At 74.3% G+C, this 57,671-nt stretch carries 48 protein-coding genes and 1 pseudogene (2 of these 49 running past the window's edge); 26 read left to right on the top strand and 23 right to left on the bottom strand.

The window, feature by feature from the left end:
- Window positions 1-628: the 5' portion of a hypothetical protein gene (locus PT931_RS10155; RefSeq protein ID WP_456245453.1), read on the bottom strand. It extends 260 nt beyond the left edge of the window; 628 of the gene's 888 nt are visible here — the first part of the coding sequence; it begins with the start codon at window positions 626-628; its stop codon lies beyond the left edge, outside the window.
- 238 nt (window positions 629-866) lie between these two features.
- On the opposite strand from PT931_RS10155, the gene PT931_RS10150 reads away from it, so the two are divergent.
- Window positions 867-2,492: a protein kinase domain-containing protein gene (locus PT931_RS10150; protein ID WP_456245452.1), complete on the top strand. Its 1,626-nt coding sequence runs from the start codon at window positions 867-869 to the stop codon at window positions 2,490-2,492.
- Window positions 2,493-2,523: 31 nt separating this feature from the next.
- On the opposite strand, the gene PT931_RS10145 is transcribed toward PT931_RS10150, so the two are convergent.
- The 3 genes from PT931_RS10145 to PT931_RS10135 form a co-directional block, all read right to left on the bottom strand.
- A complete protein-coding gene (locus tag PT931_RS10145; protein ID WP_456245451.1) occupies window positions 2,524-3,378 on the bottom strand; it encodes a hypothetical protein in 855 nt (284 codons plus the stop codon).
- 118 nt (window positions 3,379-3,496) lie between these two features.
- Window positions 3,497-5,308: an ABC transporter ATP-binding protein gene (locus PT931_RS10140; protein WP_456245450.1), complete on the bottom strand. Its 1,812-nt coding sequence runs from the start codon at window positions 5,306-5,308 to the stop codon at window positions 3,497-3,499.
- 209 nt (window positions 5,309-5,517) lie between these two features.
- Window positions 5,518-6,804 carry an MFS transporter gene (locus PT931_RS10135; RefSeq protein WP_456245449.1) on the bottom strand — a complete coding sequence of 429 codons (1,287 nt, stop codon included), beginning with the start codon at window positions 6,802-6,804 and terminating at the stop codon, window positions 5,518-5,520.
- Between the two features lie 263 nt (window positions 6,805-7,067).
- On the opposite strand from PT931_RS10135, the gene PT931_RS10130 reads away from it, so the two are divergent.
- Window positions 7,068-8,111 carry an urease accessory protein UreH domain-containing protein gene (locus PT931_RS10130; protein WP_456245448.1) on the top strand — a complete coding sequence of 348 codons (1,044 nt, stop codon included), beginning with the start codon at window positions 7,068-7,070 and terminating at the stop codon, window positions 8,109-8,111.
- A 12-nt stretch (window positions 8,112-8,123) separates the two neighbouring features.
- Here the strand turns inward: PT931_RS10130 and PT931_RS10125 are convergent, their stop codons facing one another.
- Both PT931_RS10125 and PT931_RS10120 read right to left on the bottom strand, forming a co-directional pair.
- Window positions 8,124-9,590 carry a multicopper oxidase family protein gene (locus PT931_RS10125; RefSeq protein ID WP_456245447.1) on the bottom strand — a complete coding sequence of 489 codons (1,467 nt, stop codon included), beginning with the start codon at window positions 9,588-9,590 and terminating at the stop codon, window positions 8,124-8,126.
- Between the two features lie 14 nt (window positions 9,591-9,604).
- Window positions 9,605-10,075: a hypothetical protein gene (locus PT931_RS10120; protein WP_456245446.1), complete on the bottom strand. Its 471-nt coding sequence runs from the start codon at window positions 10,073-10,075 to the stop codon at window positions 9,605-9,607.
- Window positions 10,076-10,314: 239 nt separating this feature from the next.
- Between PT931_RS10120 and PT931_RS10115 the strand changes: the two genes are divergently transcribed.
- The 4 genes from PT931_RS10115 (at window position 10,315) to PT931_RS10100 (ending at window position 12,632) form a co-directional block, all read left to right on the top strand.
- The gene (locus tag PT931_RS10115; protein WP_456245445.1) at window positions 10,315-11,136 is read left to right on the top strand and encodes a hypothetical protein; all 822 of its coding nucleotides are present in this window, start codon (window positions 10,315-10,317) and stop codon (window positions 11,134-11,136) included.
- A 149-nt stretch (window positions 11,137-11,285) separates the two neighbouring features.
- Window positions 11,286-11,684, top strand: a complete 399-nt coding sequence (locus tag PT931_RS10110; RefSeq protein ID WP_456245444.1) for a MerR family transcriptional regulator — start codon at window positions 11,286-11,288, stop codon at window positions 11,682-11,684.
- On the top strand, window positions 11,669-11,989 hold the full coding sequence (locus tag PT931_RS10105) for a thioredoxin family protein (RefSeq protein WP_456245443.1): 321 nt from the start codon (window positions 11,669-11,671) through the stop codon (window positions 11,987-11,989). Before PT931_RS10110 ends, PT931_RS10105 begins: the two co-directional genes overlap by 16 nt.
- 43 nt (window positions 11,990-12,032) lie before the next feature.
- Window positions 12,033-12,632 carry a hypothetical protein gene (locus PT931_RS10100; protein ID WP_456245442.1) on the top strand — a complete coding sequence of 200 codons (600 nt, stop codon included), beginning with the start codon at window positions 12,033-12,035 and terminating at the stop codon, window positions 12,630-12,632.
- A 60-nt stretch (window positions 12,633-12,692) separates the two neighbouring features.
- Here PT931_RS10100 and PT931_RS10095 read toward each other — a convergent pair whose 3' ends face one another.
- The 3 genes from PT931_RS10095 to PT931_RS10085 all read right to left on the bottom strand — a co-directional run bounded on the left by PT931_RS10095 (window position 12,693) and on the right by PT931_RS10085 (window position 14,582).
- The gene (locus PT931_RS10095) at window positions 12,693-13,307 is read right to left on the bottom strand and encodes a vitamin K epoxide reductase family protein (protein ID WP_456245441.1); all 615 of its coding nucleotides are present in this window, start codon (window positions 13,305-13,307) and stop codon (window positions 12,693-12,695) included.
- Window positions 13,307-13,966, bottom strand: a complete 660-nt coding sequence (locus PT931_RS10090) for a DsbA family protein (protein WP_456245470.1) — start codon at window positions 13,964-13,966, stop codon at window positions 13,307-13,309. Before PT931_RS10090 ends, PT931_RS10095 begins: the two co-directional genes overlap by 1 nt.
- A gap of 250 nt (window positions 13,967-14,216) precedes the next feature.
- Entirely contained in the window at window positions 14,217-14,582 is a 366-nt protein-coding gene (locus PT931_RS10085; RefSeq protein ID WP_456245440.1) for a hypothetical protein, read from the bottom strand.
- 124 nt (window positions 14,583-14,706) lie between these two features.
- Here PT931_RS10085 and PT931_RS10080 point away from each other — a divergent pair, with 124 nt between their 5' ends.
- Both PT931_RS10080 and PT931_RS10075 read left to right on the top strand, forming a co-directional pair.
- Entirely contained in the window at window positions 14,707-15,042 is a 336-nt protein-coding gene (locus tag PT931_RS10080; RefSeq protein ID WP_456245469.1) for an ArsR/SmtB family transcription factor, read from the top strand.
- 11 nt (window positions 15,043-15,053) lie between these two features.
- The gene (locus PT931_RS10075) at window positions 15,054-15,812 is read left to right on the top strand and encodes a cation diffusion facilitator family transporter (RefSeq protein WP_456245439.1); all 759 of its coding nucleotides are present in this window, start codon (window positions 15,054-15,056) and stop codon (window positions 15,810-15,812) included.
- Window positions 15,813-15,844: 32 nt separating this feature from the next.
- Here the strand turns inward: PT931_RS10075 and PT931_RS10070 are convergent, their stop codons facing one another.
- The 4 genes from PT931_RS10070 to PT931_RS10055 form a co-directional block, all read right to left on the bottom strand.
- On the bottom strand, window positions 15,845-24,967 hold the full coding sequence (locus tag PT931_RS10070; protein ID WP_456245438.1) for a MupA/Atu3671 family FMN-dependent luciferase-like monooxygenase: 9,123 nt from the start codon (window positions 24,965-24,967) through the stop codon (window positions 15,845-15,847).
- Window positions 24,968-25,030: 63 nt separating this feature from the next.
- Window positions 25,031-25,540, bottom strand: a complete 510-nt coding sequence (locus PT931_RS10065; RefSeq protein WP_456245437.1) for a flavin reductase family protein — start codon at window positions 25,538-25,540, stop codon at window positions 25,031-25,033.
- Window positions 25,516-27,570: a tetratricopeptide repeat protein gene (locus PT931_RS10060; protein WP_456245436.1), complete on the bottom strand. Its 2,055-nt coding sequence runs from the start codon at window positions 27,568-27,570 to the stop codon at window positions 25,516-25,518. The genes PT931_RS10065 and PT931_RS10060 overlap by 25 nt, the downstream gene beginning before the upstream one ends.
- Before the next feature lie 10 nt (window positions 27,571-27,580).
- On the bottom strand, window positions 27,581-28,801 hold the full coding sequence (locus PT931_RS10055) for a hypothetical protein (RefSeq protein ID WP_456245435.1): 1,221 nt from the start codon (window positions 28,799-28,801) through the stop codon (window positions 27,581-27,583).
- A 403-nt stretch (window positions 28,802-29,204) separates the two neighbouring features.
- Here PT931_RS10055 and PT931_RS10050 point away from each other — a divergent pair, with 403 nt between their 5' ends.
- Window positions 29,205-29,942 (top strand): AfsR/SARP family transcriptional regulator, encoded by a 738-nt coding sequence (locus PT931_RS10050; protein WP_456245434.1) that lies wholly within the window; start codon window positions 29,205-29,207, stop codon window positions 29,940-29,942.
- A 106-nt stretch (window positions 29,943-30,048) separates the two neighbouring features.
- On the opposite strand, the gene PT931_RS10045 is transcribed toward PT931_RS10050, so the two are convergent.
- On the bottom strand, window positions 30,049-31,635 hold the full coding sequence (locus PT931_RS10045) for an ABC-F family ATP-binding cassette domain-containing protein (protein ID WP_456245468.1): 1,587 nt from the start codon (window positions 31,633-31,635) through the stop codon (window positions 30,049-30,051).
- Between the two features lie 439 nt (window positions 31,636-32,074).
- Between PT931_RS10045 and PT931_RS10040 the strand changes: the two genes are divergently transcribed.
- Both PT931_RS10040 and helR read left to right on the top strand, forming a co-directional pair.
- Entirely contained in the window at window positions 32,075-33,595 is a 1,521-nt protein-coding gene (locus PT931_RS10040) for an MFS transporter (protein ID WP_456245467.1), read from the top strand.
- A gap of 62 nt (window positions 33,596-33,657) precedes the next feature.
- On the top strand, window positions 33,658-35,793 hold the full coding sequence (gene helR / locus PT931_RS10035) for an RNA polymerase recycling motor ATPase HelR (RefSeq protein ID WP_456245433.1): 2,136 nt from the start codon (window positions 33,658-33,660) through the stop codon (window positions 35,791-35,793).
- Window positions 35,794-35,865: 72 nt separating this feature from the next.
- Here the strand turns inward: helR and PT931_RS10030 are convergent, their stop codons facing one another.
- Both PT931_RS10030 and PT931_RS10025 read right to left on the bottom strand, forming a co-directional pair.
- Window positions 35,866-36,444 carry a GyrI-like domain-containing protein gene (locus tag PT931_RS10030; RefSeq protein ID WP_456245432.1) on the bottom strand — a complete coding sequence of 193 codons (579 nt, stop codon included), beginning with the start codon at window positions 36,442-36,444 and terminating at the stop codon, window positions 35,866-35,868.
- Window positions 36,441-37,202 (bottom strand): MerR family transcriptional regulator, encoded by a 762-nt coding sequence (locus PT931_RS10025; protein WP_456245431.1) that lies wholly within the window; start codon window positions 37,200-37,202, stop codon window positions 36,441-36,443. The genes PT931_RS10030 and PT931_RS10025 overlap by 4 nt, the downstream gene beginning before the upstream one ends.
- A 125-nt stretch (window positions 37,203-37,327) precedes the next feature.
- Between PT931_RS10025 and shbA the strand changes: the two genes are divergently transcribed.
- Window positions 37,328-37,909: an RNA polymerase sigma factor ShbA gene (gene shbA / locus PT931_RS10020; protein ID WP_456245430.1), complete on the top strand. Its 582-nt coding sequence runs from the start codon at window positions 37,328-37,330 to the stop codon at window positions 37,907-37,909.
- Complete coding sequence (locus PT931_RS10015) at window positions 37,896-38,597, top strand: hypothetical protein (RefSeq protein ID WP_456245429.1); 702 nt, start codon at window positions 37,896-37,898, stop codon at window positions 38,595-38,597. The genes shbA and PT931_RS10015 overlap by 14 nt, the downstream gene beginning before the upstream one ends.
- A gap of 126 nt (window positions 38,598-38,723) precedes the next feature.
- Here PT931_RS10015 and PT931_RS10010 read toward each other — a convergent pair whose 3' ends face one another.
- Window positions 38,724-39,437, bottom strand: a complete 714-nt coding sequence (locus tag PT931_RS10010) for a hypothetical protein (RefSeq protein ID WP_456245428.1) — start codon at window positions 39,435-39,437, stop codon at window positions 38,724-38,726.
- Between the two features lie 173 nt (window positions 39,438-39,610).
- On the opposite strand from PT931_RS10010, the gene PT931_RS10005 reads away from it, so the two are divergent.
- From PT931_RS10005 to PT931_RS09995, 3 genes are all read left to right on the top strand, one after another.
- A complete protein-coding gene (locus PT931_RS10005; protein WP_456245427.1) occupies window positions 39,611-40,045 on the top strand; it encodes a hypothetical protein in 435 nt (144 codons plus the stop codon).
- A complete protein-coding gene (locus tag PT931_RS10000) occupies window positions 40,042-42,189 on the top strand; it encodes a bifunctional polysaccharide deacetylase/glycosyltransferase family 2 protein (protein ID WP_456245426.1) in 2,148 nt (715 codons plus the stop codon). The genes PT931_RS10005 and PT931_RS10000 overlap by 4 nt, the downstream gene beginning before the upstream one ends.
- A 173-nt stretch (window positions 42,190-42,362) precedes the next feature.
- Window positions 42,363-43,904, top strand: coding sequence for a M4 family metallopeptidase (locus PT931_RS09995; RefSeq protein ID WP_456245425.1), 1,542 nt, complete (start codon window positions 42,363-42,365; stop codon window positions 43,902-43,904).
- Between the two features lie 79 nt (window positions 43,905-43,983).
- On the opposite strand, the gene PT931_RS09990 is transcribed toward PT931_RS09995, so the two are convergent.
- Window positions 43,984-44,730: a hypothetical protein gene (locus tag PT931_RS09990; protein ID WP_456245424.1), complete on the bottom strand. Its 747-nt coding sequence runs from the start codon at window positions 44,728-44,730 to the stop codon at window positions 43,984-43,986.
- A gap of 214 nt (window positions 44,731-44,944) precedes the next feature.
- Between PT931_RS09990 and PT931_RS09985 the strand changes: the two genes are divergently transcribed.
- From PT931_RS09985 to PT931_RS09975, 3 genes are all read left to right on the top strand, one after another.
- Entirely contained in the window at window positions 44,945-45,559 is a 615-nt protein-coding gene (locus PT931_RS09985; RefSeq protein ID WP_456245423.1) for a hypothetical protein, read from the top strand.
- The gene (locus tag PT931_RS09980) at window positions 45,552-46,202 is read left to right on the top strand and encodes a class F sortase (RefSeq protein WP_456245422.1); all 651 of its coding nucleotides are present in this window, start codon (window positions 45,552-45,554) and stop codon (window positions 46,200-46,202) included. Before PT931_RS09985 ends, PT931_RS09980 begins: the two co-directional genes overlap by 8 nt.
- A 105-nt stretch (window positions 46,203-46,307) precedes the next feature.
- Entirely contained in the window at window positions 46,308-46,751 is a 444-nt protein-coding gene (locus tag PT931_RS09975) for an SRPBCC family protein (protein WP_456245421.1), read from the top strand.
- 35 nt (window positions 46,752-46,786) lie between these two features.
- On the opposite strand, the pseudogene PT931_RS09970 reads toward PT931_RS09975, so the two are convergent.
- A pseudogene (locus PT931_RS09970) lies at window positions 46,787-46,876 on the bottom strand (alpha/beta hydrolase fold domain-containing protein); the annotation flags it as partial.
- A 151-nt stretch (window positions 46,877-47,027) separates the two neighbouring features.
- On the opposite strand from PT931_RS09970, the gene PT931_RS09965 reads away from it, so the two are divergent.
- The 3 genes from PT931_RS09965 to PT931_RS09955 all read left to right on the top strand — a co-directional run bounded on the left by PT931_RS09965 (window position 47,028) and on the right by PT931_RS09955 (window position 49,612).
- Window positions 47,028-47,369, top strand: a complete 342-nt coding sequence (locus tag PT931_RS09965; RefSeq protein WP_456245420.1) for a hypothetical protein — start codon at window positions 47,028-47,030, stop codon at window positions 47,367-47,369.
- Complete coding sequence (locus tag PT931_RS09960) at window positions 47,366-47,638, top strand: DUF4235 domain-containing protein (protein ID WP_456245419.1); 273 nt, start codon at window positions 47,366-47,368, stop codon at window positions 47,636-47,638. Before PT931_RS09965 ends, PT931_RS09960 begins: the two co-directional genes overlap by 4 nt.
- Before the next feature lie 231 nt (window positions 47,639-47,869).
- Window positions 47,870-49,612, top strand: coding sequence for a lamin tail domain-containing protein (locus PT931_RS09955; protein WP_456245418.1), 1,743 nt, complete (start codon window positions 47,870-47,872; stop codon window positions 49,610-49,612).
- A 45-nt stretch (window positions 49,613-49,657) separates the two neighbouring features.
- Here the strand turns inward: PT931_RS09955 and PT931_RS09950 are convergent, their stop codons facing one another.
- The 3 genes from PT931_RS09950 to PT931_RS09940 form a co-directional block, all read right to left on the bottom strand.
- Entirely contained in the window at window positions 49,658-50,218 is a 561-nt protein-coding gene (locus tag PT931_RS09950) for a hypothetical protein (RefSeq protein WP_456245417.1), read from the bottom strand.
- A gap of 317 nt (window positions 50,219-50,535) precedes the next feature.
- Entirely contained in the window at window positions 50,536-50,961 is a 426-nt protein-coding gene (locus PT931_RS09945; RefSeq protein ID WP_456245416.1) for a nucleoside deaminase, read from the bottom strand.
- A gap of 59 nt (window positions 50,962-51,020) precedes the next feature.
- A complete protein-coding gene (locus tag PT931_RS09940; protein ID WP_456245415.1) occupies window positions 51,021-51,908 on the bottom strand; it encodes an LLM class flavin-dependent oxidoreductase in 888 nt (295 codons plus the stop codon).
- Between the two features lie 92 nt (window positions 51,909-52,000).
- Between PT931_RS09940 and PT931_RS09935 the strand changes: the two genes are divergently transcribed.
- Both PT931_RS09935 and PT931_RS09930 read left to right on the top strand, forming a co-directional pair.
- Window positions 52,001-52,456: an Lrp/AsnC family transcriptional regulator gene (locus PT931_RS09935; RefSeq protein WP_456245414.1), complete on the top strand. Its 456-nt coding sequence runs from the start codon at window positions 52,001-52,003 to the stop codon at window positions 52,454-52,456.
- Window positions 52,457-52,598: 142 nt separating this feature from the next.
- Window positions 52,599-53,342: a 3-oxoacyl-ACP reductase family protein gene (locus tag PT931_RS09930; protein WP_456245413.1), complete on the top strand. Its 744-nt coding sequence runs from the start codon at window positions 52,599-52,601 to the stop codon at window positions 53,340-53,342.
- A 17-nt stretch (window positions 53,343-53,359) separates the two neighbouring features.
- Here the strand turns inward: PT931_RS09930 and PT931_RS09925 are convergent, their stop codons facing one another.
- A complete protein-coding gene (locus PT931_RS09925) occupies window positions 53,360-54,022 on the bottom strand; it encodes an HAD-IA family hydrolase (protein WP_456245412.1) in 663 nt (220 codons plus the stop codon).
- A 50-nt stretch (window positions 54,023-54,072) separates the two neighbouring features.
- On the opposite strand from PT931_RS09925, the gene PT931_RS09920 reads away from it, so the two are divergent.
- On the top strand, window positions 54,073-54,654 hold the full coding sequence (locus tag PT931_RS09920; protein ID WP_456245411.1) for a helix-turn-helix domain-containing protein: 582 nt from the start codon (window positions 54,073-54,075) through the stop codon (window positions 54,652-54,654).
- A gap of 56 nt (window positions 54,655-54,710) precedes the next feature.
- On the top strand, window positions 54,711-57,671 hold the 5' portion of the coding sequence (locus PT931_RS09915) for a BTAD domain-containing putative transcriptional regulator (protein ID WP_456245410.1). It continues 162 nt past the right edge of the window; the window shows 2,961 of its 3,123 coding nt (coding positions 1-2,961); its start codon is at window positions 54,711-54,713; its stop codon lies off the right edge, out of view.

Raw genomic sequence — 57,671 nt, 5'->3', positions numbered from 1 at the left:
GGTGCTCGGTGATGACCGACTCGCCCCGGCGCAGCGGCCGTTCGAAGAGCAGCTCCGCGACGGTGTGGCCGGTGCCGGGGTCGCTCACCACCCGGCCCGGCCGGCAGCCCCGGACGGCGCTGACCGTGGGCGGCGGGCTCCCCGGGGTCTCCGCCTGGTGGATCAGCAGCAGCCGGGTGGCCCGGTCGCCGCCCGCGCGGAGCACCTGCCGGCTCCACATGGCCCGTTCCCGGCCGTCCGGGCCGACGGTCATCCGGTCGTGCTGCCGGAGCTGGGTCAGCACGGGGTCGGCGGTCCCGCCGAGGCGGGCGATCAGGGCGGACACCACGTCGGGCCGGTGCCAGAGCACCTCGTGCGGGACCCGGCCGTCCGGAGGCGGGGGCGGCGGCAGCAGGTCACCGCCGAGCACCTCCGCGAGGTGCCGGAGCAGTTCCCGGGACCGGGCCCGGGTCGGGCGGCTGCGACCGCTCTGCCAGTAGCTCAGGGTGGCGGCGCTGACGTCGACGCCGCGCAGGTGCAGCCGTTGCCGGATCCGGGACAGGCTCAGCCCGCTGGCGCTGATCGCGGCCCGCAGCGCTCGTGCGAACCCGTCCGGGCCAGGTGGGGCGCCTTCCGGGTCAAATCCCACCAGATCGGTGTTTTCCCGGCCTGGTCCCGGGTCTGTGGGCCGTGGTGTGTCCAGCGTCATCCCCGTGCTCCCCCCGCGGCAGTCACACAGGACGGTACCCCCCAAATCCGCCCTCTCCCAACGGTGACCCGGAGCGGTGCGGAAGAGCGAAAGCACAAGATCCTCCGACGGGTACGCCGGACCCGCGCCCGGAGCCGTCGCGTACCGTTCGCCGTGAACGACAGTCGGGAGGATCGGGGTGGCTGTGCCATCGAACAGGGTGCTGGGCGGCCGCTACGAGGTGGGCGCGGTCATCGGCCAGGGCGGCATGGCCACGGTGAACGTGGGCCGTGACCTGCTGCTGCACCGCACCGTGGCCATCAAGACGATGCGGCCGGACCTCGCCGGGGACCCCGGGTTCCGCGCCCGGTTCCTGCGGGAGGCGCGCGCCGTCGCGGCCCTCAACCACCCGGGCATCGTCGCGCTGCACGACGCGGGCGACACCGGACCCGACGGCCCGTACCTGGTGATGGAGTACATCGACGGGACGACGCTGGCCGGCTATCTCGCCGGGCGCCGCCCGACCGTGCCGGAGGTCGTCGCGGTCGTCGCCGACGTGCTCGCGGCCCTGGAGCACAGCCACGACCAGGGCATCGTGCACCGCGACATCAAACCGGGCAACGTGATGCTGACCCGGACCGGCGCGGTCAAGGTGACCGACTTCGGGATCGCGCGCCCGCTGGCCGGTCCGGACGGGCTGACGGCCGCCTCGGTGGTGGTCGGCACGGCGGCGTACCTGTCGCCGGAGCAGGTCACGGGCGGTCCGATCGACGGCCGCACCGACGTGTACGCCACGGGCTGCCTGCTGTACGTGCTGCTCACCGGGGCGACCCCGTTCGCGGACGGCTCGGAGCTGACCGTCGCCTACCGGCACGTGCACGAGCGTCCGGTGCCGCCGTCCGGGCACCGGGCCGACGTACCCGTGGAGGTGGACCGGGTCGTGCTGCGCGCGCTGGCGAAGGACCCGGCGGAGCGGTACCCGACGGCGGGGGCGATGCGGGCGGCGTTGCTGGCGGCCGGGGCGGCGGCACGGCCGGGACCGGCTCCGGTCACCGCGCCGTTCTCCGCCGCCGCGGCCCAACCGGACTCGGACCCGGCCGCGGCCCCCCGGCCCCGGCACGCCCCTGGCGACGACCCGGTCCGGCCCGACGGTTCCGGCGGCGGGCCCGCCCTCCGCCCGACGGCCGTCTCCACCCCACCGACGACCGCCCCGGCCCACCGGACGGCCGTGCTCCACGCGCACGGCGCCGACGACGCCGGTGACGGGGGCGGCGGCACGGACGTGCACGGCACCCCGGCCCCGGCTCCCCGCCGCCGCCCCGGGCGGAAGGTCCTGGTCGGCGCGCTGTGCCTGCTGCTCGTCGCCGCCGGCCTGGGCGCCTGGGCGTGGTGGCCGGCCTCCAGCGTCGCCGTGCCCAACGTGATCGGCGCCAACGCGTCCAACGCCGCCGACCAGTTGCGCCGGGCGGGGCTGAGGGTCGGCACCGTCCACTACGGACCGTCGGCGGACGTGGAGAAGGGGGAGGTCTTCGCGACCGACCCGCAACCGGGCTGGCTCCAGGATCCCGGTTCGACCGTGGACCTCTACATCTCCGACGGCCCCCCGCCGGAGCCGAACGTCCCGGCCGGTCTGGCCGGTCGCACCCGGGAGCAGGCCACCGGGGCCCTGGCCCGGCTGAACGTCAAGGTCACCGTCGAGTACGAGCCGTCCGAGCTGCCCCGGGACGTGGTCATCGCGACCCATCCGGGGGCCGGGGTCCGGGTCGAGCCCGGCGACGAGGTCACCCTGGTCCTGTCCTGCGGCAACCCCGACGAGTGCGACTGACCCGTCCGGTCCCCGGGGCCGCGGCGGACCCTCAGGCCTCCGACCACCGCACCCCGTGGAACCCGGGATGCATGTCGAACAGCGCCAGGTGGGCCAGCGTGCCGCCGATCAGCCGCAGCTCGGCGAGATCCTTGTGCGGGGAGCGCCCGTCCAGCCGCCAGATCCGGTACGCGCGCGCGACGGCCGCCTCCGGGCCGCTCCGCAGGGTCAGCTCGTAGGACGGGCCGCCGGCGGGGAACCACCGGCCGTAGTAGTGCTCGGACATGCTGCCGGACAGGTGGTACTCGAACGCGTAGGTCTCGCCCTTGCCCAGCGGCTCGAACACCAGCTCGGCCGCCGCCAGCCCCTCCGCCGGGTCGGTGAGGGCCAGCCCGACGGCGCAGTCCCGGACGGCCCGGATCGTGGGCGGGGCCGTGCTCTGGGTGTGGTGCAGGACGACGTACCGACGTACCCCCGTGTGCCGGGCCCGCACGACGACCCGCGCGGTGGCCGCGTACCGGTCGCCGCCGAGCAGTGTCACGTCGTCGTGCGCGGCGAGGACGTCGAGATCCGGCTCGGCGGGAGCCCCCACGGCGGCGCGCAGCCGGTGCGCGGGCAGCCGGGGCGTGCCCGGTACCGGGGGCCGGCGCGCGCCCGCCGGCGCCCCCGGTTCGGCGAGGAGCCGGCGCAGGGACTGGGGCGGGACCTGGAGGATCGCCTCCAGTTCGGCCACGGCGCGCAGGGCGTCGGCGTTGCGGGGCCGGCTGGAGCCGCGCTGCCAGTTGCTGAGGGTCGACACGCTCACGGCGGCCCCGCGTTCGGCGAGCCGGTCGTGCAGGCGGTCGAGGCTGAGTCCCCGGGCCGTGATGGCCCACCGCAGCGCGGTGTGGAAGGGGCCGTCGTTCACACGTGGACCGTACCAGCGATCTCCGTGCCGTTCGGCGGGATCCGGCCACTCTCCGGCGCCCTCGACACCTGGTCCGGTGGTCACCGGGGCGGCCCCGAGGGACCGCCCCGGCTTCCCGCTATCCGCCGAGGAAACCGTCCGACTGCCGGGCCCACAGCGCGGCGTAGAGGCCACCCCGGTCCAACAGCTCCTGATGGGTACCCTCCTCGGCGACCCGGCCCGCGTCCAGCACCACGATCCGGTCCATCCGCGCGATCGTGGACAGCCGGTGGGCGACCGCGATCACGGTACGGCCCGCCATCACCTCGTCGAGGGTGTCGTGGATGGCCGCCTCGACCTCCGAGTCCAGCGCCGAGGTCGCCTCGTCGAGGATCAGGATCGGCGCCTCCTTGTGGATGGCGCGGGCGAGCGCCACCCGCTGCCGCTGCCCACCGGACAGGGTCACGCCGCGCTCGCCCACGTGCGCGTCGTACCCGGTGCGACCGTCCTGGTCGGACAGTCCCAGCACGAACTCGTGCGCGGCGGCCTTGCGCGCCGCCGACACGATGGCCGCGTCGTCCCCGGACCCGGGCCCGATGTTGTCCCGGACGGAACGGTGCAGCAGGGCCGCGTCCTGGGTCACCATCGCGATCTGCCGGCGCAGGCTGCGCTGGGTGACCGCCGCGATGTCCTGGCCGTCGACCTCGACCCGCCCGGACTCCGGGTCGAAGAACCGGAGCACCAGGTTGACCAGGGTCGACTTGCCCGCGCCGGACCGCCCGACCAGGCCCACCCGCTCCCCGGCCGCGATGTGGAGACTGAGCCGGTCGATGCCGCCGCCGCCCTTGCCGTAGTGGTGGCTGACGTCCACGAGCCGGATGGCGCCCCCGCGCACGACGAGGGAGCCCGCGTCGGGCCGGTCCGGGACGGCGGGCGGCTGCGCGACGGTACGCAGGGCGCGCCGCAGCGTGCCGACCGAGCCGAACAGCGCCGAGACCCCGTCGAGCAGCCACTCGGCCATCGAGGTGATCCGGAACGTCAGCGCCAGCGCGGCCGCGATCAGGCCGATCGGCGCGGCCCCGACCTGCCACAGCGTGATGCCGTAGCCGATCAGTCCGACCATCAGCAGCCCGCTGAGCGCGCTCATCCCGACGTTCATGGTCACCTCCAGCCGCTCGACCCGGAGCCGGGCCAGGCGGGCGGCGGCGAACACCCCGCGGTCCGCGTCCGCCGGGGTGTCCAGCAGCGCGAGGGTGTCGACGTTCGCGTAGGAGTCGACCAGCAGGCCGGTGAGCGCGGAGTCGGCGTCCTGCTGGAGTGCCGACGCGCGGCGGTAGCGGGGCACGACGTGGCTCATCAGGCCCGCGTACAGCAGGATCCACAGGCCCAGCGGCAGCATCAGGCGCGGGTCGACGGAGCCCATCAGCCACACCGAGCCCACGATGTACGTCCCCACGTAGGCCAACGTGTGCACGACGACGTACGTCGTGGTCATCGCGGCGGACGCGCCCTCCCGGACCCAGGTGGCGATCCGGCCCGCGAGGTCGTTGCGGAACCAGCCGACCGACTGCCGGGACACGTGCCGGTGGGTCCGCCACAGCACCATGGTCAGCGCGTTGGGCCGGAACGCGACGTCGTCCAGGCCCTCGTTCACGAAGTGCAACAGGGGCCGCAGGACCAGGACCAGCGCCGCGACGGCGAGCAGCTCGACCCCGTGGTCGTGCCACACCCGCGCGGGGTCGGTCGCGGTGAGGGTGTCGACCAGGCGGCCGGCGTAGCCGATCAGCCACACCTCGACGCAGGCGCTGACGACGGTGAACAGCAGGCTCAGCGCCAGGATCCCGCGCAGCGGCCGGAACTGGGCGACCAGGAACGGCAGCACCCGGCCCGGCGGGGTGCTCGGGTCATCGTGGCGGAAGGGGTCTACGGCATTCTCGAACAGACGAAACACGGACAGGCTCCAGGCAGGTGTGGGAACGGAGGCTTGCACTCGGGTACCTGCCGAAGGCGGACATGGCTCGCTCCTGCCGTGAGGTGTCGACGGTCTCGTCGAACGAGCTGGAGCCTAGCGGCGGTCCGGTCCGGTCGCACCACCATTTACCGGGCGTCCGTCCGGCGCGCGCGGCCGCCGGTGCTGCCGGAACCTGGGGAGACGGGGCGCTAGCCGGCCGCCACGGCCGCCGCCCGCCGCGCGTCGTACCGGGCGAACGCCGGCTGGAGCGCCCCCAGCGCCAGCACCACCAGCACGCACGCCAGCCCGCCCCCGATGGCCGCCACGGGCTCGCCGCCCCAGCTCGCCACCGCGCCCAGCAGCAACCCGCCGAGCTGCGGCCCGCCGGCCACCACCACGAGGAACACGCCCTGGAGCCGGCCGCGCAGGGCGTCGGGCGTCGCCACCTGGAGGATGGTGGTGCGGAAGACCGCGCTGACCGCGTCCGCCGCCCCGGCGAGGGCGAGGAACCCGGCCGCCGACCACAGCGCCCAGGTCGCCCGGCCGTCCGGTCCCGGTCCGGGCGACAGGGCCAGCACCAGGCCGAAGCCGACCACGGCCAGCCCCCAGCCGACGACCGACACCAGGACCGCGAGCCCCTGCCGGCGGACCCGGTGCAGCGGCCCCGACAGCACCCCGGCCGTGATCGAGCCGACGGCGATCGCGGCCGCCAGGACGCCCACGGTCGCGGCGCCGCCGCCGATCAGGGTCGCGCCGACCGCCGGGAACAGCACCTTGGGCATCGCCAGCACCATGGCCGCCAGGTCCACCTGGAAGGTCATCCGCACGTCCGGCTGGGTCCGCAGGAAGCGCAGGCCCTCCAGCACGGACCGCAGTCCGGCGCGGGGCGCCCTGCCCAGCGGCGGCAGCGGCGGCAGGGAGAACACCGCCGCGAACGCGACCAGCAGCAGAGCGGCCTCGACGCTGTACGCGCCGCCGTAGCCCCACGCGCCGACCAGCAGGCCGGCGAGCACCGGGCCGACGGTCAGGCTCACGTTCCACGCCAGGCTGTTGAGCGCGTTGGCGGCGGGCAGCAGGTCGAGGGGGAGCAGCCGGGGCATGATCGAACTGCGGGCGGGCGAGTTGACGGCGAAGAGGCCGTTCTGCACCGCGACCAGCGCGTACATCAGCCAGACGTTGCCGACCTCCAGCCACGCCTGGGTGGCGAAGGCACACGCGACCAGGAACAGCCCGCTGGAGGTGGTCATCAGCACCCGGCGGCGGTCGTGGGCGTCGACGAGCGAGCCGCCGTACAGCCCGAGGGCGATCAGCGGGACCAGGGCGAACAGCCCGACCAGGCCCACGCTGAACGTCGACCCGGTCAGGTCGTAGACCTGGAGGCCGACCGCGACCGTGGTCAGCGCCGTGCCGATGCCGGAGAGCGCCGAGCCGAGCCACATCCGGCGGTACGGCGCGCTGACTCGTAACGGGGTGAGGTCCGCGAACACCTTGCGCATCCGCCCCATACTGCCCGACCGGCCGGCGCGCGGGGCCGCTCACCAGCAGTGTCGGGGGTCACGTGGTCGCCGGGCACGCCTGTTCCGGGACGACACCGTCACCCGGTCGGCCATGATCCGGGTGGGCGACGGCCACGTGTGGTGCCGGCCGGGAGAGTGCGCAGTCCAGCGGGCGCCAGGCGGCTGGTCGGTGCCGGACACTGTGGGGACCGGGGCTGGTGGGCCGGGTCCGGTCACCGCCGTGCGACGTTCGGGAGGGCGCAGTGCCACACCTTCTGCCGGTACTGCTGACCGGGCTGTTCGTCGGGGGAGTGTCGTGCACGGCCGGGCAGGGTGGCCTGTTGGCGGGCCTGGTCCTGCGCCAACGCCAGGCGACCGCCCCGCTCCCCGCGGACCGCCCCTTCCGGACCCGGCTCGGCGACGATCTGGTGCCGGTCGGCGGGTTCCTGCTCGGGAAGCTGGCCTCGCACACCCTGCTCGGCGCGCTCCTCGGGGCGCTCGGCGGGGCGGTGCAGCTGTCGGTGGGCACCCGCGCGGGTACCCAGCTCGTCGCCGGGCTCCTGATCGTGCTCTTCGGGCTCGCCCAGCTCGGGGTGCCCGGCTTCCGGCGGATCCGGGTCGAGCCGCCCGCCGCCTGGTCGCGGCTGGTGCGCGGTCGGGCCCGGTCCACCACGGTGTTCGCGCCGGGGCTGCTCGGCGTGGCCAGCGTGCTGATCCCGTGCGGGGTGACCCTGTCGGTGGAGGCCCTGGCCCTGGCGTCGGGTACCTGGTGGGCGGGGGCCGCGACCATGGCGGTGTTCGTGACCGGCACCGGCCCGCTGTTCGCGGTCCTCGGCTACGCCGCGCGCCGGGCCGCGACGGCCTGGCGCGGTCGGTTCGCGCTCGCGACCGGGGTGCTCGTCGTCGCGGTCGGGGCGGTCACGTTCAACGGTGGCCTGGAACTGGCCGGCTCGCCCGTCGCCGCGAGCGCCCTGGCCCGGAGCGCGGGCCTGGCGGACCGGCCGGCCAGCGCGGCGACCGTGACCACGGACGCGGCTGGCGGACAGGAGGCGGTGCTGACCGTGCTGACCGGCGGGTACTCCCCGGCCAACCTGGCCGTGCGGCCCGGCGTGCCCACCACGCTGGTCGTCCGCGCGGAGCACGCGACCGGGTGCGTGCGGGCGTTCGTCCTCGGCGACCGGGCGTACGTACTCCCCGAGAACGGCGACACCCGGATCGGCCTGGGCGTCCTGCGGCCCGGCACGCTCCGGTTCCGGTGCGGGATGGGCATGTACACCGGGCAGCTCACCGTCGCGGAGACGCCGTGACGCCGTGGCGGATCACTCCGGATGGTTCGCCGTCCCGCCGCCACCGATCCGGTACGGCGTGCTCACCCCGTCGTAGAGCAGGTGGCCGACGAGCCCCTGGGTCGCGTGCGGCAGATTGTGGCAGTGGTCCGCCCAGACGCCCGGATTGTCGGCCAGGAACACGATGTCGTAGCTCTCGCCGTCGGCCACGTTGAGCGAGTCGATCCACCAGGGGCTGCCCGTGGCCGGGTCCCCGTCGCGGCTCAGCACCAGGGCGTGGTGCCCGTGCAGGTGCATCGGGTGCACCTCGCCGCTGTGGTTGGAGATCCGGAACCGGACCACGTCGCCCTCGGTCACGTGGAACATCGGCATGTCCGGGAACATCCGGCCGTTGATCGTCCACCACAGCCCCGGGCGGCCGTCGAGGAAGCCGGGCCGGCGGCCGATGTCGTACGTGAACTCCCGGGTGACGCGGTTCGGGTCCAGGTCGGTGGGCGCCGGGGTGCCGTACGACAGCAGGTCCAGCAGGCGGCGCGGCGCGGCCGTACCCGGCGGCGGGGTGCTGCCCGGCGGGGTGAGCAGCAGGGCCGTGTCCCCGCCGAGCTCGACTCGCACCCCGCCGGCCGGCACGACGAGTTCGAGGTCCGCCCGGCCGCCGGCGGTCACCAGCACGGCCTCGCCGGTGACCGGGGACGGTTCGTGCACCTCCGTGCCGTCCACGGCGACCACCCGGTACGGGCCGCCCACCGTCCACACGTTCATCGGCCCGTTGTCCGTGTTGACCACCCGGACCCGGACGGTGCCGCCCGGGTCGGCGGGGACGGGCACGTCGCCGGTGCGGCCGTCGACGGTGCGGACGCCGTCGTAGCGGTGCACGAGCGCGAGGTGGTCGGCGGGGAGCGGGCCGGTGACCGGTCCGGCGGGGGGCCGGGGCGCGATCACCACGGCCCCGAACAGCCCGCGTTTCACCTGCTCGTGGGAGAACTGGTGCGCGTGGTACCAGTAGGTCCCGGCCCGGTCGGCGAAGAACCGGTACGTGTGGGAACCGCCGGGGGCCACCGCGTCCTGGGTGACCCCGGCGACCCCGTCGGACGCGTTGGGCACGTCCACCCCGTGCCAGTGCAGGGTGGTGCCGTCCTCGACCGACTCGTTGACGAGCGCGACCTCGACGAGCTGGCCCTGCACCGCGCGGATCACCGGCCCCGGCGAGGTGCCGTTGAGCGTGTACCCCCGCACCCACCGCCCCGAGGCCAGCGCGAACCGTTCCGCGCGCGCGGTCAGCGTGACCTTCACGTCGGCGGGCAGCCCCGGGTCGACGGTCAGGGTCTGCACGGACCTCGTCCCGTGGTGGTGGCCGTCGCTCCGGTCGGCGTGCCCCATGTCCATGATCGAGTAGCTGTCCGGCACCAGGCTGGCGTACCAGAACCAGGCCAGGGGGGCCAGCACGATCACGGTGGCGAGACAGCCGAACAGCGGCCGGGCCCGGGGGTGGGGTGCCATGCGGTGACCGCCGGTCAGCGTCCAGGGTCCGTGACCACGGCGGCCGGCTCGCCCGTCGAGGTGTGGTGCGCGCCCACCCGGCGTGCCGTGAAGACCGCCGCCGAGAAGATGAGCAGCGCGTTGATGCCGTGCAGCAGGCCGAGGAACGGCATGCCGTGCCCGAACATGCCCAGCAGCACCTGCGCGGCGATCAGGAGCACGAGCGTCACCGCCCACTTGACGCCGCCCGGGATCCGGGCGAAGAAGGACACCACCAGCAGCACGATCGCCACGAGCGGGATCACCATCTGGCCGTTGATGCCGTGCACGATGAACCCGGCGACCTCGGGGAACGGCGTGTCGTCGGACTCCATCGCCGCCTTGTCGAGCACGCCGCCGTCCTCGACCCACTTGCCGAGACCGAAGATGGCGAACGCGATGGCCGCTGCCTGCACGAAGACCAGGGCCGCGATGGCGTACGCGGCGCCGCGATAGAAGGACCTCATGGCTTCTCCCTCGAGCGAGCCTGCCCCCGAACCCCGCGCCCGGAGTACTTTCTCAGATTATCGGTATTGACCGAAATATTGTCCGGATAACTGCTAGTTTGCTCGACGCGTACATCGGAAACTGTGGCTTATTTCGGGTGTTTCCTCCCTGGCGGCACGTCCCGCGCGGTGCACCGGGCCCCGGGAAGGTGGCCCTCCACAGGGGACTGTCGGTAGGGTGGCCGAGGGAGGTCGCCACGATGAACCTGGTCCTCGTCCTCAGCTCCTCGGCCCTGGTGTCCGCCCTGGTCAGCGCGGCCGCCACGTTCTTCACCCAGGACCGGCTCGCCCGGCGCAAGGCGCGGATCGACTACGAGAACCACGCCCACCTCCGGCTGTACGAGGCGATCGGCCCGCTCCGCTTCCAACTGCTGCTCGCCGCCCGCGACGCCGCCAGCCGGATCGCCGACCACCCCGGCCACGACTGGGAGATGGACCCGGCCGCGTACTACGGGCACAGCTTCCTCTACCGCCTGCTGCGACCCCTGACGATCACGCACCTGATCGAACGCCAGCTCGCCGTCGCCGACTTCTCCGTCGATCGGGCCGCGATCGACCTGATCCGGTTCGGCATCGAGCTGCCCCGCGCCCTGTCCGGCGGGGCGGTCACCCTCGGCCACCCGGATGTGGACTGGTCCACCCAGCGCCTGCACCTGTTCCGGGGCACGATCGACGCCGCCGCCGACCGGCTGATCGTCGAGGAGGCCGGCGCGCGGGCCCGGCCGATGACGTACCCCGAGTTCACGGCGGCGGTCGGCGACCCCGGCGCGGATCCGGCCCTCCAGCCGATCGCGGCCCTGTTCTCCGGCTGCCGGCTGAACCTGACCGAGAGCCCACTGTGGTGGCTGCGGGTGGTGGCCTTCGGCTACGCCTGCCACGTCTTCGTCGCGCGGCACGGGCCGGCGCTCGGCGTGGAACCCCGGGAGTTCCCGGTCCGCCGGTTGCTGGAGGCGACGCCGGACCCGGTCGTCCTGGGCCGGATCGACCGGTATCTGGAGGTTCTCCGCGGTCGGTTCGGCTGAGGGCGGCCCCCCCGGCTGTGACGCGCCCCGCCGGTCGCCGAGCGGCCCGTCCGCGCCCGACTCCGCTCCGTGACCGGCGCCGCGACCCTTGCCTTGACGCCGGTGGCAGGGTCTAGCGTTGCGGTCACGGACGGGCGAGGGAGGCCACGATGCTGATCGGGGAACTGGCGGAGCACGCCGGGACCAGCGCGCGGACGCTGCGCTACTACGAGTCCCGGGGGCTCCTGCACGCCGACCGCTCGTCCAACGGCTACCGCACGTACGACGCGGCCGAGGTCCGCGTGGTGCGCGAGATCCGGGCACTGCTCGCCGTCGGCTTCGCCCTCGACGACATCCGCCCCTTCGTCGCCTGCCTGCGGGCCGGCAACAGCTCCGGGGACGTCTGCCCGGACTCGGTCGCCGTGCTCCGCCGCAAACTCGCCGAGGTCGACGCCGCCGTGGCCCGGCTCGGCGAGGTGCGCGAGCAGTTGCGGACCCAGCTCACCCACGCGATCGCCCACCGGGAGGAAACATGCGCACCACAGCGACCGATATGCTGGTCACAGTGACCGACGAGACGTTCGCGGCCAGGGTGCTGGCCAGCGAACCACCGGTGGTCGTGGACTTCTGGGCCGAATGGTGCCCGCCGTGCCGGAAGATCTCGCACACCCTGGCCGAACTGGCCGTCGAGTTCGAGGGCCGGATGGTGTTCGCGGCGCTCAACTCCGACGACAACCCGCGGACCACCCGCGACCACCGGGTGATGTCGCTGCCGACCCTGCTGGTGTTCCGGGGCGGCTTGGTCGTCGGGTCCATTGTGGGCGCCCGCCCGAAGGGGTACCTCCGCGACACGCTCGGCGCCCACGCCGCCTGACCCGCGCCCCACCCGGGTGGCGGCGGGTTGGCATGCTGTCGCGATGGTGATGAAGGTGCTGCCGGTGGACGCCGGCTGGGTGCGGGCCGTACTGGCCCTGACGGCGGAGCCCTGGGGACGCGGACCGGTCGAGGCCGCGTTCCGCGCGCACGGCTGGGCCCCGGCGGACACGGCCCTGGACTGGGACGGCGGGAGCGGCGTGCCGCACTTCTTCGCGCCGGGCTCCGACGGGCCGGATCCCGACGACGACGGGACCGGCTGGCGGTTCGAACTCTCCGCCGACGGCGACCGGCCGGTGGTCCGGCTGCCGTGCGCGCTGTTCTGGCCCGCGTTCGGCGACGAACCCGACCCCGACGACGAGGACGACCTCGACGAGGAGTACTCGGCCGTGTGGGCGCGCCGTCCCCGGGCGACCGCGGCGGACTTCCGGGCCGAGTACGACCGGCTCGCCGCGCTGGTCGGCGCCGAACTCGGCGCGCCGGAGACGACGGACGCGGACGACATGGGCGGCAGGCGGACGGTGTGGGCGCGTGGCCCGTTGGCCGTGGTCCTGGAACTGACCGACGACATCAACTCCTCTTCGCACTACGACGTCGTCGCGGTGACCGTGGGGCCGGCGGAGTTGCTGGCTCCCGGCGCCTGACGCCGGGGGTGTGGGTGCGGCCGGATCACTACGATCCGGCCGCACCGGCCGCGCCGCCGGTCAGGGCAGCAGGGTCCGCCAGTAGTCCCAGAACCGCACGCCGATCGCCGCGACGACGGCCAGCAGCCAGACCGTCACCACGACGGAGTGGTTGCGCACCACCGCGTCGACCGCCGGCCGCCAGGAGGCGGGGGCGGGCAGGTGGCGGTGGTGCAGGTTGTGCAGGGTCAGGTACCAGAACGCGGTGATCGTGACGACCCACACGACCATGCAGTACGGGCACAGGGCGTGGATGCGGTACAGGCTCTGGAAGATGAGCCAGTGCGCGAACAGCACGCCCGCCGCCGCGCCCAGGTGCGCCCCGACCCACAGCCAGCGCGGCAGCCGGGCGCCGGTGAGGACGACGACGCCGAGGGTCGCCAGGACCGGGAATGTCAGTACCCCGATCACGGGGTTCGGGAACCCGAGGACCTCGGCCTGCGGGGTGGACATCACCGAGCCGCAGGACAGGATCGGGTTGATGCTGCAACTGGGGACGTAGCCCGGGTCCCGCAGCAGGTGGATCTTCTCGACGGTCAGGACGAACGCCGCCGCCGCGCCGACGGCACCGGTGACGAGGAGGATCCAGCCGATGATCCGGGCGGCGAACGGCACGGCCGGGGCCGGGGGCGCCACTACCCGGCCAGGTTCGTGTCGACGGCCGCCTTGAGCGCCTCGAACGTCGGCCGCTCGGTGAACTTCTTGCCGTTGACGAAGAACCCGGGCGTCCCCGTCACGCCCAGCGACAACCCGTCGCTCTTGTCCTTCTCGATCCGGGCGGCGGTGGCCGGGTCCGCGAGGTCGGCGCGGTAGCGGTCCAGGTCCAGGCCCAGGTCACGCGCGAAGCCCTCGAACGTGCCGGTCTGGTCCTTCTGCTGCTCCCCCCACGTCGACTGGGTGCTGAACATCTTCGTGTACATCGCCTCGAACCTGCCCTGGTTGGCGGCGGCCTGCACCGCGAGCGCGGCCGGCTGGGCGTTGCGGTGCCCGGGCAGCGGGAAGTAACGCACCACGTAGGTGATCCGGTCGGCGTACTCGGCGCGGAGCTTCTCCACCCCCGGGTAGGCCGCCCCGCACGCCTCGCACTCGAAGTCGAGGAACTCCACGACCGTGACCTTCCCGTCCGCCGCCGTGGACAGTTTGTGGCTGTCGGGGCGCACCAGGCGCTCGTCGGTCGCGGAGACCGCCCCGGAGTCGGCGCTCGGCCCGCCCCGGTCGGTGAGGAACAGGGCCGCGCCCATCGCCACGATCGCGACGGCCACGACGGCGATGGTCAATTTCAGATTGGTGCTCAGTCCGGCACCGGACATGCCCCGGACGGCCTTGGCTCCGGGGGAGGTGCCGCGCTTGTTCGTACCCGATGGACGGTTGTTCTTCCTGGCCATGGTGAAGCCTTTCCCTGACGGGGTTCGGACATGACGGGGAGAGGTGGCGGGCCCGCGCGAAGGCGCGCAGGGGCGAACCACCAACCACTGAGAGGGGTACCGCGGGACGCGCGCTACGCCGACCGCGCACGGCGCAGGGCGGAGTCCCGGGCGTGCTCGGCTACGTGCGCCAGACGCACAGGTCGACGGGCCCCGCCCGGAGTTCGCACGGCGTGGACCGGTGGCCGGCCGTCGTGACCGGGGCCGGCGGGGTACGCCGGGCGTGCGCGACCAGCGGCGGCGCGGCGAGTTCGGGCGCGTGCGCGCCGGCAGGGACCGTACCGGTGGCGGTGGTGACGTGGTCCACGCAGCCGCGCCCGCACGAACCGTTGTCCTGCGAGGCCGTGGCTGCGGCGGGGAAGAGGTGCTCGGCGGCCCCGCCCACGCCGGGGGCGCCCAGGATCAGCGCCGCCAGGAGGACCGCCAGGAGTGCGGCACGGCGCAGGGGCGACCCGAGGGTCGCCGTCACCGCGCGCACGAGACTCACAACCGGTGACTGTACCCGGCACACGGAGCGCCGCCCAGCCGTGTGACGGCACCCGGGGCCGGTGCCCCGGTGCGGGGGCACGCGCTGTACAGGGTTTGCTGAATACATCGCTTCATGTACAGTCCTGGGCGTGGAGATCCTGACGCACGGCGCGGTGCTGGCCCGGTTCGGTCACGCCCTGTCCGACCCGACCCGCTCCCGGTTGCTGCTCGCCCTGCGCGAGTCGCCCGGCTACCCGGCGGAACTGGCCGACCTGCTCGGGGTGTCGCGGCAGAGCCTGTCCAACCATCTCGCCTGCCTGCGGGGCTGTGGCCTGGTCGTGGCCGCTCCGGAGGGCCGCCGGACGCGTTACGAGCTGGCCGACGCCCGGCTGGCGCATGCCCTGGGTGACCTGCTCGGGGTCGTCCTCGCCGTCGACCCGGCCGCGTGCCCGACCAGCGACACCGACGACTGCTGCTGATGGCCGGCCACATGGCTCCGGAATCCGGCACCCCGGGCGGCCCGGTCACCGAGGTCACCCCGGGCGGGCCGTCCACCCGGCTCATCCCGCTCATCCAGGTCGGCCCGGTCACCCCGGCCGTCGAGGTCGGCCCGGTCGGTCTGTCCGGGCGGCGCCGGGCCCGGCTGACCCGGACGATTCGGCTCCTGGTCGCCGCGACCATCACCTACAACGTGGTCGAGGCGGTGGTCGCGATCTCCGCCGGCACGATGGCGGACTCCACCGCCCTGATCGGCTTCGGGCTGGACTCCGTCATCGAGGTCGCCTCCGCGGCCGCCGTGGCCTGGCAGTTCTCGGCCGCCGACCACGAGCGGCGCGAACGGGCCGCGCTCCGGATCATCGCGTTGTCGTTCTTCGCCCTCGCCGCCTACGTCACCGTCGACTCGGTGCGCGCCCTGCTCGGGGCCGGGGACGCCGGTCACTCCACAGTGGGCATCGCCCTCGCCGCCGTGTCGCTGGTCGTCATGCCGGCCCTGTCGTACGCCCAGCGCCGGGCCGGCCGCGAGCTCGGTTCCCGGTCGGCGGTGGCCGACTCGCGGCAGACCCTGCTGTGCACGTACCTGTCGGCTGTCCTGCTCGTCGGGCTCGGGGTGAACAGCGTGTTCGGCTGGTCCTGGGCCGACCCGGTCGCCGCCCTGGTCATCGCCGCCATGGCGGTCAAGGAGGGGCGCGACGCCTGGCGCGGGGACACGTGCTGCCAGGCCGGTGGGGGTACGGCCAGCTGCTCGTAGCCGGGGGCCGGCCTCCCGCGCCGGGGCGGTGGTCAGTCCGCCCCGGCCAGCTCCTCCAGGATCCCGAGCAGCCGCGCGCACCACTCCGCCACCGCGTCCGCGTCGAACACGTCCGTGGAGTACTCCACCGTGCCGGCCAGGCCGCCCCGCCACGGTCGGAACATCGCCGCGTGGTCCCGCCGCGCACCGCCCAGCGGCTGCTCGCCCAGCTCCACCTGCAACCCGGGCAGGGTCACCTCCGGCAGGGCCGCGTTGAGCAGCAGCGTCTCGGTGGCGAACGGCTGCGGTTCGCCGATCCGCCAGCCGGGCCGGACCTCCCCGAACACGGTCAGGATCGGCCGGGCGTGGCCCATGGCCTCCACCACGGTCCTCCGGACCCGGGCCACGGTGTCGCCGGCCCGGACCCGGATCGGCAGCGGGTCGTAGTAGAGCCCGACCACGCCCTCGTCGGCCATGTGCTCCCGCATCGCGTACGGCATGGCGAACACCGTGTCCGCCCGCCCCGACAGCCGGACGTGCGCCACCGCGAGCACCGGGTACAGCCCCGGGCCGTGCCGGGCCACGAGGCGCGCGACCAGGTCGGCCGGCACCGTGAAGTGGTGTTCGGCGCCCCGCCCGGAGCGCCCGGCCGGTACGGGCGGGGGCGCGTCGGCGAGCTGGCGGGCCCAGTACCCCCGGGGCCAGTCCGTGCCCACCTGCCGCCGCGCGTGCTCCAGGAACGTCGCCGCGACCGGTTCCAGGGTGGCGGCCCGCCCGGTGACCGCCGCCGTGTACAGCTCGGCCAGTTCCCGGATCAGGAGCTCCATCGACCAGCCGTCGGCGACCAGGTGCTGCACGACCAGGGCCAGGCACCAGCGGTCCGGCCCGATCCGGGCGAGCTCGGCGTGCAGCATCCGGCCCGCGTCCACGTCGAACGGGCGTCGGCCCACGGCGACCGCCCACGCGTCGACCCCGTCGGGTGCGACGTCCACTGTGGCCAGGCTGACCGGCCGGGCGGGAAGGGGTTCCTGGGTCAGCACCCCGTTCTGTTCGAAGATCCGGGTGCGCAGCGCCGGGTGCCGCGCGACCAGGGCGTCCAGTGCCCCGCGCAGGGCCGGCACATCGAGGTCGCCGCGCAGGTCCCAGCGCAGCGCGATGTGCGTCACGACCGGCTCGGGCCCGTGCAGCAGCCGCCATTTCCACGCCTGGTGCGGGGTGGCCGGGGCGGTGTTCCGCAGGCCGTCGGCGAGGGCCCGCGCGGTCGGCCGGGCGAGCACGTCGGCGGGCGACACCGTCAGCCCGGCCGCCCGGAGCCGGTTGGCGACCCGCACCGCCAGCAGCGAGTGCCCGCCCAGCTCGAAGAACGACTCGTCCTCGCCGACCGGCCGGCCCAGCTCGGCCGCGAAGACCCGCAGGATCGCGGCCAACTCGGGCCCGCTCAAGGGCTCCGGATGGCCGGCCCCGTCCCGGTCACCCGCCAGCTCCGCGACCGTCAGGCCCGGCCCGGCCAGCGCCCGACCGAGAATGTCCCCGAAGTCCGCCCACAGCCCGAGCACGGTCTCCTCGGAGACGACATCCGACTGGTACTCCACGTGGGCGCGCACCGTCGCACCCTGGGACAGGTACACCATCAGCGGCACCGGCGCCTTGGACAGCCCCACCGGCAACGGGGTGGCCGTGACCCCCGGCAGGTCCAGCGCGAACGCCCCCTCGCCCTCGAACTCCACCGCCACGTCGAACAGCGGACCGCGCCCGGCCACCCGCGGCGGGTTGACGGCCCGGACGATCTCGTCGAACGACACGCCGCCGTGTTCGTGCGCGTCGGCCGTCATGCCCCGGACCTGGCGGACGAGGTCCCGGAAGCTCGCCGTCCTGTCCAGCCGGAAGACCAGCGGCAGGGTGGCGACGAAGAACCCGACCAGCCCGGCGGTCCCCTCGTCGCGGTTGGCCAGCCCCGTGCCCACGACGAACTCCCGCTGCCCGGACAGCCGGTGCACCGCGACCCCGAACGCGGCGAGCAGCGTACTGAACACCGTCGCCCGCTCTCTCTGGCCGAATGCCCGCACTTGATCGGCGAGCGCGGCCGGCAGCTCCAGGAACACCGACCGGCCCCCACCGGGCCCGTCGGCTGTGGGCAGGGCCAACGGCGCCGGGAGCGGGGCGAGCTGGTCGACCCAGTAGCCGAGGTCCTTGGCGGCGGCGGGCGGCTGCCCGGCGGCCCAGTCCGGGTACGTGATCGGCAGGTCGGGCAGGGCGGCCCCCCGGTAGGCGGCGGACAGTTCCCGGCTGAACACGTGGTAGGACGAGCCGTCGGTACCGATGTGGTGGAAGGACAGGATCAGCACGTGCCGCCCGGGTGCCGACCGCAGCAGCCGGAACGCGCAGACCTGTCCGGCCGCCAGGTCGAAGCGCCGGCGGCTCTCCTCGGCCATGGCGGCGACCACGGCGGCGTCCTCGTCCTCGACGTTCACCACGATCAACGCGGGCCCGCTGTCCCGGGGGAACTGCCGGGGCTCGCCGTCCACCTCCCGGTACGCCGTGCGCAGCGGCGCGTGCCGGCCCACGACCGTGGCGAGGGCGTCGGCGAGCCGGTCGGCGTCCAGGGGGCCGACCAGGCGGATGGCCACGGCCTCGTTGTAGTCGTGGCTCTGCCCGAGCTGGTCGGCCAACCAGAGCCGACGCTGACCGGGTGCCAACGGCCAGCCCACGTCGGACCCGCCCGGCGCACCCGACGCGCTCGGAACGGTGGGACCGGCGGCCAGGGCGGGCGGCGTGGCCGGTGCGGCGACGGGGTGCCGCGCCGGGCCGGACGCTGCCGGCCCTGATGCTGCCGGCCCGGTCGGCCGGGGCGGGAGGGCCAGCGCCGCCACGTGGGGAAGCCCCGCAGCGACCCGGTCGGCCGGCAACCCGAAGTCGATGAAGCAGGCGATCTCGTCCACCCCGGCGGCGGTGAGCTCCGCGAGGATCGGGGCCACGCTGGCGGGGCTGCCGATCAGGGCGCGCTCGGCGCAGTACCGGTCATAGGCCCTTTCCAGCAGGTAGGCCACGTCCTCGGGCTGGGCCGCGTCGAGGTCGATGGACATGCCGAGGCTGTTGGCGACCTGCCCCAGGAGGGACAACGAGGACCGCAGGTACCCGCAGAAGGGTTCGAAGGCCTCGGCCCGGGCCCGCCCGGCGTCCTCGGCGAGGTAGGTGTGCACGAGCACCGTCACCCGACCGGGGCCCAGGCCGGCCGCCCGGCGCTCGGCCCGGTAGCCGGCGATGTTGGCCGCCAGCTCGGCGACGGACTGGGCCATCAGGTTCGTGACCACGCCGACGTCGCGGCGGGCCGCCTGCCGGTAGCTGTCCGGGTTGCCGAGGATCGCGGTGTGCACGGGCGGCTCGGCCTGGACCGGCCGGGGGAACAGCCCCACCTCGATCGGCGCGCCGCTGCCGGACACCCCGGCGACCCGTTCGCCGCGCCACAGCCGGCGCACCGTGTCCAGGTGCTCCCACATCACCTCGCGGTGCCGGCCGTAGTTGTCGGGGAAGAACACGAAGTCGTCGGCGTGCCAACCGCTCGCGCAGCCCAGCCCGATCCGGCCGCCGGAGAGGTTGTCCACCATGGACCATTCCTCGGCGACCCGGACCGGGTGGTGCAGGGGGAGCACGACCGAGCCGGCGTTGATCCGGACCCGGCTGGTGCGGGCCGCGATGGCCGCCGCGAGCACCGACGGGTTCGGGAACACCCCGCCGAAGGAGTGGAAGTGCCGCTCGGGGATCCACACCGCGTGCAGCCCGTTGCGGTCGGCGAACTCGGCGGCGGCCAGGATCGGGGCGTAGCCGTGCGCCTGGCCCTCGGGGTAGTCGCCGAAGAAGTACAGGCTGAGGTCGACCTTGCCACCATCGCTGGGTGGGGCAGCGGGTCCATCGGCGGGGCCGGGGGTCGGGGGAGTGCCGGGCGTCGGCCGGCCGGTGTCCCGGGCGCCCGGAACGGGCGGTGGGCCCGGGACCGGCACGGCCTCGGTTCTGTCCGGAACCGGTACCGCCTCCCGCCGGCCCGGAACCGGCGTCCCCTCCGGTGCGGCCGGGCCGGAAGCCGTGCCGCCCACCAGGTCGAGCTGCCGGTGCATGAGGGCCAGCTGCTGGTCGATGAGGTCGCGCAGCCAGGGGTCGCCGTGTGCGGGGGCGGGTGCGCGGACCGGCGCGGAATCGGGCACCGGCCCCGTTCCCCGACCGGCCGGCACCGCATCAGACGGCCCCGAGCCAGTCGGCACTGAGCCGGAGTCCCCCGAGCCAGTCGGCGCCCGGCCGTCCACCTCCGCCGAGGCCGCGTCCCGCCCGCCCGACGACCCCGGACCGACCGACCCACCCGCCCGTTCCACGATCACCTCCCCCAACCGGCGCGGCGTGTCGATCTCCTCGAAGAGTTCCCGGACGCCGATCCGGACCCCGAACCCCTCCATCACCTCCCGGACCATCGCCACCAGCAGCAGCGAATCGGCCCCCAGCGCGAAGAAGGTGCTGTCCGCGCCGACCTCCGCCACCGGGAGGCCGAGCTGGGCGGCGGTCAGGGCGCGCACCCGGTCGAGTACGTCCTGCATCGGTGCGACCTCCACGGTGTCCAACGGCGCGGGCCAGTACCGGCGCCGTTCGTACGGGTAGCCCGGCAGCGCGATCCTGCGCGCCCCGAGCCCGTCGGTGAGCCCGACCCAGTCGACGGGCACGCCGGCGCACCACAGTTCGGCGGCCGACCGCCACAGCCCGGCGAGGGCCGGCCGGCCCTTCGGCTGCGAGGCGACCCAGGTCAGGTCGGGGGCGAGGGCGCGCCCGGCGGTGACGAGCGCGGGACGGGGCCCGATCTCCAGGACCACCCGGCCGGGGTCGGCGAGCCGGCGCACCGCCAGGTCGAACCGGACGGGTTCGCGGGCCTGCCGGACCAGGTGCGCGGCGTCCGGGGTCCAGCCGACCGGGTGCTCCGTACCGAGGCTGCTGAGCACGGGCAGCACCGCGGGCCGGAACGCGACCCGCCCGGCGGCCGTGCGCAACCCGTCGAGGACCGGGTCGAGCAGCGCGGAGTGGAACGCCCGGTCCACGGCCATCCGGCGGTGCGGCGTGCCGTCCGCGTCGAGCAGCTTCTCGGCCCTCGCCAGGGCGGCGGGCCCGCCGGACACGGTGTGCAGGGCCGTGCCGTTGACGGCCGCCAGGTCCAGACCGTCCACCCGGTCGAGGAGCGCGTCGACGACCGGTCGGCCGGCGAACACGGTCAGCATGCCGCCGGGCCCGGTGCCGCGCATGAGCCGGTCCCGTTCGACGGTGAGCGCGACGGCGTCCTGCACGGACAACGCGCCGGCGGTGACCAGCGCCGCGTACTCCCCGAGGCTGTGGCCGAACACCCGTGCCGGACGGACCCCCGCCGCCCGCCACAGCTCCACGAGCGTCAGTTGCCGGGCGAGCAGCGCGGGCTGGTAGTCGGCGGGCCGACCGTCGAGCCCGGTGCCGGCGGCGGCGAGGTGCGCCCGGTCGATCCGGTCGAGCAGCCGGGCCACCGCCGGGTGCCGCCCGAGACCGCCGACGGGCCCGACCTCGACCCCCTGCCCGGTGAACACGAAGTCCACCTCCCCACCCGCGCCGACCGCCGCCGGTCCGTCCGGTCCGACCAGCACATCCACCGGTCCGCCCGGGCCAGTCCCGACGACGCTGTCCGCCGCCTCGGGTCGACCGGCGGCCAGGAAGGCCCGCAGCTCCCGCGCCAGCTCGGCCGGGCTCTCCCCGACGACAGCGATCCGATGGGTACGCGTCCGCCGACCGGCCCCCGCCGTGACGGCCAGATCCGCCAACCGCACCTCCGGCCGCGCCTCCAGGAACTCGGCGTGCCGGCGCGCGGCTTCCCGCAGGGCCCCGGGCGTCCGTGCCGACAAAGGCAGCACTCCCGGCGTCCCGGCGTCGGCCGATTTCCCCCCGGCCTCTCCTGCCAGGGGTGGTTCCTCCAGGATCACGTGCGCGTTGGTGCCGCCCACCCCCAGCGCGCTGACCGCCGCGCGACGCGGCCCCGCCCCGGCCGGCCAGTCCCCGCCGCCGGGCAGGATCCGGAACGGCCCGGAGTCCAGGTCCAGCGCCGGATTCGGCGTCGTGAAGCACACCTGCGGCGCGTGCCGGCCGTGCCGCAGGGTCCCGACCGCCTTGAACAGCCCGGCCATCCCGGCGCAACTGTCCAGGTGACCGATGTTGGCCTTGACGGAGCCGAGCACCGCCGAGCCGCCCGCGTACGCCTCCGCGAGGGCCGCGTGCTCGATCGGGTCGCCGAGCGCCGTTCCGGTGGCGTGCGCCTCCACGTACCCGATGTCGGCCGGCCGCACCCCGGCGGCGCGCTGGGCCCGGCGGATCACGTCGACCTGGCCGGACACGCTGGGCGCGGCGTAGCCGACCTTGGTGGCGCCGTCGTTGTTGACGGCGGTGCCGAGGATGACCCCGTACACGGTGTCGCCGTCGGCGAGCGCGCCGGCCAGGGGCTTGAGCAGCACGGCCGCCACCCCGTTGCCGCCCACCGTGCCGTCGGCGGCGGCGTCGAACGGTCGGCAGACCCCGGTGGCGGACAGGATCGAGCCGGGCTCGTGCCGGTGGCCGGTGGCCCCGGGGAGGTGGATCGCCGCCGCGCCGGCCAGGGCGAGGTCCGCGTCCCCGGCGAGCAGGCCCTGCACGGCCAGGTGCACGGCCACCAGGGAGGTCGAGCAGGCCGTCTGCACGCCGATCGCGGGCCCGGTCAGCCCGAGCCGGTACGCGACCCGGCTGGCGAGGAAGTCCGGCCGGGTACCGAGCACGGCCTGGGTGTGCTCCGCCCCGGTCCGGTCGGCGAGCAGGGCGGCGTACGGCGGGCCGGGGTGCAGGTTCATGCCGCTGCCGGCGTACACCCCGACGCGGTGTCCCTCGGGCGCGCCGCGACCGGCGTGTTCCAGGGCCTCGTGGCAGACCTCGAGGAACAGCCGGTGCTGGGGGTCGAGGAGTTCGGCCTCCTTCGCGGAGACCCCGAACAGGGCCGCGTCGAAGGAGGCGATGTCGTCCAGGGGCGCGGACGCCGGGGCCCGCCCGTCCGTGGGCCGCCGGATGCTCTCCCGGCCGGCCAGCAGGTTGGCCCAGAAGGTGTCGGCGTCGTCAGCGTCGGGGAAACGGCAGGCCAGGCCGATGATCGCGATCCGACGGTCGGCGGTGACCGTCGGCGCGGCGGACGCGGGCGTCACCTCGCCGGCGAGGTGCGCGGTCAGCGCCTCGACCGTGGGGTGGGCGAACAGGGCGGTCTGCGCGACCTCCCGGCCGAGGGCCGTGCTGAGCCGGGCGCGCAGGCCCACGAGCTGCACGGAACCGAGGCCGAGTTCCTGGAACGGGGTGTGCGGGTCGACCGGCCCGAACACGTCACGCACCGCCCGCCGCACCGCCGCGGCGTCGGACACGGCCGGGTCGGGCGGATCCGCCGACCAGGACCCGGTCCGCGCCGGGGAGTCGCTGGGTGGGGCCGGGAAACCGGCGGGCGCCCCGGCACTCCGCCGCTCCGGCCCCGCCGGCCGGTCGAGCAGCGCCGGCAGCAGGTTCCGCCGCAGCTTCCCGCTGGTCGTGCGCGGGAACTCCGCCGCCGTCAGCCGCACCACGTGCGCCACCATCACCCGCAGCCGCCCCGCGACGGCCGCCCGGATCTCGGCCGCCAGGTCCCGGTCGGCGGCGTAGAAGACCGCCAGCTCCTCGGTACCCGTCCGCTCGTCGGGGATCCCGCACGCCGCCACCTCGCCGGGCAGCACCCCCGCGACGGACGCGGCTGCCTCGATGTCGTGGCAGTAGTGGTTGTCGCCGTTGAGGATCACCACGTCCTTCCGTCGGCCGGTGACCGCGATCCGGCCCCGGTGCATGAAGGCCAGGTCGCCCGTGTCCAGCCAGCCGTCCCCGTCGGGGAACGCCTCCCGGGTCGCGCCCTCGTCACCGAGGTACCCCGGGGTGACCCGCGCGCCCCGGACCTGGAGCCGGCCGATCCGCCGTTCGGTCAGCGGGCTCCCGTCGGGGCCCACGATCCGCAGCGCCGCCCCGGGCTCCGGCGGACCGACGCTGAAGAACACGGAGTGCTCCTCGTCCGGTCCGGCCCAGGCCAGCTCGCCGTCCAGGCTGTCGGACCGCACCCGGTGCACCGCGTCTGAACTGGTCAGCCCGGCGAAGCTGATCCCGGTGCAGGTCTCGGCCATGCCCCAGCCGGCGGTCATGACCGACCGGCGGATCCCGTGCGGGCCGGTCGCGGCCAGGAAGCCCTCGACGGCGTCGGGGGTGACCCGTTCGCCCCCGCTGACCAGCCGGCGGACGGCCGACAGGTCCCAGGTTCGGCCGGGGGTCACGGCGAGGGTGTCGGCCAGCAGCCGGTACGCGAAGTTCGGCGCCCAGGAGTGGGTCACGCCGAGCCGGTCGAGGAGGTCGAGCCAGCGGGTCGGGTCCTCCAGTACCCAGGACGTCGGGGCGTGGGCGTTGCGCACCGCGTTGCAGACACCGCCGACGTGGTACAGCAGCAGGCCGCCGGAGTGGTCCAGGGGCATCCAGTTCAGCAGGGTGTCACCGGGCCGGACGTCGAGCGTGCCCCGCTGGCCGTACGCCATCTCGACGAGGCCACGGTGCGTCAGCGGGATGACCTTCGACGTCGAGGTGCTGCCGGAACTCAGCTGGAGCAGGGCGACGTCCCCGGGGCGGGCCGGGTGCGGATCGGCGGGCGCGCCGTCCAGGGTCCGCACGTCGAGGGCGTCGAGCGCCACCGCGTCGGCCCCGGAGCTGAGCACGACCGGACCGCCCAGTACCCGTCGGGTGTGCTGGAGTTTGTCGAACACCGGGTCCCCGGCGGCGGAGGCGGCCGGGCGGGCCAGGACCACGGGGGTGATCCCGCCGAGCAGGCAGGCCCAGAACGCCGGGAAGAACTCCGCCAGGTCCGGGACCTGCAACAGCGCGTGATCGCCGGGCCGGACCCCGTGCGCGCGCAGCCCGCCGAGCAGCCGGCGGGCGCGGGCCAGCAGATCCGGATAGGACAGATACTCCTCCCGCGGGCCCGTGACCAGCACCCCCGCCCCGGGGGCCGACTCCGCCGCCGCGAGGAGCGCCGCCACGAGGGTCGCGGGCCGGGTCGGATCGGCGGGGATCTCCGGGCCGTGGCTCACCGCCCACCGCGGGTCTTCCATCACGTTCTGTCAGGCGTGGAGACGATCATGGGCCGATGATAGCCACGGGATGCGAACGTCCAATCAGGAGCGCGCGGATCCCGCCGGGAGGAACTCCCCGTCGCAGAACGCCAGTGGCGCCCCGGGCAGGGCCGCGTGCGCCTCGACCTCGCCGAGGAACACGACATGGTCCCCGCCGGGCAGGCACGCGTACCGTCGGCACCGCAGCCAGGCCACCGTCCCGCCGAGGATCGGCAGCCGGTCCGGCCCCGGCACCCACCCGACCCCGGCGAACCGGTCGGCGGCCGGCCCCGCGAACTGACGCGCCAGCCCGCCCTGGTCGGCCTCCAGCACGTTGACCGCGAACCGCGGACTCGCCTCGAACGCCGCCCGGCTGGTCGAGTCGCCGCGCAGGCACCACAGGACCAGCGGCGGGTCCAGCGACACGGACGTGAACGAGTTCACCGTCAGCCCCACCGGGCCCGCCGTCGTGACCACGGCCACGCCCGTCGGGTACCGGGCGAGCGTGTCCCGCAGCGACCGGTGCGGCGCGAGCACCTCGGCGGAGGTCACCGGGGCGCCGGATCCAGGCACAGCTCCCGTTCCCGGAGCGTGTCCGGGTCGCCGGGGGCGAGTTCGAGCGCCCGGTCCAGGTCGGCCAGCGCCTCGGCGACCCGGCCCAGCTCCCGGCGGATCGTCGCGCGGTTGTACAACAGCGCGGCGTCCTCGCCCTCTTCGAGCGCCCGGTCCAGGTACCCGGCGGCGGCGGTGAGGTCCCCGGCCGCGTACGCGAGCGCCGCCCGACCGGCCCAGGCGGGCGCCAGTCCGGGGTCGGACCGGAGCGCCACGGCGTAGCTGCCCTCGGCCTCGGCCGCGCGCCCCTCCTCGGCGTGCAGGTCACCGAGCAGGCAGTGCAGGTACGGGTTGTCGGGGTCGATGGCCAGCCCCGAGTCGGCGTCGGCGCGCGCCTCGTCGGGTCGGCCGAGCGCGGCCAGGGCCCCGGCCCGGTTGACGTAGGCGTCGAGGTATCCGGGGTCGAGTTCCAGCAGGTAGCCGAGGTCGGCGACGGCGGCCTCCCACTCGCCGAGGCCCATCAGCACGTCGGCCCGGTTGTAGTAGACCTCCCCGAAGGTGGGGCTGAGCCGCCGGGCCTCGGCGTACGCGGCCAGGGCCTCCGTGTCGCGGCCGAGGCTGTGCAGCAGGTTCCCCGTGTCGAAGTGGTACTCGGGGTAGTTCGGGTCCACCGCGATCACCGCCGCGTAGTCGACCAGGGCGTCCTCGGTGCGGCCCATGCCGGCGAGGATCTGGGCCCGGTTGTACAGCAGCACCGACCGGTGCAGCCGGTGCTCCTCCGGGTCGAGCTCGCGGTCCAGCCGGGCCATGCCGCCGTCCACGAGCCGCAGGGCGGCCGGTAGGTCGCCGAGGTGCAGTTCGATGAGCGCCAGGCCGTTCTGCTGGAACACGACGGGCAGGCCGCCCTCGCCCATCAGTTCGGCGAGGATGATGGCCTGGTGGATCCACGCCTTCGCCCTGTGGTGGTCGCGGACCTCGTGGTGCCGGGTGTGGATCATCGCGGTGGCGTAGGCGGCCCGGCGGTGCACCACGGGGTTGAGGCTGAACGACCGCGCCTCGTCGTAGAGGGCCTCGGCCTCCGGCGCGCGGGACAGCAGCATCAGCGACGTGGTCATCTTCGAGGTGAACGCCCACCACAGGACCTCCTGCGCGGACCAGTCCACCAGGGCCCGTCCGCGCTCCCCGTAGTCCAGGGTGGCGTGGTAGAAACCCATGCTGATCGTGTACTCCAGCGCGGTGTGCAGCGCCCGCGCCCCCGCCCCGGCCGGGTCCGCCCCGTGCTCGCGGTGGTAGGGGATCGCCCCCAGCGCCCAGGACCACTCCCCGTCGCCCTCCAACTCGGCGGCGCGCGCGTCGTGCAGCGCCGCCCGCGCGGCCGGCTCCAGCCGCTGGTACGCCCCGAGCAGCGCCGGCACGTCGCTCGTACCGTCGGAGGCGACGTAGGCGGCGGCCAGCTCCCCGTCGGTGCCGGCGGGGTCGACGCGCCGCGCCGGGGCGTGCCGGTGCTCGGCGTACCGGGCCAGCGCCGAGGCCAGCCCCTCGTCGGCCACGGCGGGCCCCGTGCACACGACCAGGGTCAGCAGCTCCGGGTCGAGGCGGCGCAGCAGGATGGTGAGCAGCTCCACGTCCGTCTGGTCGGCGTGGTCCACGTTCTCGACGACGAGCGTCCGGGTGGGTGCGGCCTCCCGGATCAGGTGGTCCCGGAGCAGTTCGGCGAGGCCGTGCCCGAGGCGCAGGGTGCGCAGCCGGGAGTAGAACCGGGTCCGTTCGCGCGGCACCGCCAGCGACGTCAGGGTCTCCCGGGTGGCGGGCACGATGTCCCGCAGCTCCGGTGCGACCGAGAGGAGCTCGATGTCGTGCGCGTGCACGAGCTCAGGCCAGCGTTCCAGGGCCACGGGCACCAGGGTGCGGAACACCTCACCCGCCATCGTGTACGGCCCGCGCAGGCGCCGGTGGGCGTCGACCGTCGGGCGGTAGCCGGGCAGGGTGGTGGCGGCCGCCAGCGCGGCGCGGTCCGCGACCCGTTCCCCGGTGATCCAGACGTGCGGCATCACGAACTCCTTAGGTGGTCAGGTGCGAGGTCGCCGGTACCCGTCGGCGCCGCGCCCGGGACCGGACGGCGAGGAACGCCGCGAAGCCGAACTGGCCGAGGGTGAGCGCGAGGAAGACGGTCGAGTCCGCCACGTGCAGCCACGTGCCGCCGTCCTCGGCGAACCGGGAGCCGGCGATGGCGACGGAGCGCCACAGGACCGGGATCCCCACCGCGAACAGCATGACGGTGGACAGGGTGTAGCCGGCCAGCATCGGCCAGCAGTACCAGCGCGCGACCTGCAGGTCCCTGGGATGCAGGCCCGAGGTGTCCCGGACCGGCCGGCCGACGAGCCGGCGGGCGTGGTTGCCGAGGACCCGCTTGGCCGCCGCCTGCAGGTCCTGGCAGCCCAGCGCCGTGACCGCGAGCTGGTACAGGTCGGTGCGCAGGTGGAAGTAGAACTGCCAGCAGAACCGCAGGAACGTCGTGAACGCCAGGGCCAGGCACACCCTGCCGACCAGCGACGGCCGGCCCGCCGGGTCCAGGGTGGCCGCGGCGACCAGGGTGAGGACGGACAGCACCAGCAGGTCGGTGAACATCCCGACCAGGATCGGCAGGTAACGCTGCTTCCGGGGGACGACGATGAGCCCGTCGAGGCTGGTCTCGAAGACGACGAAGAACAGCCGGCGCGCGACCCGCAACCGCGAGCGCACGCCCAGCCGGCGCCCGGCGAGCGCGTGGGCGGCCTCGTGGATCAGGATCAGCGGGAACTGTCCGAGGAACAGGGTCACCATCAGCACGGTGAGATGCTGGGTGAAGAACACATTCCCGTTGTGGGGTACGAGCCGGGGCGTGGCCACCATGGCGACCGCCGCCGCGGCGAGCACCACCCCGTAGACGGCCCACGCGGGCGGGGAGAACAGCGCCCGGCCGAGCCGCTGCCAGCGCGGGGGGCGCACCGGGCCCGGCCCGTCGGATCCGGAGTCGCCCTCGACGAGGAAGTCCAGCTCGGCGAGGACCCCGAGGAACTCCGCCAGGTCGACCGGTTCGCCGTAGGTCTCGGCGTACCAGCGCGCCGCGGCCCCGGGCGGTTCCCCGTCGGCCAGCCGCCGCAGCAGCGCCGCCCCGTCGGCGGGGAACACGCCGTAGGAGTCCGTGTCGGTCCGGCCGATCACGACGTCCTCGCCGTCTTCGAGGTAGCTGAGCGGGTGCAGCCGGACCGGCGCGCCGAGCCCGGAGGGTTCCTTGATCACCACTGCTTCTCCCAGGAGCGGGTCCGGGCCCGTCGAGGACGGGCCCGGACGTCACGGTCAGGCCCAGACGCCGCCGTCACAAGGCTCGCCGTACGCGGCGTTCGCGACAGACGTGAGGCGGACGGTGCCGGCCTTACGAACCACGATCTTCTTCATGGGGGACACCCCCTTCCGGGGCTAGTAGGCAATCGAACAAGGTCGATCGTTCAAGAGGCCCGTCCACGCAACGTCCACGCGGCGTCCAGTACCCGTCCAATGCCTGGTCGGCCCGCATATGGGAGCTGTTCCACCCGGGAGGTACCCGCACAACGCCCCCGTATCGGCGGAAATTCTGGGGGCATCGCACCCATGCCCCTCAGGCAACGCTCTGCGATCCTCTGAGGACAGACAGAGAGGAGCCGCCGTGGTGGTGTTTCGCGTTCTCGGGTCGATCGAGGTATGCGGGCCGGGCGGCCTCACCGCCGACGTGGCGGCGGCCAAGCCACGGGCGCTCCTGGCGGCCCTCCTGCTGCGGCCCAACGAGTGGGTCCGCGCCGCCGGGCTGGTCGAGGCGCTGTGGGAGTGCCCGCCCCGGTCGGCGGCCGGGAACCTGAGAACCTACGTCTGGCAGCTCCGGGCGCTGCTCACCGAGGTCACCGGCCGCCGCAGGCTCGACAGCCGCCCGGGCTCCTACCGCCTCAGCGTGGCCGCCGGCGAGCTCGACGTGCACGTGTTCACCGAGCTCACCGAGCGCGGCGCCACCGCCCTGGCCGGCGGGGAGCCGGAGTCGGCCGTGCGGGTCCTCACCGCGGCGCTCCGGCTGTGGCGCGACGAACCCTTCGAGGACGTCGCGCCCGCCCTGGTCGCGATCGCCTCGGTCGCCCTGCACGAACGCCGGTGGCGGGCCTGGGAGCACCTGGCCGAGGCGTACCTGCTGCTGGGTCAGCCGCAGAGCGTCGTCACCGAACTGCGCCCGCTGCTGCTCAGCCAGCCGTTCCGGGAGCAGCTGTGGACCCTGCTGATCCGGGCGCTGACCCAGCTCGGCCGCCGGGCCGACGCGCTGGCCGCCTACCGCGAGGTCCACCAGCTCCTCGGCCACGAACTGGGCCTGGAGCCCGGCCCCCAGCTCCGCGCCGCGCAGAGGCTGGTCCTGCACGGCTGAGGCTCCGCCGGTCCGGCGGAGCCCGGGTCGGCACGCGCGACCGGGAACGTGCCGTCGATCCCGGACGGCGCCCGCCCACGACCTCTGGACCGGGCGCCGCGCGGGCTCAGGCCGGCCGGCCGCCCTGGAGTTCCAACCGTGTCCACGCGCCGGACTCCCCGAACCGCGGATCGTGCGACACCGCCACCACCGTGCCGGCGAACGCGCCGATCGCGGCGCTCAGCTCCTCGACCAGCGCGAGCGACAGATGGTTCGTCGGCTCGTCGAGGATCAGCAGGTCGGCCGGTCGGCTGACCAGCCGGGCCAGCTCGACCCGCCGGCGCTGGCCGATCGACAGCCACGCCACCGGCCGGGAGAACAGCTCCTCCGGCAGCAGGCCGAGCGCGGCGAACGCCCCGGCGTGCTCGTCGGGGGCGCCCGGCAGGCCCTCGGCGAACGCCCCCAGCGCGGTCCGCCGCGCCGGCCCGGGGGTGACCTCCTGCCGGAGCCAGCCGAGGCGTCCGGGCCGGGTGATGGTGCCCCGGTCGGGGACGAGGTCGCCGGCCAGGGCGCGCAGCAGGGTCGTCTTGCCCGCGCCGTTGGGCCCGGTGACCAGGAGCCGGCCACCGGGTTCGACCCGGAGTGCGGGCAGGGCGAGACGGTCGCCCACCACCAGGTCGGTCACCTCGACCGGCTCGGTCGGGGCGCCGTCGAACCGGGCGGCGAACCGCAGCGGGTCCGGCGGCCGGGGCACGGGGCGCTCGGTGAGGCGGCGGGCCTGCGCGCGGGCCTTGCGGACCTGCGCGGACAGGCCGCCCTGGTGGTCGCGGCGGTGGCCGCTGGTCCGCTTCACGTTGGGCTTCCAGACCCGGCGCCGCATCTCGTCGACCCCGGCCTCGGCGAGTTCGGCCTGGCGGCGGGACTCGCGGACCCAGTCGTCGTACTCGGCCTGCCAGCGGCGGCGGTCCGCGGCGTGCGCGGCGAGGTACCCGGCCCAGCCGTCGCCGTGCCGGCGCACCGTGTGCCGGTCGCCGTCCACCTCCAGGATCACGGTCGCCGCGTCGAGGAACGTCCGGTCGTGGGTGACGACGACGACCGTGCCCCGGTGCGCGCGGAGCTGGTCGGCCAGCCAGGCCGCGCCGGCGGCGTCGAGGTGGTTGGTGGGCTCGTCGAGGAGCAGCAGCTCCGGGGCGGCGGCCAGGACGCACGCCAGCGCCAGGCGGGCCTGTTCGCCGCCGGACAGGCTGCCCAGCGGCCGGTCCCCGCCGAGGTCGCCGACGCCGAGGGCGTTGCGGGCGGCGTCGAGCCGGGCCTCGGCCTGGTAGCCGCCGCGGGCCTCGAAGGCGGCGAGCAGGTCGCCGTACGCCGCCAGGGTGTCCTCGGTCAGGTCGCGCTCGGCGGCCCGCAGGTCGGACTCCAGGCGGCGCAGGTCGGCGAGGGCGTCGTCCACGGCGTCCCGCACGGTCTGGTCGGGGCGCAGCTCCAGCAGCTGGCCGAGGTGGCCGACGCCGCCCGGGGCGACGACGGTGACCTGGCCGGCGTCAGCGGGTTCCCGACCGGCGAGCAGCCGGAGCAGGGTGGACTTGCCGGAACCGTTCTCGCCGATCACCGCGACCCGTTCGCCGGGGCGGACGGTGAAGGAGACGTCGGCGAGGACGACGTGCTCGGCGTAGGCGTGCGAGACCTCGTGCACGGTGAGCTGGGCATGCGGCAACAAAACAGACATGAAGGTCGACTCCTGGGGTACGCGGAACGGAGCTCTCCGGAGGCGGGGCCTACGACGGGAGCGGGACGGGATCGGACCCCGACTACAGGAAGTACAGGCCGACCGGGCCGCTGCAGTTACCCATGGCGCCGACGGTACCGGCGCGGGTGTGGTCGGCGCACCGGATTATTCGCGGAATCAAAAAAAGGGAACGGAGGTGTACGCACTCCTTTCCCTTTCTAACTTATACCGCACGGGGGGGCTTGCGGCAAGACCCCGGTGGTACCGCAGAATCATCCGCCTGGGTCAGATTCCGCAGCATTTCAGGGGGAGCGTAGTGCGGCCCACCAGTACCAAAAAGGAGAACTTGTTGTCTGTTCAACCCCATCCGACCGTGCCGGACGAACTACCCGTGGCCACCAAGGACGATGCCGGGGCGCCCGCCAGGATGTCGCACGCGGAGGTGGTCCAGGCGCTGTCCGGCATCATGCTCGGCATCTTCGTCACCATCCTCGCCTCGACGATCGTGTCCAACGCGCTGCCGCGGATCATCGCCGACCTCGGCGGCACCCAGTCGGTCTACACCTGGGTGGTCACCATCGAGCTGCTGTCGATGACGGCGACGCTGCCGCTGTGGGGCAAGATGGCCGACCTGTACAGCAAGAAGCTGCTGATCCAGTTGTCGCTGGGCCTGTTCGTGGTCGGTTCGCTGATCGCCGGCTTCGCCCCGAACGTCACGCTGCTGCTGGTCAGCCGGGTCGCGCAGGGCGTGGGAGCCGGCGGCGTGGGCGCGCTCGCGATGATCGTGATGGCCGCGATGATCCCGCCGCGCGAGCTGGGCCGCTACTCCGGCGTGTTCGGAGCCGTGTTCGGCGTGGCCACCATCGCCGGTCCGCTGATCGGCGGCGTGCTGGTGGACACGTCGTGGCTGGGCTGGCGCTGGTGCTTCTTCATCGGCGTCCCGTTCACGGTGGCGGCGGTCGCGCTGCTGCAACGCACCCTGCACCTGCCGGTGGTCCGCCGGTCCGTGCGGATCGACTGGCTGGGCGCGCTCCTGCTCACGGCCGGGGTGTGCGCGCTGCTGGTCTGGTCCAGCCTGGCCGGTCGGCACTTCGCCTGGGGCTCCTGGCAGACCGCGGCGTTCGTGTCCGGCGGGGTGCTGCTGCTCGCCCTCGCGGTGTGGACCGAGTCGCGGGCCGCCGAGCCGATCATCCCCCTGCGGATCTTCCGCAACCGCACGGTCACCCTGGCCGTGGTGGCCAGCACGCTGGTCGGCGTCGCGATGTTCGGCGGCACGGTGTTCCTGTCGCAGTACTTCCAGGTGGCGCTCGGGAAGTCCCCGACGGTCGCCGGACTGATGAGCCTGCCGATGATCGCCGGCCTGCTGGTGTCCTCCACGGTCGCGGGAAACCTGATCACGAGGTACGGGCGGTGGAAGCCGTACCTGGTCGTCGGCGCGCTCGTGATGACGGCCGGGTTCGCGCTGCTCGGCACCATCGACCCGGGGACCGACGTGGTGCTGCTGGGCGGGTACATGATGGTGCTCGGGATCGGGGTCGGCATGCTCATGCAGAACCTCGTGCTCGCCGCGCAGAACGACGTACCGGCCGCCGAGCTGGGCGCGGCCACCTCCACGGTCACGTTCTTCCGCAGCATGGGCGGCGCCATCGGGGTGAGCGCGCTGGGCGCGGTGCTCACCAACCGGGTCACCTCGCTCGTCGTCGGGCACTTCGGCGCCGAGGCCACCGGGGGCGGCAGCGCCAAGGTCCCCGACCTGGCCACCCTGTCCGCGCCGGACCTCGCCGCCATCCGCGCCATCTACGGCACGGCCACCTCGGAACTGTTCCTGCTGGCCGTGCCGATCGCGGTCCTCGCCGTGCTCGCGGTCGTCTTCATCCGGGAGAAGCCGCTGTCCACCCTCACCGGCGACGAGCGCGCCGCGCGGGAAGCGACGGAGGCACCCCACTGAGCCGCGCACCCGGCCGCACCGAACACAGGAAACCCCAGATCGGAGCTGATGACGTGCATCCCATGACGACCAGCGTGTTCGACCTCCCCGACCACCTCGCGGCCAAGGCCGACCCGGCACTCACCGCCGGCGACGAGCGGCACTTCGCGGCCATCGCCGAGAGCCTCGAACAGTCGATCGCCGACCTGTCGGACCGTCTCGACGCCGCCCGGAAGGCGCCCGGCGGCGAGGGGCAGGCCGCGATGGACCGGGACCTGGAGATCCACCGGCTGACGGCCCGGCTGCGTACCCTCCGTCGCTTCGGTGCCGACCTGTGCCTCGGGCACATCGTCCGGGAGGGCGAGGAGGAACCGGTCTACATCGGCCGGCTCGGCCTCACCGACAGCGACGGCCGCCGGCTGCTGCTCGACTGGCGCTCGCCCGCGGCGGAACCGTTCTTCGGCGCGACCCACGCCAACCCCACGGGCCTGACGAGCCGCCGCCGGTACCGGTGGACCCGCGGCCGGATCACCGACTACTGGGACGAGGTGTTCACCCCGGACGGGTTCACCGGGCACGCCGCCGCGCTCGACGACCAGTCCGCCTTCATCGCCAGCCTGGGCGCCCACCGGTCGGAACGGATGCGCGACGTGCTCGGCACCATCCAGGCCGACCAGGACGCCATCGTCCGCGCGGGTTCCGGCGGCGCCCTCGTCGTCGACGGCGGCCCCGGTACCGGCAAGACGGTCGTCGCCCTGCACCGCACCGCCTACCTGCTCTACTCCGACCCGCGCCTCGACCACCGCCGGGGCGGCGTGCTGTTCGTCGGCCCGCACGAGCCGTACCTGGCCTACGTCGCCGACGTGCTGCCCAGCCTCGGCGAGGAGGGCGTGCGGACCTGCACCCTGCGCGACCTCGTGACCGAGGGCGGCACGGCGGTCGCGGAGACCGACCCGGAGGTGGCCCGCCTGAAGTCCACGGCGAACGTGCTGGACGTGATCGAGGCCGCCGCCCGGTTCTACGAGGAGCCGCCCACCGCCCCGATGACCGTCGGCACCGACTGGTCCGACATCCGGCTGACGGCCGCCGACTGGGCGGAGGCGTTCGCGGCGCCGGATCCCGGTACCCCGCACAACGAGGCGCGCGACCAGATCTGGGAGGAACTGCTCACGATCCTGATGGACCGGCACGACGGCGAGGCGGCGCCCGACCTGCTCCGCGCGTCGCTGGTCCGGAACCGGGAACTGCGCGCGGCCTTCAACCGGGCGTGGCCGCTCCTGGAGGCGGCCGACCTCGTCGGGGACCTGTGGACGGTCCCCGCCTACCTGCGCCGGTGCGCCCCCTGGCTCACCGCCGAGGACGTCCGGACGCTGCGGCGCGCGGACGCCCGGGCCTGGACGGTGTCCGATCTGCCGTTCCTGGACGCGGCCCGGCAGCGGCTCGGCGACCCGGAGGAGGCGGAGCGCCAGCGCCGCCGGGCGGCTGGGGCCGCCGCCGAACGCGAGCGGATGCGCAAGGTCGTCGACGACCTGCTCACCTCCGAGGACAGCCGCGAGCCGATGGTGAACCTGCGGCGGGACGTGCAGGCCGCCCTGGTCGACGAGGACGTGCCGGTGCGCACCGGACTCGACGAGCTCGCGGGACCGTTCGCGCACATCGTGGTGGACGAGGCCCAGGAACTAACCGACGCGGAGTGGCAGATGCTGCTGCTGCGCTGCCCGTCGCGGAGCTTCACCATCGTCGGGGACCGCGCCCAGGCCCGGCACGGCTTCACCGAGTCGTGGCGGGAGCGGCTCGACCGGGTCGGGATCGACCGGGTCACCATGGCCGCCCTGAGCGTCAACTACCGGACGCCGGCCCAGATCATGGCCGAGGCCGAGCCGGTCATCCGGGCCGTGCTCCCGGACGCCAACGTGCCGACGTCCATCCGCACCGGCGACGTTCCCGTCCTGCACGGGTCGGTGTCGGAGCTGGACGCGATCTTGGAGAACTGGCTCGGTGAGCACGCCGACGGGACGGCCTGCGTCATCGGCGATCCCACGTTCCCGGCGACGGCGCGGGTCCTGTCCCTGACGCCGGAGCTGTCGAAGGGGCTCGAGTTCGACCTGGTCGTCCTCGTCGATCCGGAGGAGTTCGGCACCGGCATCGAGGGGGCCGTCGACCGGTACGTCGCGATGACCCGGGCGACGCAGCGGCTCGTCGTCCTCACGAGCGGGTGACGGACGGGTACTCCGGGGGCGCACCCCCGGAGTACCCGTCGCGGGGTCTGGTTTCTCAGGCCCCGCCCCGGCTCATTCCGTGGCGGCCCGCACCGGCTGGCGGAGGATGGTCCGCTGCCTCTCCGGTGCGGTCCGGCGCGGATCGGTCAGGTAGATCTCATGGTGCCGCCCGGCGTACCCCAGCCCGTGCGCGGCGATGAACTCCTCCATCCGGGCCAGGGTCTCCGGCTCGGTCGCGAACGGCCCGGTGTGCAGCACCTGCACCGCCCGCCCCTCGGTGAGCCGCAGGAACCGGGCCCCGCCGGTCACCAGGTCGGGCGTGACGAACTCCGGCAGCCGGATCAGCAGGGTCCAGTGCCACTCCTCGCGCGGCACCTCCAGGGGCGGCCCGTCGGACTCGACCCACCACAGGCCCTCCAGTTTGGACACGGTGAAGTCCCGGCCGGCCGCCTTTGCCCGCTTCTTCGCGCCGTACGCCGCCGGGTAGAGGGCTTCGAGCGCCGCGACGTACTCGGGGCCGCCCGGCGCGCCCACGCCGTCGACCGCGGCGTAGTGGCAGGTGCCGAACTCGCGCACCTCGGGCGACGCGCTGGCGGTGAAGTAGTCGCGGTCGGAGCGGACCAGGTCGACCTTGGCGACGGCGGACGTCATGACGGTTCCTCCAACGGGACCATGAGATGGGTGACCAGCTGCTCCGGTGCGGTCGTCGCCGGATCGGAGACGTAGACCTCCCGGAGCGGGCCGGTCGGCGGGTGGCCGCGCGCGGCGCACCAGGACAGCAGGGCGTGCCCGGTGAGGGTGATCTGGTCGTACGGGCCGACGTGGGTGGCGCAGGCGAACGTGCCGCCCGGCAGCAGGTCCGCCCCGTCGGCGCGCACAGCGGCCACCGCCACCGGGATCCGGTCCTCCACGTCCAGCGGGAACAGGCCGATCAGGCGGGGCGGCCCGTCGAGGCCGGGCAGCAGGCGGGCCACGCACGACGAGGTCACCCGGGCGATGTCGTCGGGGCCGTCGGCGACGTCGCGGGCGAGCAGGACCCGATGGGTGGGTTCCGTCACCACGGTCACCGTCGGGGTGGGCAGCCCGTCGGCGAGCACCCGTTCCAGGGTGGCCAGGCCGCGCCGCCGCCGGGCCAGCTCCGACTCCAGGTCGTCGCGGACCCGGCCCAGGGCCTCGGTGGCAGCGCCGGCCAGCACCTGACCGATCGCGGCCAGCGGCACGTCCAGCGAGCGGAGCAGGCCGATCACGAGGGCGTCGCGGGCCTGGTCGGGGCGGTAGTAGCGGTACCCGGTGTCCGGGTCGACCAGGGCGGGGGAGAGCAGGCCCAGGCGGTCGTAGTGCCGCAGCTGTTTCACGCTCAGCCGGCAGAGCCGGGCGAAGCCTCCGATGGGTACGAGTTCGTCGGTCACGGGTTCCAGCCTGCACCCTCCCACGGCGGGAGGGTCAAGAACGCGGACCAGCCCCTTTGCGGGTACCGCGAGCATTGGCTACGGTGCGACGGGTCCCGGGCGTAACGGTGGAGGAGGTGGCGGCGATGGTGGGGGAGGACGAGTTCGCTGACCTGGCGAAACGTGCCGCCGCTGGTGATTCGGTCGCAATGTCTGATCTGTTGACCCGGTTGCGGCCGATGATCGTGCGCTACTGCCGGGCCCGGCTCGGACAGATCGGCGGCGGGTTCGTGACCGCCGACGATGTGGCTCAGGAGGTGTGCCTCGCGGTGATCAGTGCCCTGCCCCGGTACCGGGACCAGGGGCGCCCGTTCGCGGCGTTCGTGTTCGGGATCGCCGGCCACAAGGTGTCCGACGCGCACCGGGCCGCGCAGCGCGCCCGCGCGTTCGCCCCGGTGGAGACGGTCCCCGAGCGGCCGGACCCCGACGCCGGCCCGGAGAACCAGGCGATCGTGGCGGACCTGTCCCGGCAGTTGACGGGGCTGTTGGAGGAGCTGACGCCGCAGCAGCGCGAGATCGTGCTGCTGCGGGTGGCGGTGGGGCTGTCGGCGGAGGAGGCCGGGGCGGTGCTGGGCATGACGGCGGGCGCGGTGCGGGTGGCCCAGCACCGGGCGCTGGCGAGGCTGCGGACGATGGTGGAGACGAGGTGGGGCAGTGAACGCGTTTGAGGACCTGAACTCCACCGACTCCACGCTGGACGCGATCGGGCGGGGCGAGCGGCCGGCGACGGACGACCTGCTGTTCCTGGCCCTGGCGGAGTGGCGGGCCGACGCGGACGCCCCGGGCCCGGCGGAGGGCACGCTGGTCGTGTTGCGCCCCGCGCCGCCCCGGCGCCGTCGGCTCCTGGTGGCCGTGGCGGCCGGGCTGGTGCTCGTGGCGGGCGCGGCCGTGGTCACCGCCGCGGCGGGCGACGCGCGGCCCGGCAGTGTGCTGTGGCCGGTCACCCGGCTGGCGTACGGGGACCGGGCCGAGTCCGTCCTCGCCGAGCAGGCCGCCGACCGGTCGTTGACGACAGCGGACCAGGACCTGGCGGCGGGCCGGGTACAGGACGCGCGCCGGCATCTGGCCGAGGCCGAGGCGGAACTCGAAAGGGTCGGCTCCGAGGAGGCGGCCCGCCGGCTGTCCGGTCGGCTCACGGCCCTGCGCGCGCGGCTCGGAGCGGACCCGGCGTCCTCGGCGGACCCGACCCTGCCCCTCGTCGTACCGACCGGCGCGCCGCCGAGTGGGGGAGCCGGGCCGACCGACAAGTCCGGGGACAAGCGCAAGCCGACGCCCGAGCCGCCCGAGCACGGCGGGGGCAAGAGCGACCACACCAAGGGCCCGGGCACCCCGCCGAACACCCACCGACCGGGCTGACCCGGGGGCGCACCGGCGAGTCCGGGTGCGATGCCCGGCCGGTCGGGTCGTGCGCCGGACCTGGCCGGTCAGCCCGGGCGTGACGCGCCGCCGAGCCCCTGACCAGGGGCCCGGCGGCGAGCGGGACTACTCGGCCGTGAACCGTCGGCGCTGGCGCATCGTCCGCAGTGCGATCCCGGTGGCGACGGCGGCCCCGCCGAGCGCGATCAGGCCGGTCACGGCGAAACCGGTCACGGGCAGGTCACCGCCCCCGCCACCGGAGGACACGACGGTCGGGGTCGGCGTCGGGGTCGACGTGCCGCCCGTGGGGGTCGCCGTGGCGGAGGGGCTCGCGCTGGGCCCCGCCGTCCTCGTCGCCGTGGGCGTCGGTGTCGCGGTCCTCGTCGCGCTCGGCGTGGGGGTCGGGGTGCTGCCGCCGGTCGTCGGGCAGGCGTGGGTTAGGTTGAAGTACCCCTGCGGCGCGCTGCCCGTGATCGTCGCGGTCGCCGCCGTGAGCGTCCAGCCCGGGCCCGTCTGGATCCAGGCCTTGCTGGCGCCGTTGGACAGGATGTGGTCGGCACCGACGGTGATCGCGGTCGTCGTGGCGTCGGGCCGGGTGAACAACGCGGTCACCGACGTGAACGCCCCGTCGTTGCCCGGTAGGACGAACACCCAGCCGTCGAGCGTGCCGCTGGCCCCGCCCGGGATGTTGTCGCACGAGTGGGTCGCGAACCCGGCCGCCGTCGTCGGTACCTGGCTGGCGTGGATCGGGATCGTCGTGTCGGCGTGGGCCGGGGCCGCCAGCCCCACGACGACGGCCACCCCCAGGGTGAGCAGGGAGAACATTCCTCGAGCGCGCATTGCTGACCTCCGGACAGAGTTGAACGCCCACTCCATCGCCGGCCGCCACCCGGGCGTTACCGGGTTTTCGCGCATCGATCCGAACGGCCATCCGTTACACCGCGAACGTGTGATTCATTCCGCCCCTTTCCGCGTTGACCGGGCGTTTCCGGGGCCGCGATGATGTGCCGGCCATGGCCGCACCCCCCACCGCCTCCCCGCGCCGGCGCGCCCCCGCACCCACCGACGGTGACGGCGACAGCCCGGTCTTCGTCGACCCCTCCGGCCGGCGGCGCGGCCCGGTCCGGATCCTGGGCCTGGTCCTCGGCGGCGGGCTGGTCGTGCTGACGGCGCTCCTCGTGGCCGGCCTGTTGGGCGCGTCGCCGGTGCCGCTCCCCGGCTGGCCGGGCGCCGAGCCGGCCCGCACCGGACAGCCCCCGACGACCCCGGGCAACCCCCGACCCACCCCGAAGCCGGGTACGGCCCGGCCGGTGGTCACCCCGCCCGGCACGAGGGCCCCGCGTCCCACGGTGAGCGGCGCGCCCACGCCCACGGCGGTCCCGACGACCAACCCGGGCAGCGACAACCGGCACGTGCCCAGCCCCAAGCCGTCGCGCGGCAGGCCGTGACCGCCCGGCACGGCGCGCCCCGGACACCGCCGACGCCGCGCGCGCACTGGGTACTCCTCCTGCTCGGCATGGTCCTGCTGCTGGCCCTGCTGACCCTGCACGGCTACACCCACGACCCGGGCGGCGGCACCGGGGCGCGGCGCGGGGCGACCGGAGAGGTGCCGGCCCAGGTGACCGCCGGCGGGCCGGTGATCCGGCTGGACGCCGGCGGGCCGCGCTCGCGGGGGATGCCAGAGCGGACGATCGCGTTGACGTTCGACGACGGGCCGGATCCGGTGTGGACGCCGCGGATCCTGGACGCGCTGCGCCGGCACGGGGCGCACGCGACGTTCTTCGTGGTCGGCACCCGGGTGAACGAGCATCCCGGGCTGGTCCGCCGGATCCTCGCCGAGGGCCACGAGCTGGGCGTGCACACCTACACCCACACCGATCTCGGGTCGGCCCCGGACGTGCGCGCGGACCTGGAACTGTCGCTGACCCAGAGCGCGATCGCCGGGGCCACGGGTACCCGCACGGCGCTGTTCCGGCCGCCGTACTCCTCGACGCCCACCGCCGTGGACGGGTCCGGCTGGCGGGTGGTGCGCGACGCCGGGGCCGCTGGCTACGTGACGGTGCTCGCCGACCTCGACACCCGGGACTGGTCGCGACCGGGGACGGCGGCGATCGTCGCGGCGGCCACCCCGCGCCGGCCCGGGGCGGGCGCGGTGGTGCTGCTGCACGACGCGGGCGGCGACCGGTCCCAGACGGTGGCCGCGCTCGACCTCCTGCTGCCGGTGCTGGCCCAGCAGGGGTACCGCGCCACGACCGTCTCCGCCGGCCTCGGCGATCCGGCCCCCGTGGCCCAGCCGGCCCCCGCCGCCGCGAAGGCCTCCGGCACCGCGCTGCGGACCGCCCAACGGATCGCGGACGTGCTCGCCGGGGCGCTCAGCGCGTTCCTCACGGTCGCCGTGGTCCTGTCGGTGGCCCGGCTGCTGGTGCAGATCTGGTGCGCGGAGGCCCACCGCCGCCGGATCCGCCGCGACAAGGCGGCGCTGCGTTCCGGGGCGCGGGCCGTGGTGTGGTCGCCGGTGTCCGTGCTGGTGCCCGCGCACAACGAGTCCGCCAACATCGCGGCCACCGTCCGTTCGCTGCTCGACACGGACCATCCGGAGGTCGAGGTCATCGTCGTGGACGACGGTTCCTCCGACGGGACGGCCGACATCGTCGAGGCCCTCGGACTGCCCGGGGTCCTCGTGGTGCGCCAGGCCAACGCCGGCAAGCCGGCCGCGTTGAACACCGGGCTGCGCCACGCCCGCCACGACCTGGTCGTCATGGTGGACGGGGACACCGTGTTCGAGCCGACGACCATCACGAGACTGGTACAGCCGTTCGCCGACCCAAGGGTGGGGGCGGTCAGCGGCAACACGAAGGTCGCCAACCGGCAGGGGATCCTGGGGCGCTGGCAGCACCTGGAGTACGTGATCGGGTTCAACCTCGACCGGCGGATGTTCGACCTCGCCCAGTGCATGCCGACCGTGCCGGGCGCGATCGGCGCGTTCCGCCGCGAGGTGCTCACCGACGTCGGCGGGGTCTCCGACGCCACCCTGGCCGAGGACACCGACCTGACGATGGCGGTCTGCCGGGCCGGCTGGCGCGTCGTGCACGTCGAGGACGCCCGCGCCTGGACGGAGGTCCCCGCCACCCTGCGCCAACTGTGGCGGCAACGCTACCGCTGGTGCTACGGCACCCTGCAGGCGATGTGGAAGCACCGCCGGGCCCTGGTCGAACGCGGCCAGGCGGGCAAGCTGGGCCGGCGGGGCATCGGCTACCTGGTCCTCTTCCAGCTCGTCCTCCCGCTGCTCGCCCCGGCGGTGGACGTCTACAGCGTCTACGGCCTGATGTTCGGTGACCCGGTGGAGACCGCGCTCGTGTTCGGCGGCCTCGTCGTCCTCCAGCTCGGCACGGCCGGCTACGCCCTGCACCTCGACCGCGAACCCCGGGTATCCCTGTGGGTGCTGCCCCTCCAGCAGGTCGTCTACCGCCAGCTGATGTACCTCGTCGTCATCCAGTCCGTGGTCACCGCCGTGCTCGGCGCGCGGTTGCGCTGGCACCGGATGCACCGGACCGGTGCGGCCTCGGCCATGGTGGACGCGCGCCGGCCGTAGCCCCGCAGTACCCGGAAAACCACTGTGTTTGTCAGGGTTCTGCTCAAGAACTTGCGTCCTTATCGATCTCTGACAATAAGTTTTCCTTAAGGGACGCAACGCCTGGGCGGGATCCCGCGATAGCTGGGGACCGGGCGGCAGTCCGGTGCCACCTCTCGCAGACAGGACTTCGCATGCGTCGTTCCATCGCCCTCCTCGGCGTGGTCACCACGGCGGGCCTCCTGGCCGCCGCGGTGCCCGCCACCGCTCAGCCCACCCCACCCGGGTCCGACCGGGCCCTCGCCGCGATCGGCCAGCTCCGCGCGCACGGCGGCGAGGCCAGCGCCGACGCGGACCAGACCTTCGGGGTCCGCAACGTCGCCACCGACGCCGACGGGACGACCCACACCCGGCTGCACCGGTACTACAAGGGCCTGCCCGTCGTCGGCGGCGACCTCGTAGTGCACTCCGACAGCCGGGGCGGCTGGCGGGGCGTCAGCCAGACCCTGACGGCCGCGCCGAAGCTGTCCACGAAGGCGGGCCTGTCGGCGGCCGACGCGGGCGGCCGGGCGCTGGCCGCGTCCCCGGCGGCCGTGAAGAACGTCGACGGCCAGCAGCTGGTCGTGTTCGCGGACAACGGCGTGACCCGGCTCGCCTACGAGGTCGTCGTCGGCGGGCTCCGGGCCGACCAGACGCCGAGCGCGTACCACGTCGTCGTGGACGCGCACACCGGTGACGTGCTCGACGGCTGGGACACGGTCATGGCCGAGGGCACCGGCCACGGGTACCACGTGGGGGATGTCGCTGTCGGCACCACCCTGACCGGCGGCACCTACCAGCTCAACGACGCCACCCGCGGCGGCGGGAAGACCTATGACCTCAACGGGGCCACCACCGGCACCGGCACCCTCTTCTCCGCGGCGAACAACGTCTTCGGCGACGGCACCCTGGGCAACCGGGGCACCATCGGCGTGGACGGCCACTACGGCGCGGCGATGACCTGGGACTACTACAAGAACGTGCACAGCCGCCTCGGGATCCGCAACGACGGCGTCGCCGCCTACAGCCGGATGCACTACGGCACCAACTACGTCAACGCGTTCTGGTCCGACCAGTGCTTCTGCATGACCTACGGCGACGGCGACCTGTCCCAGGGCTGGTCCCCGCTGACCTCGCTCGACGTGGCCGGCCACGAGATGAGCCACGGCGTCACCTCCGAGACGGCGGGCCTGCGCTACAGCGGCGAGTCCGGCGGCCTGAACGAGTCGACCTCGGACATCTTCGGCACCCTGGTCGAGTTCTACGCCAACAACCCGACCGACCCGGCCGACTACATGGTCGGTGAGGAGATCCGCACCAACGGCACTCCGCTGCGCTACATGGACAAGCCGTCCCGGGACGGGAAGTCGGCCGACTGCTGGTCGAAGAACGTCGGGCGGCTCGACGTGCACTACTCGTCCGGCGTGGGCAACCACTTCTTCTACCTGCTCGCCGCCGGTTCGGGCGCCTCGCAGTGGGGCGACAGCCCGACGTGCGACGGCTCGACGGTCACGGGCATCGGCAACGCCAAGGCCGGGGCCATCTGGTACCGGGCGCTCACGGTCTACATGACGTCGCGCACCTCGTACGCGGGCGCCCGCACGGCCACGCTCAGCGCCGCCCGGGACCTGTACGGCGCGTCGAGTGTCGAGTACACCCGGGTCGCGGCGGCCTGGTCCGCGGTCAGCGTCAACTAACGGGAGAGGCCCCGCCGCCGGTGACCGGTGACGGGGCCCGCGAAGGGTGCCCGGGACACGTCCCGGGCACCCTTTTCCGTTACCCGGCCGTGCCGGAGTCCGGGCGTCGGCGCCGCACGGTGCGCAGGGCGACACCGCTGGCGATCAGCGCCGCGGCGACGGACACGATGGCCATGACGCCGACACCGGTCACCGGGAGGTCGGACGACGGCGGGGGAGTCGACGGGCTCACCGACGGCACCGGCGCGGACGGGGAGGCCGACGGCGACGCGCTGGCGGACGGTGACGCGCTCGGCGACGGTGACGGGCTCGGCGACGGCGACATCGAAGGCATCGGCGACGGGCTCGGCGTCGGCCCGCCCGTCGTCGGGCAGGTGTGCGTCAGGTTGAAGTTCCCGCCCGGCGGCGGGGCGTTACCCGTGATGGTCGCGGTGCCGGCGGTGAGCGTCCACCCCGGCTCGGTCTGGATGTACGCCTTGGAGGTGCCGGGCCCGCCGCTGATGCCGCCGCCGTCGGTGGGGATGGTCAGCACCACGACGGACAGGTCCGGCTTCTGGAACGTCAGCGTGAGCGAGACGAACTCCGAGTCGTTGCCCGGGAGCACGAACACCCAGCCGTCCAGTGTGGGGCTCGCCCCGCCGGGGATGTTGTCGCAGGAGTGCGGGTCGAAACCCTCGGCCGTGGCGGGAACGTTCCCGGGGTTGATCGGGATGGCGATGTCCGCCTTCGCGGTGGTCGGCATCGCCACCAGGCCGACCAGGCCGGTCAACAGCAGGGCGCCGAGGATCACGGCGACCTGGATACTCCGGGTATGTACTCGTTGCACGAATAACTCCTGAAATGATGTAGCTATCAAAGGGCGCACTTCGCGCCATGCTAACGGCGAAACACGCTCATATTGCCAATTCCGTAAAATCCACTTAAATGGACTTTCTATCGGCGTGTCGTCCTCGATCGTGCGGGTGACCCCATACCTTATGTCAGATATGCGACATGACTTTGGGGGTGCCATGGTTCACGTCAGGGCGAGAAACCGGGTTGTGGCGGGGGCCGTCGGCCTCGGGCTCGGCGCGCTGGTCGGCATGCTGTCCGCCGCGCCCGCGTGGGCGAACACCACCGCCGCGATCAACCCGGCGCACCTCGGCACCCAGGCCGGTGCGTTCGAGCAGAACTGCGGGGACTTCCAGGGCGGCGCGAGCCCCACACTGGACGGCTGGGTGTTCGTGCTGACCGACCAGCCGCGCGACTTCGTCAGCCTGAGCCTGACGTTCAGCGGCGTCACCTACAACATCCCGCCCGACGGCACGATCTCGGCACCGTCGCCGGCGACCTCCAAAGCCTTCATCCAGGTACCGGCCGGCACCACCCTCGAGGCCGCCAGCGCCATCGTCACCGGCGAGGGCGAGTCGATGAAGTTCAACGTGACCCACACCTGCAAGTCGACCGGCGGGCCCTCGCCGTCCCCGTCGCCCCGGCCGTCCACCTCCACGTCCGCCGGACCGTCGACCTCCGCCCGTCCCGCCCCGAGCGGCGCGGCCGGCACGGGTGGCGGGGGCAGCCTGAACTCGCCCGTGGTGACCGCCGCCGCCGTCACGCTGGGCCTGCTCGGGGTCGGCGCGGGGCTGATCATCGCCCGTCGCCGCGAGGGTGCCTGACCGGCGCACCGTCGGGCGGACGATCGGGGCGGCGTCCCTGGGACTGCTCGGCTGGGGTGCCTGGCGCCTCGCCGGGCCGACCGGGCCTCCGACGCCGCCACCGCTCGCGGTGCGCGAACCCGACCCGCCCGCCGCCGCCCGGCTCGTGCAGCGACCGCCGGCGTGGACGGGGCCGGTCATGCCCCGCTCCGCGCCGGTGAAGCTGGCCATCCCGGCGATCCGGCTGGAGGCCTTCATCGACACCGTCGGCCTGACCCGCGACGGCCGGATCGAGACCCCGCCGTACGAGCGGGCCAACCGCGCCGCCTGGTACCGGTTCGGCCCCACCCCCGGCGAACCCGGCCCGGCCGTGATCCTCGGCCACGTCGACTCCAAGAGCAAGGTCGCCGTGTTCTTCTACCTCACCCGGCTCACCGCCGGCGCGCCGATCGAGATCAGCCGCGCGGACGGCAGCCGGGGCCGGTTCACGGTCGACTCGGTGGAACGGTTCGCCAAGGCCCGGTTCCCCACCGACCGGGTCTACGGTTCCTCGCCGGTACCGGCGCTGCGGCTCGTCACCTGCGGGGGCCAGTTCGACCGCCGGCGCCAGGAGTACCTGGACAATGTGATCGTCTTCGCGCACCTGACCGACGTCCGCCCCTGACCCGGCGCGGGTCCCGGGCCGGGGAACTCCGGGTCCGGTCCTGGCCTATCGTGACGGGCGGGGAACCGTACGCCGCACGGGTTCCCGTCCCGAGGGGAGGCCCGCGTGTCGCGGACGGAACGCACCATCAGCGCCACCCCGGAACAGGTGTTCGCGGTACTGGCGGACGGCTGGTCCTACAGCGCCTGGGTCGTGGGCACCGACCACATCCGCCAGGTGGACGAGACCTGGCCGGCCGCCGGGAGCAGGCTGCACGTCACCGTGGGGCCGTGGCCGGTGGCGGCGCCCGGCACGACGACGATGGTCTCCTGCGAACCGCCGCACCGCATGGTCATGTGCCCGCGGGTGTGGCCGCTGGGGGAGCTCACGGTCACGATCACCCTGGTACCCGATCCGGACGGCCGGACCCGGGTGGTGCTGGAGGAGGAGTTCACCGGCGGCGCGCTCCGCGGGCTGCGCAACAAGATCAACGACGGGGCGCTGGAGGGCCGCAACCGCGAGGCGCTGCGCCGGCTGGCCCACCTCGTCGAACACGGCCCCACGGCCTAGGCGTCAGCCCCGAACCACCCCCGCAACGCCGCCACGGCACGGAGCGGATCGTGTTCGGCGGTGACGACCAGGGCCGGCGGGAGCCCGCGCAGGTCCGGGGCGAGCAGGGGCGAGGCGAGCGGACTCGGTCCGTTCGCGCGGTCCGGCCGGGCCGCCGGGGCTGGGAACGGGACATGGTCGGGCGCGATTCCGGTTAGGGGACGCCGTCGCCGGGTATGTGGCCGGGAGCCGCGAAGGGTGCGGCCGCCACGTACACCAGCGCAGGAGGAACCTCCCATGGCCACGGCCCCAATCACCACGAGTCCGGCGGACGCGAGCCCGTCGGTCACCGCCGCGTCCCCGACGGAGGCGGGCGATCTCTCCACCGCCCGCGACCAGCTCTCCGAATCCTTCGCCGAGCCCGGCGACGAGAACGCCGCCACCCGGCTCGCGGAGGCCGTCACCGGTCAGGTGCGCGAGTGGGCCCCGCACGTGCGGGCCGCCGCCGCCGACAACCGGGTCCGCGCCGCAGCCGGGGCCGTTTTGGCCCTGGTCCTGGTCGTGGCCGGCGTCCGGCGCAGGCGGACCAACCGGCGGATGGACCAGCGGATCGCCGCGTACCTGAAGAAGATGCGATGACGAAGGGCACCCTGCTGTACAAGCCGGTCGGCCTCCTCGGCAGCCTCGCCGCGGGCGCGGTCGCGGGACTGGTGTTCAAGCAGGTGTGGCGGCTGGTCTCGGGTTCCGACAGCGCCCCGGAGGCCACCGACCGCCGGCACGGCTGGACCGAGGTGCTCGTCGCCGCCGCTGTCCAGGGCGCGATCTTCGGTGTGGTGAAGGCCGCCGTCGACCGGGGCGGCGCGAAGGGCTTCGAGAAGGTCGCCGGCACCTGGCCCGGCGAGGAGTAGCGCACCCGCCGCGCCCGCCCCGCCCGCCCCGCCGACCAGGCCGGGCGGGCGCGGCGCGTCGGCCGCGGAAGCCTTCCGCCCAGCGGACTGTGTGTTGTGTGGACCGTTCGCCGCGTGTTCACGTGGTTGTCGTCGGTGTGCCGGAGGCTGTCCCGGGGCGCGCCGCCCCCGCCCGTGACCCCCGAGAAGAGGACCGGCTCCATGCGTACACATCGGCATAGATCTTTGGGTTTGGCTGTTGTCGTCCTGTCCGTCGCCGCGCTCGGCCTGACCGGGACTCCCGCGGCGGCGAAGGCGCAGGCCGCGTCCGTGCGGATCAACGAGGTCGAGTCCAACGGCGGCTCGCCGGGCGACTGGGTGGAGCTGGTCAACACGGGCAGCACGGCCGTCGACGTGTCCGGCTGGGTCCTCAGGGACAACGACAACAGCCACACCCTCACGATCGCGACGGGCACCACCATCGCGGCCGGCGGCTACCGGGCCGTCGATGTCGAGACGGTGTTCGGGCTCGGCAGCGCCGACTCCGCGCGGCTGTACCAGCCCGGCGGCAGCACCCTCGTGGACACCTACACCTGGACCGCGCACGCCAGCACCACCTACGGCCGCTGTGCCGACGGCACCGGGGCGTTCACCACCACCACGGCGTCGACGAGGGGCGCGGCCAACGCCTGCCCCGGCGGCACCGCGGTGGTCCGGATCAACGAGGTCGAGTCCAACGGCGGCTCCCCGGGTGACTGGGTGGAGCTGGTCAACACCGGCACCGCCGCGGCGAACCTGTCCGGCTGGGTCGTCAAGGACAACGACAACAGCCACGCCTTCACGATCCCGACGGGTACGACGCTGCCGGTCGGCGGCTTCCTCGCGCTGGACGTGGAGGCGTCGTTCGGCCTGGGCAGCGCGGACTCCGCCCGGCTCTACAAGCCCGGTGGCAGCACCCTGGTGGACACCTACACCTGGACCGCGCACGCCGCCGCCACCTACGGTCGCTGCGCCGACGGGACCGGCGCGTTCACCAGCACCGCCCCGGCCACCAAGGGCGCGGCGAACGCGTGTGGCTCCACTCCCGGCACCACCTGGCCCGGGGACGCGGCGGTCACCGTCGCCGACGGGTCGAACGTGTTCGGTACCAACCTCAGCGGGCTGTCCTTCCAGGACTCCGGCGTGCTCTGGGCGGTGAAGAACGGGCCCAGCATGATCTACCGGCTCGTCCCGGACGGCGCGAACTGGCGACCCGACCCGGCCGGCGGCTGGGGCTCGGGCAAGACCCTGCGGTACGCCAACGGCGGCGGAGAACCCGACGCCGAGGGGGTCACGGTCACCCCCGACGGCACGTTCGTGGTCACCGAGCGCGACAACGGCAACAGCGACGTGAGCCTCGTGAAGGTGCTGCGCTACGACACCGCGTCGGGTGCGGGCACGCTCAACGCGGCCGCCGAGTGGAACCTCACCGCCGACCTGCCGTCGATGGCGCCCAACAGCGGGCCCGAGGGCATCGCGTTCGTCCCGGACGCGTACCTCACCGCGAACGGGTTCCTCGACGAGCGCACGGGTGCCGCCTACCAGCCCGGCTCGTACCCCGGTCACGGCACCGGCCTGTTCCTCGTCGGCGCCGAGGCCAACGGCACGGTCTACGCCTACGCCCTCCAGGCCGGCGGGACCTACGCCCGGGTCGCCACCGTCACCAGCGGTTTCCCGGCCGTGATGGAACTCGAGTTCGAGCCCGGCACCGGCCGGCTGTGGGCCAGCTGCGACGACACCTGCCAGGGCCGGTCCGCGACGCTGGCCATCAACGCCCAGGGCAGGTTCGCCGTCACGGCCACGTACGACCGGCCCACCGGCATGCCGGACTACAACAACGAGGGGTTCGCCATCTCCCCGACGGCCTGCGTGAACGGCCGCAAGCCGGTGCTCTGGGCCGACGACTCCAACGACGGCGGCCACGCCCTGCGCGCCGGCACCCTCACCTGTAGCTGACGCCCGTCGGAGGGCGGTGCCATCCGGTGCCGCCCTCCCGGCCGTTCAGTTCCCAGGGGCGGGCTTCGCCTTCCAGGACTCCGCCGCGCGCCGGTGCTGGGCGGCCCGGACCAGCAGGGACGGCCCGCCGACCAGGGTCGCGAAGCTCCCGAAGAAGCTGACGAGCAACCAGGGGTCCGTCGGCGCGTCCTCCTCGACGGTCTGGCCGGCCTTGGTGAAGAGGTGGTACGCCGCGACGAGGAACCCCACCACCAGGACCGCGCCGGCGACCGCGCAGATCCGGGCCCGCAGCGACTCGCGCCGGGCGCGTTCCGCAGGGCCCAGGGCTGCGAGGCCACCACGGCGTTCGAGCTCGGCGGTGATGATCGCCTTCGCCTCGGTGTTGCTGAGCCCGAGTTCCGCCACCAGGCGTCGCTGCGGGACGAGCAGCAGGAGCCCGATGCCGACCCCGATGGCTCCGCCCAGCGGGAGCGGGAACGAGACGCCGGAGGCGACCAACAGGACGAACACCACGATGATCACCGGCAGCGTGACCAGCAACGAGATCTTCAGACGCTGATGGGACTGGATCAGACGGTGACGGTCGTACTGGCTGAGGGTGCGCACGGTGTCGGGTGCCCTTTCGCTCGGGGGCTCCATTTTTCCCGGTTCCGGGGCCGGCTGGGAGTCGTGCGAATACCGGACACGCGCGCCGCCGCCCAGCGCCCGGGACGCCGCCCGTGACAGGGGTTCGCGGCGCCCGGCATGCCCGTCCGGGTTCCTTCGTGCGCTGAGCGGGCGGCGGTGCGGGTTCCCTCGTGCGCTGAGCGGGCGGCGGTGCGGGTTCCTTCGTGCGCTGAGCGGGCGGCGGTGCGGGTTCCTTCGTGCGCTGAGCGGGCGGCGGTGCGGGTTCCTTCCTGCGCTGAGCGGGCGGCGGCCAGGGTTCAGACGTAGTAGCCGGTCAGCGGGGCCCGCGCCTCGTCCGGCAGGGCCGGGCCCTCGACGCGCAGGGCCGACGGCGGTGCCGGCGGCTTCAGCGCCGTGAGCTGGTCGGTGGACAGCGCGAACACCACCCGGCCGAGGCCGGAACGCTCGATCGCGCCCTGGCACATGCCGCACGGCTGGCAGCTGGTGTACATGGTGGTGCCGGCCGCGGTGTCCGGGTCGAGTTCGCGCGAGGCCCACAGGGCCAGTTTCAGTTCGGGGTGCGCGGTGATGTCGTTGTCGGCCGTCACGGTGTTGTGGGCCTCGATGAGTACCCGGCCGTCCGGGCCCACCAGGAGCGACGCGAACGGCCCGTCGCCGGTGGCGCGCGCCGCGGCGGCGAGTTCGAGTGCCCTGCGGAGCAGGCGTTCATCGTCGGGGGTCATGAGTGTTCCTTCGCGGTCGGTTCGGGTCCGTGGGAGCGGGCGCTCCGACGGTGTTCGGTTCAGGCGGTGGCGGGCTGAGCGGTCGGTGCGGTCGGTGCGGTCGGTGTGGCCGGTTCGCGGTGGGCGGCCACGGCCGCGAGCATCCGCCACGCCGCCTCGGGCCGGAGCGTCTCCGCCGGGTCACCCTGGTACGGGTCGAGCACGACGGTCCCGGCGCCGAGTCCACGCAGCCGCGCCAGGTCGTCGGCGACCTGTTCGATCGTGCCCTCGCCCGCCCCCCGATCGGGCCCGGTCACGGGCGTGTCGGTCAGTCGCAGCTGGATCCGGGGTGCCAGGGCCGGCACCGGCAGCCCCTCCTCGGCGGCGACGGCCCGCAATCGGTCCACGGCGGTCCGGAACCAGTCGAGGGTGAACCGCAGCGGATGCCACGCGTCGCCGAGCCGGACGGTACGGCGCAGGGCGGCGTCGCTGTTGCCGCCGATCCAGATCGGGATCCGCCCGGCCCCGTAGTCGGCCTCGTCGGCCCAGGCGGCCCGGAGCGCCCGCAGGTGCTCGTCGGTCAACCGCCCCCGCCGGTCGAACCGCACGCCCAGCGCCTCGAACTCCTGCCGGGCCCAGCCGACCCCCACCCCGAGCACCAGTCGGCCGCCGCTGAGCTGGTGGAGGTTCGCGGCCATCCGGGCGACGAGCAACGGGTGCCGGTACGGCATGAGCAGCACCGTGGTGCCCAACCGGACCCGGTGGGTGATCCCCGCCAACCAGCTGAGGGTGGTGAACGGCTCATAGAACGGGGCCGGGTACTGCGCCGCCACGTCCGGGGTGATCGCCACGTGGTCGGACACCATCAACAGGTCGAAGCCCAGACCCTCCACGGTCTGCGCCCAGCTCCGCAGCACGCCAGGGTCCGTACCGGGGCCGAAGTTGGGGACGTTCACACCAATCTGCACGTGCACAGACTATCCCCGCTGATCAAGGCGGGGAATGGGATGCTCCCGCCATCGGAGGCGCTCGGCAGGGGATTCCCCGGTACTCTCCCCGGATGGCCGAGATTCTCGATCCGACCGACTGGGCGATCCTGGGCGAGGTGCAACGCGACGGCCGGATCACCCTCACCGAGCTGGCCCGACGGGTGAACCTCGGCGCCTCCGCCACCACCGAGCGCCTGCGCCGGCTCGAGGCCACCGGCGTGATCACGGGGTACCACGCGGCGGTGGACCTGACCAGGGCCGGCTACCCGGTGCTGGCCGTCGTCCGCCTGAAGTACCCCGGCAGTCAGCACCAGCCGCTGCACCAGCTCCTCGCCGAGCGCTCCGAGATCCTCGAGTGCCTGCGGACCACAGGGGACGACTGCTACACGCTGAAGGTGGCGGCCACCTCGATGTCCCACCTCGAACAGCTGATGAACGAGCTGGCCCGGTTCGGCAGCACCACCACCAACGTCGTCTACAGCCAGACCCTGCCGTACCGGGGCCCCCGGCCGCCCGACCACAGCTGAACGACCGGTGTGTGCCCCGACCCGAGCCCGGTGGCCGGACAGCCGACGCGTGCCCGACGCGACGTCCGAATGGCGCCAGACACTCCGGCCGGACCCGGCGAACATGGACAGGACCGCGCACACACCATGGAAAAGAGCGAACATGAGCTGGGTACTCGAGGGCAGGGTCGCGTTCGTGACCGGCGGGAGCAGGGGCATCGGCGAGGCGGTCGTGCTCCGGCTGGCCGAGGACGGAGCTGACGTCGCGCTGACGTATCAGCACAGTGCCCGGCGCGCGGAGGCGGTGGTGGAACAGGTCAAGGCCCTGGGCCGCCGCGCCTGGGCCGTCCGGGCGGACAGCGCCGACCCGGCGGCGGTCCGCGACGCGGTGGACCAGGCCGCCGCCGAGTTCGGCCGGCTCGACATCCTGGTCAACAACGCCGGGATCGGAGTGCTCGGCCCGGTGGAGGAACTGTCCCTGGAGGACATCGACCGGGTGCTGAACGTCAACGTCCGGGCCCCGTACGTCGCCGCGCAGGCAGTGGTCCGGCACATGGTCGACGGCGGGCGGATCATCAACATCGGCAGCTGCATGGCCGAGCGCTCCGCGTTCGCCGGCGGTTCCCTGTACGCGACGAGCAAGACCGCCCTGATCGGCATGACGAAGGCGCTCGCCCGGGAACTGGGCCCGCGGGGCATCACCGCCAACCTGGTCAACCCCGGGCCCACCGACACCGACATGAACCCCTCCGACGGTCCGGGCGCCGATCTGCAGCGGGACTTCACGGCGCTCGGCCGCTTCGGCCAGGCGTCCGATGTCGCCGCGACCGTGGCCCACCTCGCGGGCGCGGGCGGCCGCTACATCACCGGCGCGGCGATCGCCGTGGACGGCGGGTTCGCCGCCTGACCCGGGCGCGGGGGCGGTCAGTCACCGGGCCCGGCCGGCGGCAGGCTCAGCGTCACCCCGGTCGCGGTGACCGTCGCCCGGACGGGACGCAGGTCCGGTACCCACGCGTCCAGCTCCGCGCGCTGCGCCCGGACCGCCGCGCCGAGGCCGATCCGGGCCATGCCGGCCCCGCGTGCGGCGGCCAGCCCCGCCGGGGCGTCCTCCACGACGACACACCGCTCGGGGGGTACGCCGAGGGCGGCCGCCGCCGCGAGGTACCCCTCGGGATCGGGTTTGCCCTCGCCCGTGTCCTCCGCGGCCACCAGCACCGTGGGCAGGGGCAGGCCGACGGCCCGGAGCCGGCCGGTCGCGACGAGCCGGGTGCCGGAGGTGACCACGGCCCAGCGGTGCGCGGGCAGCGCGGCGAGCAGCCCGGCGGCGCCCGGCACGGCCCGCAGCCCGGTGAGGTCGGCCTCCTCGGCGGCCACGATCCGCCGGGTCTCGGCGACGGGGTCGAGGTGCGGGGCGAGGAGGGTGACCAGGTCGAGGTCGCGCCGGCCGCGGGAGAGGGCGACCGCGGCGTCGGCGTCCAGGCCCCGGCTGACCGCCCAGGCGCGGAGGATCCGCTCGATCAGCGCCAGGGAGTCGACCAGCACGCCGTCCAGGTCGAACAGCACGGCTTCGGCGGGGATGATCTTCATACCCCGAGCCTGCGTCACCGGATAACGGAAGTCCATAGCAAGATAGTGGCATGGATGACCTGGCCCGCACCCTCGCCGTCAACCTCCGGGCGGCCCGCGCGCACCGAGGCTGGACCCTGGACGAACTGGCCCGGCGGAGCGGGGTCAGCCGGGGCATGATCCACCAGATCGAGGCGGCCCGGACCAACCCGAGCGTGGCGACCCTCGCGCACCTGTGCGTCGCGCTCGACATCCCGGTCAGCGACCTCGTCGTGCTGCCGCCCCAGCTCGGCCACCTCGCCCGGCGGGCGGACGCGGTGACCTACCCGCACGGCGCGGCCCTGCTGCTCGCGGACGGCCGGCACGAGGTCTGGGAACACCGGCTCGCGGCCGGGGCGGAGATCCCCGACGCGAGCGGGCATCCCGCAGGTACCCGCGAGTTCCTGCACGGGATCTCCGGCGCGGTCACCGTGGAGATCGGACCGGCGGTGTTCGAGGTCGGGGCCGGCGACACGCTGTCCCTGCGGGCCGACCGGGCGCACACCTACCGCAACCCGCACGCCGAACCGGCCCACTACCTGGTCGTCGTCGTCTACCACGGCGAACACGACAGCCGTTACCCCGTCACCGGGAGCGGCCCCACGGCCCCCTGAACACCGCCCCCGCAGCCCCCCGGACCCCACCCGCCCCCCGTGGCAGAATCACCCGGATGCGCATCGGGATCCTGGGACCGTTCGACGCCCGCACGGACGACGGCGTCCCCGCCGACGTGCCGGGCGCCCGACTGCGCGCCCTCCTGATCGCCCTCGCGCTGCACCCGGGGCACGTGGTCCAGAAGGCGACCCTCATCGACTGGATCTGGGGTGAGCACCCGCCCACCGACGCGGCGAACGCCCTGCAACGCCTGGTCTCCCGGCTCCGGAAGACCCTCCCGGACGGCCTGATCGAGGGCCAGACCGGCGGCTACCGGCTGACGGTGGCCCCCGACGCCGTCGACGCCGTGCGGTTCGAACGCCTCCTCGGTCGGGCCCGCGACGAGGAGGGCCCGGGGCGGGTCCGGATCCTGCGCGACGCCCTCGCCCTGTGGCGCGGCACCGCCATGCAGGACGTCGGCCTGCAGGACAGCGCGGCCTTCGACGCGGCGGCCGCCCGCCTGGAGGGGCTGCGCCTGGCGGCCCTGGAGGACCGGTTCGACGCGGAGGCCGGCCCCGGGCTGGTCGCGGAGCTGACCGACCTGGTGAACGCCCATCCGGTGCGCGAACGACTGGTCGCCGCGCTGATGCGTTCCCTCGCCGCGGCCGGCCGCGACAGCGAGGCGCTCCTCGTGTACGAACGCACGAGAGCGGCGCTGGCCGACGCGCTGGGTGTCGACCCCTCGGCCGAGTTGTCCGCCGTGCACGTCGCGCTGCTGCGGGGCGAGCTGGGCCGGCGCGAGGAGAACCGGAGGACCAACCTGCGTGCCGAGCTGACCAGCTTCGTAGGCAAGGAGGGGGACGTCGCGGCCGTCCGCGAACTCATCGCCGGACACCGGCTCACCACCCTGATCGGGCCGGGCGGCTCGGGCAAGACCAGGCTGGCCACGGAGACGGCGGGCACGCTGCTCGACGCACTACCCGGCGGTGCGTGGCTGGTGGAACTGGCGGCCATCGGTACCGACGGTGACGTGGCGCAGGCGGTGCTCGCCGGGCTCGGTCTCCGGGACACCCTGCTCGGCGCGGCCCCGAACGCGGATCCGGTGGACGGGCTGATCGCGGCGATCCGGGACCGGGAGGCGCTGCTGATCCTGGACAACTGCGAGCACGTGATCGAGGCGGCGGCCCGGTTCGCCGACCGGGTGCTCGGGGAGTGCCGGCAGCTGCGGATCCTGGCGACGAGCAGGGAACCGCTCGGCATCACCGGTGAGGCGCTGTGGCAGGTCGAGCCGCTGGCGGTGCCCGCCGACGCCAGCCCCGCCGAGTTCGCGTCCTCGCCGGCGGTCCGGCTGCTGCGGGACCGGGCCGGGGTGGTGCGCAAGGATCTCGGGGTCGACGACCACACCCTGGCGACGATGGTCCGGATCTGCCGCGCGCTGGACGGCATGCCGCTGGCGATCGAACTGGCCGCCGCCCGGCTGCGCACCATGACCGTCGACCAGCTCGCCCACCGGCTCGACGACCGGTTCCGCCTGCTGACCAGCGGCAGCCGGATCGCACTGCCCCGGCACCGGACGTTGCGCGCGGTGGTCGACTGGAGCTGGGAACTGCTCACCGACGCCGAGCGGACGGTCCTGCGCCGGCTCTCCGTGTTCTCGGGCGGGGCGGGCCTGGAGGCAGCCGAGCGGGTCTGCGCCGGGGAGGTCGTCGAGCGCGACCAGGTGCTGGAGCTGCTCACCTCGCTGGCCGAGAAGTCCCTGCTGGTCACCGAAGGCGACGGTGTTCCGCGGTACCGGATGCTCAGCACCATCAGGGAGTACGCGGCGGACCGGCTCGCCGAGGCCGGGGAGCCGGACCTGGCCCGCCGGGCGCATCTCGCGTACTTCACCGAACTCGCCGAGACCGCGGAGCCAGAGCTGCGCCGCGCCGGTCAGCTGGGCTGGCTCGCCACGCTCGAAGCCGACCACGACAACATCAGCGCCGCGCTGCGGGGGGCGGTCGCGGCCGGGGACGCGCAGGCGGCGATGCGGCTCGCGGCGGCCGCCGGCTGGTACTGGTGGCTGGGTGGGCGCCGGGCCGAGGGCATCGAGCTGCTGATCGCGGCCACGAACGTACCCGGGGACGTGACGGACGAGGTCCGGGCCATGGCGTACGGGATCGTGGTGCTCTTCGTGACCTCCGGGCGGGGCGACGAGCACCTGGGCGCGGAGTGGATCCACAAGGCGTACCGGTTCAGTGAGCAGAGCCGGCACCACAACCCCCTGCTCGGGCTGGTGGTCCCGCTCGAACGGATGCTCCGGGCGCCGGAGGAGGCGGTGCCGGCGTTCACGGAGCTGCTGGACAGCGAGGACCCCTGGGTGCGCGCCCTGGCCCGGATGCAGGTCGGCAAGATGGCGTTCATGAACGGCCAGGGCGGCCCGGAGACGGAGGCCCACCTGCGGGCCGCGCTGGCGGAGTTCCGGGCGCTCGGCGAACGGTTCGGGATCTCGCTGGCCCTGAACCAGCTCGCCGACCAGCTCGCGCTGCGCGGCGACCACGCCGGCGCGTGCGAGTACTACGAGCAGGCGGTCGCCGTCGTCTCCGAGGTCGGCGCCGTCGAGGACGTCATCCGGCTGCGGACCCAGCAGGCCCTGATGTACTGGCTGCACGGCGACCGGGACGCGAGCGCCGCCGCCATCGCGGAGGCCGCCCGCTGCGCCGAGGGGGTCACCTGGCCGCACGCGCTGGTCGAACTGGCGCTCGCGAAGGGTGAACTCGCCCGGTGGGGCGGCGACGTCGCGGAGGCCCGGCGCCAGGTCGGCATCGCGACCGCCCTGCTGGGTACCGACGCGGAGCAGGCGAACATCCGCGCCGGCATCCACGACGTGCTCGGCTACCTGGCCGACGACCTCCACGAGGCCCGTACCCGGCGGGTGGCCGCGTGGCGGGCGGCGTCCGAGGTGGGGTACGCGCCGACGACCGCCCAGGTACTCGTCGGGGTCGCGGACCTCGCGCTCCGCCGGGGCCGGCACGAGGAGGCGGCGCGGCTCCTCGCGGCC

The sequence above is a fragment of the Longispora urticae genome (genome assembly GCF_053902585.1).
This window is presented reverse-complemented; position numbering and strand designations above follow the sequence as displayed.

What these genes read in the sequence shown, in the direction of transcription:
- PT931_RS10135 (WP_456245449.1), bottom strand. Translation starts at nt 6,804, where the DNA reads ATGCGCAAGGTGTTCGCGGACCTCACCCCGTTACGAGTCAGCGCGCCG.
- PT931_RS10125 (WP_456245447.1), bottom strand. Translation starts at nt 9,590, where the DNA reads ATGGCACCCCACCCCCGGGCCCGGCCGCTGTTCGGCTGTCTCGCCACC.
- PT931_RS10120 (WP_456245446.1), bottom strand. Translation starts at nt 10,075, where the DNA reads ATGAGGTCCTTCTATCGCGGCGCCGCGTACGCCATCGCGGCCCTGGTC.
- PT931_RS10115 (WP_456245445.1), top strand. Translation starts at nt 10,315, where the DNA reads ATGAACCTGGTCCTCGTCCTCAGCTCCTCGGCCCTGGTGTCCGCCCTG.
- PT931_RS10110 (WP_456245444.1), top strand. Translation starts at nt 11,286, where the DNA reads ATGCTGATCGGGGAACTGGCGGAGCACGCCGGGACCAGCGCGCGGACG.
- PT931_RS10105 (WP_456245443.1), top strand. Translation starts at nt 11,669, where the DNA reads ATGCTGGTCACAGTGACCGACGAGACGTTCGCGGCCAGGGTGCTGGCC.
- PT931_RS10100 (WP_456245442.1), top strand. Translation starts at nt 12,033, where the DNA reads ATGGTGATGAAGGTGCTGCCGGTGGACGCCGGCTGGGTGCGGGCCGTA.
- PT931_RS10075 (WP_456245439.1), top strand. Translation starts at nt 15,054, where the DNA reads ATGGCTCCGGAATCCGGCACCCCGGGCGGCCCGGTCACCGAGGTCACC.
- PT931_RS10070 (WP_456245438.1), bottom strand. Translation starts at nt 24,967, where the DNA reads ATGGAAGACCCGCGGTGGGCGGTGAGCCACGGCCCGGAGATCCCCGCC.
- PT931_RS10060 (WP_456245436.1), bottom strand. Translation starts at nt 27,570, where the DNA reads ATGCCGCACGTCTGGATCACCGGGGAACGGGTCGCGGACCGCGCCGCG.
- PT931_RS10040 (WP_456245467.1), top strand. Translation starts at nt 32,075, where the DNA reads ATGTCGCACGCGGAGGTGGTCCAGGCGCTGTCCGGCATCATGCTCGGC.
- helR (WP_456245433.1), top strand. Translation starts at nt 33,658, where the DNA reads ATGACGACCAGCGTGTTCGACCTCCCCGACCACCTCGCGGCCAAGGCC.
- PT931_RS10030 (WP_456245432.1), bottom strand. Translation starts at nt 36,444, where the DNA reads ATGACGTCCGCCGTCGCCAAGGTCGACCTGGTCCGCTCCGACCGCGAC.
- shbA (WP_456245430.1), top strand. Translation starts at nt 37,328, where the DNA reads ATGGTGGGGGAGGACGAGTTCGCTGACCTGGCGAAACGTGCCGCCGCT.
- PT931_RS10010 (WP_456245428.1), bottom strand. Translation starts at nt 39,437, where the DNA reads ATGCGCGCTCGAGGAATGTTCTCCCTGCTCACCCTGGGGGTGGCCGTC.
- PT931_RS10005 (WP_456245427.1), top strand. Translation starts at nt 39,611, where the DNA reads ATGGCCGCACCCCCCACCGCCTCCCCGCGCCGGCGCGCCCCCGCACCC.
- PT931_RS09995 (WP_456245425.1), top strand. Translation starts at nt 42,363, where the DNA reads ATGCGTCGTTCCATCGCCCTCCTCGGCGTGGTCACCACGGCGGGCCTC.
- PT931_RS09965 (WP_456245420.1), top strand. Translation starts at nt 47,028, where the DNA reads ATGGCCACGGCCCCAATCACCACGAGTCCGGCGGACGCGAGCCCGTCG.
- PT931_RS09960 (WP_456245419.1), top strand. Translation starts at nt 47,366, where the DNA reads ATGACGAAGGGCACCCTGCTGTACAAGCCGGTCGGCCTCCTCGGCAGC.
- PT931_RS09945 (WP_456245416.1), bottom strand. Translation starts at nt 50,961, where the DNA reads ATGACCCCCGACGATGAACGCCTGCTCCGCAGGGCACTCGAACTCGCC.
- PT931_RS09935 (WP_456245414.1), top strand. Translation starts at nt 52,001, where the DNA reads ATGGCCGAGATTCTCGATCCGACCGACTGGGCGATCCTGGGCGAGGTG.
- PT931_RS09930 (WP_456245413.1), top strand. Translation starts at nt 52,599, where the DNA reads ATGAGCTGGGTACTCGAGGGCAGGGTCGCGTTCGTGACCGGCGGGAGC.
- PT931_RS09925 (WP_456245412.1), bottom strand. Translation starts at nt 54,022, where the DNA reads ATGAAGATCATCCCCGCCGAAGCCGTGCTGTTCGACCTGGACGGCGTG.
- PT931_RS09920 (WP_456245411.1), top strand. Translation starts at nt 54,073, where the DNA reads ATGGATGACCTGGCCCGCACCCTCGCCGTCAACCTCCGGGCGGCCCGC.